52 protein-coding genes and 1 pseudogene are annotated in these 52,880 nt (G+C 72.4%); 21 read left to right on the top strand and 32 right to left on the bottom strand.

Annotated elements, in window-relative coordinates; all coding sequences use genetic code 11:
• The 3 genes from IEZ00_RS25120 to IEZ00_RS25110 form a co-directional block, all read right to left on the bottom strand.
• The coding region (locus tag IEZ00_RS25120) for a DUF427 domain-containing protein (protein ID WP_229796067.1) at positions 1 to 629 on the bottom strand (629 nt) is incomplete at its 3' end.
• A 10-nt stretch (positions 630 to 639) separates the two neighbouring features.
• On the bottom strand, positions 640 to 1,161 hold the full coding sequence (locus IEZ00_RS25115) for a DUF305 domain-containing protein (protein WP_189225797.1): 522 nt from the start codon (positions 1,159 to 1,161) through the stop codon (positions 640 to 642).
• Positions 1,158 to 2,021 carry a DUF1996 domain-containing protein gene (locus IEZ00_RS25110; RefSeq protein WP_189225796.1) on the bottom strand — a complete coding sequence of 288 codons (864 nt, stop codon included), beginning with the start codon at positions 2,019 to 2,021 and terminating at the stop codon, positions 1,158 to 1,160. The genes IEZ00_RS25115 and IEZ00_RS25110 overlap by 4 nt, the downstream gene beginning before the upstream one ends.
• Before the next feature lie 246 nt (positions 2,022 to 2,267).
• Here IEZ00_RS25110 and IEZ00_RS25105 point away from each other — a divergent pair, with 246 nt between their 5' ends.
• Complete coding sequence (locus IEZ00_RS25105) at positions 2,268 to 4,400, top strand: discoidin domain-containing protein (RefSeq protein WP_189225795.1); 2,133 nt, start codon at positions 2,268 to 2,270, stop codon at positions 4,398 to 4,400.
• A gap of 65 nt (positions 4,401 to 4,465) precedes the next feature.
• On the opposite strand, the gene IEZ00_RS25100 is transcribed toward IEZ00_RS25105, so the two are convergent.
• Together IEZ00_RS25100 and IEZ00_RS25095 are read right to left on the bottom strand one after the other, a co-directional pair.
• A complete protein-coding gene (locus tag IEZ00_RS25100; protein ID WP_189225794.1) occupies positions 4,466 to 4,882 on the bottom strand; it encodes a nuclear transport factor 2 family protein in 417 nt (138 codons plus the stop codon).
• A gap of 18 nt (positions 4,883 to 4,900) precedes the next feature.
• The gene (locus IEZ00_RS25095) at positions 4,901 to 5,806 is read right to left on the bottom strand and encodes an SDR family NAD(P)-dependent oxidoreductase (RefSeq protein ID WP_189225793.1); all 906 of its coding nucleotides are present in this window, start codon (positions 5,804 to 5,806) and stop codon (positions 4,901 to 4,903) included.
• 90 nt (positions 5,807 to 5,896) lie between these two features.
• On the opposite strand from IEZ00_RS25095, the gene IEZ00_RS25090 reads away from it, so the two are divergent.
• Positions 5,897 to 6,466, top strand: a complete 570-nt coding sequence (locus IEZ00_RS25090; RefSeq protein WP_189225792.1) for a TetR/AcrR family transcriptional regulator — start codon at positions 5,897 to 5,899, stop codon at positions 6,464 to 6,466.
• A gap of 12 nt (positions 6,467 to 6,478) precedes the next feature.
• Here the strand turns inward: IEZ00_RS25090 and IEZ00_RS25085 are convergent, their stop codons facing one another.
• From IEZ00_RS25085 to IEZ00_RS25055, 7 genes are all read right to left on the bottom strand, one after another.
• On the bottom strand, positions 6,479 to 6,760 hold the full coding sequence (locus IEZ00_RS25085) for a DUF4287 domain-containing protein (protein WP_189225791.1): 282 nt from the start codon (positions 6,758 to 6,760) through the stop codon (positions 6,479 to 6,481).
• Between the two features lie 219 nt (positions 6,761 to 6,979).
• Positions 6,980 to 8,392 (bottom strand): GH1 family beta-glucosidase, encoded by a 1,413-nt coding sequence (locus IEZ00_RS25080; RefSeq protein WP_189225790.1) that lies wholly within the window; start codon positions 8,390 to 8,392, stop codon positions 6,980 to 6,982.
• 16 nt (positions 8,393 to 8,408) lie between these two features.
• Entirely contained in the window at positions 8,409 to 9,416 is a 1,008-nt protein-coding gene (locus tag IEZ00_RS25075; RefSeq protein ID WP_189225789.1) for an ABC transporter ATP-binding protein, read from the bottom strand.
• Positions 9,413 to 10,396 carry an ABC transporter permease gene (locus tag IEZ00_RS25070; RefSeq protein WP_189225788.1) on the bottom strand — a complete coding sequence of 328 codons (984 nt, stop codon included), beginning with the start codon at positions 10,394 to 10,396 and terminating at the stop codon, positions 9,413 to 9,415. The genes IEZ00_RS25075 and IEZ00_RS25070 overlap by 4 nt, the downstream gene beginning before the upstream one ends.
• A 3-nt stretch (positions 10,397 to 10,399) precedes the next feature.
• Positions 10,400 to 11,380, bottom strand: a complete 981-nt coding sequence (locus tag IEZ00_RS25065) for an ABC transporter permease (protein ID WP_189225787.1) — start codon at positions 11,378 to 11,380, stop codon at positions 10,400 to 10,402.
• Positions 11,377 to 12,420, bottom strand: coding sequence for an ABC transporter ATP-binding protein (locus IEZ00_RS25060; protein WP_189225786.1), 1,044 nt, complete (start codon positions 12,418 to 12,420; stop codon positions 11,377 to 11,379). The genes IEZ00_RS25065 and IEZ00_RS25060 overlap by 4 nt, the downstream gene beginning before the upstream one ends.
• Positions 12,417 to 14,081 (bottom strand): ABC transporter substrate-binding protein, encoded by a 1,665-nt coding sequence (locus IEZ00_RS25055; protein WP_189225785.1) that lies wholly within the window; start codon positions 14,079 to 14,081, stop codon positions 12,417 to 12,419. Before IEZ00_RS25055 ends, IEZ00_RS25060 begins: the two co-directional genes overlap by 4 nt.
• Positions 14,082 to 14,272: 191 nt before the next feature.
• On the opposite strand from IEZ00_RS25055, the gene IEZ00_RS25050 reads away from it, so the two are divergent.
• The 3 genes from IEZ00_RS25050 to IEZ00_RS25040 all read left to right on the top strand — a co-directional run bounded on the left by IEZ00_RS25050 (position 14,273) and on the right by IEZ00_RS25040 (position 18,892).
• Complete coding sequence (locus tag IEZ00_RS25050) at positions 14,273 to 15,535, top strand: ROK family transcriptional regulator (protein ID WP_189225784.1); 1,263 nt, start codon at positions 14,273 to 14,275, stop codon at positions 15,533 to 15,535.
• Entirely contained in the window at positions 15,532 to 16,578 is a 1,047-nt protein-coding gene (locus IEZ00_RS25045) for a LacI family DNA-binding transcriptional regulator (protein ID WP_189225783.1), read from the top strand. The genes IEZ00_RS25050 and IEZ00_RS25045 overlap by 4 nt, the downstream gene beginning before the upstream one ends.
• 115 nt (positions 16,579 to 16,693) lie before the next feature.
• Positions 16,694 to 18,892, top strand: coding sequence for a discoidin domain-containing protein (locus tag IEZ00_RS25040; protein WP_189225782.1), 2,199 nt, complete (start codon positions 16,694 to 16,696; stop codon positions 18,890 to 18,892).
• Between the two features lie 40 nt (positions 18,893 to 18,932).
• On the opposite strand, the pseudogene IEZ00_RS37080 reads toward IEZ00_RS25040, so the two are convergent.
• Positions 18,933 to 19,163 (bottom strand): annotated as a pseudogene (locus IEZ00_RS37080) (VOC family protein); the annotation flags it as partial.
• A gap of 206 nt (positions 19,164 to 19,369) precedes the next feature.
• Between IEZ00_RS37080 and IEZ00_RS25030 the strand changes: the two are divergent.
• A complete protein-coding gene (locus IEZ00_RS25030; protein WP_229796065.1) occupies positions 19,370 to 19,900 on the top strand; it encodes a helix-turn-helix domain-containing protein in 531 nt (176 codons plus the stop codon).
• Here the strand turns inward: IEZ00_RS25030 and IEZ00_RS25025 are convergent, their stop codons facing one another.
• Positions 19,901 to 20,941 carry a MerR family transcriptional regulator gene (locus IEZ00_RS25025; protein ID WP_189225780.1) on the bottom strand — a complete coding sequence of 347 codons (1,041 nt, stop codon included), beginning with the start codon at positions 20,939 to 20,941 and terminating at the stop codon, positions 19,901 to 19,903.
• 93 nt (positions 20,942 to 21,034) lie between these two features.
• On the opposite strand from IEZ00_RS25025, the gene IEZ00_RS25020 reads away from it, so the two are divergent.
• The 3 genes from IEZ00_RS25020 (at position 21,035) to IEZ00_RS25010 (ending at position 22,916) form a co-directional block, all read left to right on the top strand.
• Positions 21,035 to 21,643 carry a TetR/AcrR family transcriptional regulator gene (locus IEZ00_RS25020; protein ID WP_189225779.1) on the top strand — a complete coding sequence of 203 codons (609 nt, stop codon included), beginning with the start codon at positions 21,035 to 21,037 and terminating at the stop codon, positions 21,641 to 21,643.
• A gap of 173 nt (positions 21,644 to 21,816) precedes the next feature.
• Positions 21,817 to 22,233 carry an ester cyclase gene (locus IEZ00_RS25015; RefSeq protein ID WP_189225778.1) on the top strand — a complete coding sequence of 139 codons (417 nt, stop codon included), beginning with the start codon at positions 21,817 to 21,819 and terminating at the stop codon, positions 22,231 to 22,233.
• Positions 22,230 to 22,916, top strand: coding sequence for an SDR family NAD(P)-dependent oxidoreductase (locus IEZ00_RS25010; RefSeq protein ID WP_189225777.1), 687 nt, complete (start codon positions 22,230 to 22,232; stop codon positions 22,914 to 22,916). Before IEZ00_RS25015 ends, IEZ00_RS25010 begins: the two co-directional genes overlap by 4 nt.
• Before the next feature lie 19 nt (positions 22,917 to 22,935).
• Here IEZ00_RS25010 and IEZ00_RS25005 read toward each other — a convergent pair whose 3' ends face one another.
• On the bottom strand, positions 22,936 to 24,054 hold the full coding sequence (locus IEZ00_RS25005; RefSeq protein WP_189225776.1) for a DUF418 domain-containing protein: 1,119 nt from the start codon (positions 24,052 to 24,054) through the stop codon (positions 22,936 to 22,938).
• A 219-nt stretch (positions 24,055 to 24,273) separates the two neighbouring features.
• Here IEZ00_RS25005 and urtA point away from each other — a divergent pair, with 219 nt between their 5' ends.
• The 5 genes from urtA to urtE are packed head-to-tail and all read left to right on the top strand — an operon-like array spanning position 24,274 to position 28,855.
• Positions 24,274 to 25,497 carry an urea ABC transporter substrate-binding protein gene (gene urtA / locus IEZ00_RS25000; RefSeq protein ID WP_229796064.1) on the top strand — a complete coding sequence of 408 codons (1,224 nt, stop codon included), beginning with the start codon at positions 24,274 to 24,276 and terminating at the stop codon, positions 25,495 to 25,497.
• A 1-nt stretch (position 25,498) separates the two neighbouring features.
• Positions 25,499 to 26,377, top strand: coding sequence for an urea ABC transporter permease subunit UrtB (urtB, locus tag IEZ00_RS24995; RefSeq protein WP_189225775.1), 879 nt, complete (start codon positions 25,499 to 25,501; stop codon positions 26,375 to 26,377).
• Positions 26,374 to 27,414 carry an urea ABC transporter permease subunit UrtC gene (urtC, locus tag IEZ00_RS24990; protein ID WP_189225774.1) on the top strand — a complete coding sequence of 347 codons (1,041 nt, stop codon included), beginning with the start codon at positions 26,374 to 26,376 and terminating at the stop codon, positions 27,412 to 27,414. Before urtB ends, urtC begins: the two co-directional genes overlap by 4 nt.
• Positions 27,411 to 28,160, top strand: a complete 750-nt coding sequence (gene urtD, locus IEZ00_RS24985) for an urea ABC transporter ATP-binding protein UrtD (protein WP_189225773.1) — start codon at positions 27,411 to 27,413, stop codon at positions 28,158 to 28,160. Before urtC ends, urtD begins: the two co-directional genes overlap by 4 nt.
• Complete coding sequence (urtE, locus tag IEZ00_RS24980; RefSeq protein ID WP_189225772.1) at positions 28,160 to 28,855, top strand: urea ABC transporter ATP-binding subunit UrtE; 696 nt, start codon at positions 28,160 to 28,162, stop codon at positions 28,853 to 28,855. The genes urtD and urtE overlap by 1 nt, the downstream gene beginning before the upstream one ends.
• A gap of 3 nt (positions 28,856 to 28,858) precedes the next feature.
• Here urtE and IEZ00_RS24975 read toward each other — a convergent pair whose 3' ends face one another.
• The 4 genes from IEZ00_RS24975 to IEZ00_RS24960 are packed head-to-tail and all read right to left on the bottom strand — an operon-like array spanning position 28,859 to position 31,498.
• The gene (locus IEZ00_RS24975) at positions 28,859 to 29,947 is read right to left on the bottom strand and encodes a hypothetical protein (protein WP_189225771.1); all 1,089 of its coding nucleotides are present in this window, start codon (positions 29,945 to 29,947) and stop codon (positions 28,859 to 28,861) included.
• Complete coding sequence (locus IEZ00_RS24970) at positions 29,944 to 30,702, bottom strand: bestrophin-like domain (protein WP_189225770.1); 759 nt, start codon at positions 30,700 to 30,702, stop codon at positions 29,944 to 29,946. The genes IEZ00_RS24975 and IEZ00_RS24970 overlap by 4 nt, the downstream gene beginning before the upstream one ends.
• Before the next feature lie 43 nt (positions 30,703 to 30,745).
• Complete coding sequence (locus tag IEZ00_RS24965; RefSeq protein WP_189225769.1) at positions 30,746 to 31,228, bottom strand: hypothetical protein; 483 nt, start codon at positions 31,226 to 31,228, stop codon at positions 30,746 to 30,748.
• A gap of 30 nt (positions 31,229 to 31,258) precedes the next feature.
• Entirely contained in the window at positions 31,259 to 31,498 is a 240-nt protein-coding gene (locus IEZ00_RS24960; protein ID WP_189225768.1) for a hypothetical protein, read from the bottom strand.
• A gap of 679 nt (positions 31,499 to 32,177) precedes the next feature.
• On the opposite strand from IEZ00_RS24960, the gene IEZ00_RS24955 reads away from it, so the two are divergent.
• Both IEZ00_RS24955 and IEZ00_RS24950 read left to right on the top strand, forming a co-directional pair.
• Complete coding sequence (locus tag IEZ00_RS24955; protein WP_189225767.1) at positions 32,178 to 33,140, top strand: helix-turn-helix domain-containing protein; 963 nt, start codon at positions 32,178 to 32,180, stop codon at positions 33,138 to 33,140.
• A gap of 250 nt (positions 33,141 to 33,390) precedes the next feature.
• Positions 33,391 to 34,998 carry a glycoside hydrolase family 27 protein gene (locus IEZ00_RS24950; protein WP_189225766.1) on the top strand — a complete coding sequence of 536 codons (1,608 nt, stop codon included), beginning with the start codon at positions 33,391 to 33,393 and terminating at the stop codon, positions 34,996 to 34,998.
• A 51-nt stretch (positions 34,999 to 35,049) separates the two neighbouring features.
• On the opposite strand, the gene IEZ00_RS24945 is transcribed toward IEZ00_RS24950, so the two are convergent.
• The 3 genes from IEZ00_RS24945 to IEZ00_RS24935 form a co-directional block, all read right to left on the bottom strand.
• On the bottom strand, positions 35,050 to 35,424 hold the full coding sequence (locus IEZ00_RS24945) for a hypothetical protein (RefSeq protein ID WP_229796062.1): 375 nt from the start codon (positions 35,422 to 35,424) through the stop codon (positions 35,050 to 35,052).
• Positions 35,425 to 35,527: 103 nt separating this feature from the next.
• Entirely contained in the window at positions 35,528 to 36,010 is a 483-nt protein-coding gene (gene rnhA, locus IEZ00_RS24940; protein ID WP_189225765.1) for a ribonuclease HI, read from the bottom strand.
• Positions 36,011 to 36,020: 10 nt separating this feature from the next.
• Positions 36,021 to 39,014 carry a GH92 family glycosyl hydrolase gene (locus IEZ00_RS24935; RefSeq protein ID WP_229796061.1) on the bottom strand — a complete coding sequence of 998 codons (2,994 nt, stop codon included), beginning with the start codon at positions 39,012 to 39,014 and terminating at the stop codon, positions 36,021 to 36,023.
• A 104-nt stretch (positions 39,015 to 39,118) separates the two neighbouring features.
• On the opposite strand from IEZ00_RS24935, the gene IEZ00_RS24930 reads away from it, so the two are divergent.
• The 3 genes from IEZ00_RS24930 (at position 39,119) to IEZ00_RS24920 (ending at position 42,956) form a co-directional block, all read left to right on the top strand.
• Complete coding sequence (locus IEZ00_RS24930) at positions 39,119 to 39,754, top strand: DUF4232 domain-containing protein (RefSeq protein WP_189225764.1); 636 nt, start codon at positions 39,119 to 39,121, stop codon at positions 39,752 to 39,754.
• A 157-nt stretch (positions 39,755 to 39,911) separates the two neighbouring features.
• On the top strand, positions 39,912 to 40,631 hold the full coding sequence (locus IEZ00_RS24925) for a hypothetical protein (RefSeq protein ID WP_189225763.1): 720 nt from the start codon (positions 39,912 to 39,914) through the stop codon (positions 40,629 to 40,631).
• Between the two features lie 105 nt (positions 40,632 to 40,736).
• A complete protein-coding gene (locus tag IEZ00_RS24920; protein ID WP_189225762.1) occupies positions 40,737 to 42,956 on the top strand; it encodes a PQQ-dependent sugar dehydrogenase in 2,220 nt (739 codons plus the stop codon).
• Positions 42,957 to 43,037: 81 nt separating this feature from the next.
• Here IEZ00_RS24920 and IEZ00_RS24915 read toward each other — a convergent pair whose 3' ends face one another.
• On the bottom strand, positions 43,038 to 44,117 hold the full coding sequence (locus IEZ00_RS24915) for a GDSL-type esterase/lipase family protein (RefSeq protein ID WP_229796060.1): 1,080 nt from the start codon (positions 44,115 to 44,117) through the stop codon (positions 43,038 to 43,040).
• A gap of 141 nt (positions 44,118 to 44,258) precedes the next feature.
• Complete coding sequence (locus tag IEZ00_RS24910) at positions 44,259 to 44,753, bottom strand: RICIN domain-containing protein (RefSeq protein ID WP_189225761.1); 495 nt, start codon at positions 44,751 to 44,753, stop codon at positions 44,259 to 44,261.
• 448 nt (positions 44,754 to 45,201) lie between these two features.
• Here IEZ00_RS24910 and IEZ00_RS24905 point away from each other — a divergent pair, with 448 nt between their 5' ends.
• Complete coding sequence (locus IEZ00_RS24905; protein WP_189225760.1) at positions 45,202 to 45,579, top strand: hypothetical protein; 378 nt, start codon at positions 45,202 to 45,204, stop codon at positions 45,577 to 45,579.
• Positions 45,580 to 45,747: 168 nt separating this feature from the next.
• Here the strand turns inward: IEZ00_RS24905 and IEZ00_RS24900 are convergent, their stop codons facing one another.
• The 8 genes from IEZ00_RS24900 to IEZ00_RS24865 form a co-directional block, all read right to left on the bottom strand.
• Positions 45,748 to 46,377, bottom strand: coding sequence for a DUF3618 domain-containing protein (locus IEZ00_RS24900; RefSeq protein ID WP_189225759.1), 630 nt, complete (start codon positions 46,375 to 46,377; stop codon positions 45,748 to 45,750).
• Entirely contained in the window at positions 46,353 to 46,823 is a 471-nt protein-coding gene (locus IEZ00_RS24895; protein WP_189225758.1) for a phage holin family protein, read from the bottom strand. Before IEZ00_RS24895 ends, IEZ00_RS24900 begins: the two co-directional genes overlap by 25 nt.
• Positions 46,810 to 47,538: an ATP synthase subunit B family protein gene (locus tag IEZ00_RS24890; RefSeq protein WP_189225757.1), complete on the bottom strand. Its 729-nt coding sequence runs from the start codon at positions 47,536 to 47,538 to the stop codon at positions 46,810 to 46,812. Before IEZ00_RS24890 ends, IEZ00_RS24895 begins: the two co-directional genes overlap by 14 nt.
• Before the next feature lie 413 nt (positions 47,539 to 47,951).
• Complete coding sequence (locus tag IEZ00_RS24885) at positions 47,952 to 48,857, bottom strand: coiled-coil domain-containing protein (protein ID WP_189225756.1); 906 nt, start codon at positions 48,855 to 48,857, stop codon at positions 47,952 to 47,954.
• 155 nt (positions 48,858 to 49,012) lie between these two features.
• Positions 49,013 to 50,155 (bottom strand): carboxylate-amine ligase, encoded by a 1,143-nt coding sequence (locus IEZ00_RS24880; protein ID WP_209617031.1) that lies wholly within the window; start codon positions 50,153 to 50,155, stop codon positions 49,013 to 49,015.
• 108 nt (positions 50,156 to 50,263) lie between these two features.
• Complete coding sequence (locus tag IEZ00_RS24875) at positions 50,264 to 51,235, bottom strand: magnesium transporter CorA family protein (RefSeq protein WP_229796059.1); 972 nt, start codon at positions 51,233 to 51,235, stop codon at positions 50,264 to 50,266.
• A gap of 31 nt (positions 51,236 to 51,266) precedes the next feature.
• Complete coding sequence (locus IEZ00_RS24870) at positions 51,267 to 51,695, bottom strand: STAS domain-containing protein (RefSeq protein WP_189225755.1); 429 nt, start codon at positions 51,693 to 51,695, stop codon at positions 51,267 to 51,269.
• A gap of 152 nt (positions 51,696 to 51,847) precedes the next feature.
• On the bottom strand, positions 51,848 to 52,591 hold the full coding sequence (locus IEZ00_RS24865) for a helix-turn-helix domain-containing protein (RefSeq protein ID WP_189225754.1): 744 nt from the start codon (positions 52,589 to 52,591) through the stop codon (positions 51,848 to 51,850).
• A 62-nt stretch (positions 52,592 to 52,653) separates the two neighbouring features.
• On the opposite strand from IEZ00_RS24865, the gene IEZ00_RS37075 reads away from it, so the two are divergent.
• The coding region (locus tag IEZ00_RS37075; protein ID WP_229796058.1) for a maleylpyruvate isomerase N-terminal domain-containing protein at positions 52,654 to 52,880 on the top strand (227 nt) is incomplete at its 3' end.

Genomic DNA, 52,880 nt, shown 5'->3' with positions numbered 1-52,880 from the left:
CACACGACGTTCTCGTGCACCTCCTCCCCCACCACCACCGACCAGTACTCGGCGGTCCCCTTGTAAGGGCACCCGGTCCTCAGGTCCGTGGGTCGCAGCAGGTCCATCCGCACGTCGGTCATCGGCAGGTAGTAACGCGGGGGCAGCCCGGTCTCGAACAGGATCACCGGCCTGCGCGAGTCCGCCACCAGCACGCCACCGACGGAGACCTGGACGTGCCTGCTGCTGGCCAGCGCGTCGATCCGCGTGTACGGGCTGCGGGGGTGGACGTAGACTGGCTCGTCCTCCTCGAACCACTCGTCCACCGCGTCCCACTCGACGCGCACCAGGCCGCGCAGCGGCTCCAGCGGTGAGGTCGGGTAGCGCAGCGCCGCACCTCCGGCCACCGCCGCGCCCGCCTTGACGTCGAACACCTCGCCGTCGCCGCGGCTGGGCGAGCGGCGGATCTCGCCGGTGGGCACGAGGGTGGCCCGCACGTCCTCGACGGGCACGTAGTACGTCGGGTAGTACGGCTTCTCCCACACCAGGAACGGGCGCACGGTGTCCAGGACCGGTTCCCCCGCCAGGTACGCCCGGACCCGTTTGGCCCCGGCCTCCACCCGCACCCGCCCGCGCTCGGCAGCAGTCATGCCACCGACGTTACGCCGATTCCAGGCGGCTCAGCTCCGCCAGCTGCGCGGTCCTGGCGCTGGACACCGCCGCGGCGAGGTCCTTGACCGCCTGGTTCGCGCCCGCGTCCAGTTCACCGCGGGCCACCAGGGCGGACTGGTCCAGGTGCTCGCGCAGCTCGCCCGCCAGACCCGAGGGGGAAAGCCGCAGAGCGGCCAGGTCCGCCTCGGTGACCAGGCCGGGCATCTGGTGGCCCGCGTGGAGGTTGGTGTCGGGCAGACCGGCCTCGGCTCGCAACCGTCTCAAGTGGACAAGTTCGCGCTGGTGGCTCTCCTTGACGGCGGCGGCGAAACCGGCCAGCTCCGGCGGGGCCAGGTCCAGCGCGGGAAGCGCCTGCTCGTTCATCGGGATCATCAGTTGCAGCCACGCGGTGTCGGTGGGGTTGAACGCAGGCGGGGGCGGTGGGGTTGGCGTGGAACAGGCCGCCAGGAGCAGCAGGGCCAGCAGGCCACCCCGGCGCGTCCGCTCCGGGGTGGCCTGGGTGCTGCTCACCGGGGCAGCCGGTAGTCGGGGCCGAGCGCGGCGCCCCGGTTGGGCTTGTACTGGTCGAAGCCGCGCGGGTCGCACTGCAGGCCGCCGTTGACGCAGTGGCTCACCAGCGCCTGGAGCGTCGGCCCGTCCCAGGCGTTCATGAAGTCGTAGTGCCAGGAGTACCCGCGTCCGCTGGACAGCCGGACCCGCGACATGTCGCCCGACACCGGGAAGGCCATCTTGAACTCCAGCATCGGCACCGCGACGGGGTGCGACGGCGGGCAGACCAGCGTCGCCCGGTCCGGGTAGGCCATGTGCGACTTGTGGTCGACCGAGTCAAGGTCGCGGCCGTTCCAGCAGCTGGGCGCCTGGTAGCGGATGTTGAGCTGGCTGCCCGGCGGGCACCACGCCGGGAAGTCCCAGTTGTGGAAGCTGTCGCCGCACTCCCAGCCCTCGACCGCGCCGGGGGCGCGCTGGAACTGCTCGCGGGTCGCGGCCTGGTCGCCGACGACGAAGCGCAGCCCGGCCGGGAACGACCGCACCTGCTGGTAGGCCAGGATTCCGGACTTGTAGTAGATGACCTGCGGACCGCTGGGGGCGACCACGGCGTCACCGTTGTAGAGCGTGGGGAACCAGTAGGCGGACTTGTCGTCGGGCGTCTTGCAGTTGGTGGCGCCCGCTTTGAGCGAGTCGTTGGTGCTGCCCGCGTTGGTCGAGTCGTTGCCCAGGAACGTGTGCATGTGGGAGGCCCCCGGCAGACCGGGGTAGACGATCGGGTCGTCCGGGCGGTGGGTGGTGACCGAGCAGTTGGCCTGGAACTCGTGGTGGGTGACCAGCTCATCGGCTTGCGCCGCTCGGTCGGCGGCCGAAAGGGTGGTCATGGTCAGGACCGCCGCGAGAACGGCGGGTAGCAGTAGTCGCTTTCGGGACACGGTTCCTCCTGCCTACGTGGGACGAGCCAGGCAGGAGAGCGCTCTCCAAACAGAGGCTCCCGGCATCCCGCGCGACTGTCAAGAGGGCCACCGGAAGCCATTCCTTGACAGCTGCGTAGCACTGACGTAACACTCCGTACGGGTTGTGAGAGCGCTCTCCCGCACATCAGCCCGCGAACCCCGGCAGGAGACGCCATGCAACGCCTCCGATCCGCCAGCCCGCTCGTCGCCGTGATCGCTCTGCTCGCGAGCCTGGTGCTCGCGCCCGGCGCTGCGAACGCCGCACCTGTGCTGCTGTCGCAGGGCAGACCCGCCGTGGCGTCCTCCACCGAGGGCGCGGGCACACCCGCCGAGGCCGCTGTCGACGGTGACGGCGGCACCCGCTGGTCCAGCGCCCGCAGCGACCCGCAGTGGCTGCGCGTGGACCTGGGCGCGACCTCCGCGATCAGCCGGGTCGAGCTGGACTGGGAAGCGGCCTACGCGACCGCGTTCGAGCTCCAGGTCTCGGCGGACGGCGCGAACTGGACGACCGTGCGCTCGGTCGCCAACGGCACGGGCGGGCGCCAAGGCTTCGACGTGACCGGCACCGGCCGATACGTCCGCGTGCACGGCACGCAGCGCGCCAACGGCTACGGATACTCCTTGTGGGAGTTCAGGGTTTTCGGCACTCGAGGGGACGGCCCCCAGCCCGGCACGGGGGTCCGGGTCACCGGTGGCCAGGGCGACTGGCAGCTCACCGTGGACGGCGCACCGTGGGTGGTCAAGGGCCTGACGTGGGGGCCACCCGCCGCCGACGCCGCCCGGTACATGCCGGAACTGCGCTCCATGGGCGTGAACACGCTGCGCACGTGGGGAACCGACGCCTCGACCCGGCCGCTGCTCGACGCCGCGGCGGCCAACGGCCTGCGCGTCATCAACGGTTTCTGGCTGCAGCCCGGCGGTGGCCCCGGCAGTGGCGGCTGCGTCAACTACGTCACCGACACCGCCTACAAGACGTCCATGCTCGACACCATCCGGCAGTGGGTCGCCGCCTACAAGGACCACGCGGGCGTGCTGATGTGGAACGTGGGCAACGAGTCCATCCTCGGCTTGCAGAACTGCTTCTCCGGCGCCGAGCTGGAGAACCAGCGCGTCGCCTACGCCCGCTACGTCAACGAAGCGGCGCGGGCCATCCACGCCATCGACCCCGACCACCCGGTGACCAACACCGACGCGTGGACCGGCGCCTGGGTCTACCTCAAGGCGCACGCGCCGGACCTGGACCTGTACGCGGTCAACTCCTACGGCAACGTGTGCCAGGTGCGCCAGGACTGGATCGACGGCGGCTACACCAAGCCCTACATCCTCACCGAGGCCGGGCCCGCCGGTGAGTGGGAGGTGCCCGACGACGTCAACGGCGTGCCCGCCGAGCCGACCGACGTGCAGAAGCGCGACGGCTACACGCGGGCGTGGAACTGCATCATCGGCCACACCGGCGTTTCCTTCGGTGGCACGCTGTTCCACTACGGCACCGAGTACGACTTCGGCGCGGTGTGGTTCAACCTGACCCCGGCGGGCAAGAAGCGGCTGGGCTTCTACGCGGTGCAGCGCGCGTTCGGCGGCGCGACGCCCGCCAACACCCCGCCGGTGATCACGTCCATGTCGTTGAGCCGCACCACCGACGTCCCGGCAGGCGGCCAGTTGTCGATCGACGTGGCGGTCGCCGACCCCGACGGCGACCCGATCACCTGGTCGGCGGCGTTCAACAGCAAGTACGTCGACAACAGCGGCGCGCTGGTGCCGACCCCGGTGTCGGTCAGCGGCAACCGCCTCACCGTCACCGCGCCGGACCGGCTGGGCGTGTGGAAGGTCTACGTGATGGCCGAGGACGGTCGGGGCAACATCGGCATCGAGACCAAGTCGATCCGCGTCGTCGCACCGCCGGTGGCGGGCACCAACGTGGCGCTGGGCAAGCCCACCACGGCCTCGTCCTACCAGCAGGTCGGCGACGGCGCACCGTTCCCGCCCTCCAACGCCACCGACGGCGACGCGGGCTCGCGCTGGGCCAGCGACTGGAGCGACCCGCAGTGGCTGCGCGTGGACCTGGGCGCGTCGACCACCTTCCAGCACGTGCAACTGGTGTGGGAGGGCGCTTTCGGGCGCGCGTACGAGATCCAGGTCTCCGACGACGGCAACACCTGGCGGTCGGTCCACGGAACCACTTCGGGCAACGGCGGCGTCGACTCGATCGACGTGACGGCGACCGGCCGGTACGTGCGGGTCAACGGCACGCAGCGCGGTACCGGCTACGGCTACTCGCTCCACGAGTTCGGCGTCTACCGGCGCTGACCACCGGATGCGGTGGGGTTGTCGGGCGCAGCGGTCCGGCAACCCCACCGGTCGACGCGTCGGGCTCAGCTCTCGGGAGCTTCGAGCAGCCACGGCCCCAGCAGCGCGGCCACGGTGACGGGGTTGGAGTACTCGCGGATGCGCCGGATGAGTCCGTCGCGGACCTCGAACTTGAAGACGTACCGGTTGCGGTACGGCTTCCCCGTCACCGCCTGGGTCATCTCGCCGCGGCACTCGACGAAGACCGTCGTTCCGTCGGCGAAGAACTCCTTGTCGTGCCAGGAGATCAGGTCGAAGGCGGTGGTGCCGGAGCGCAGCCAGTCCAGCAGGGCCGCCTTGCCCTCGAACCTGTCGACCGGCTCCAGCGCGCCGTGCGCGGTCAGCGGGACCTCCATGACGACATCCGGCGCCAGCAGCGGTTCCAGGACCTCCGGGGACTTCGATTCCGTTGCGGTGAAGAAGGCTTCAGCGTGCCTGCGCATTGCGTGCTCCTGCTGGGTTCAGGCGTCGGTGGTGGCGCGGATGTGCTCGAGGTGGTCCCACAGGGACCGCTCGCGGTCGGGGTCGTACGACTCGTCGGACGAGCGGGCCACCTTGGTGCGGTCGATGTAAGCGCCGGAGGGGGCGTCGACCCGACCGGCGATGGCGTCGGCGAGCTTGCGCCCGGCAGCGGCCGGGGAATCGGCGAGCGGGGTGAGCGCCAGGGGCAGGGCGAGCCACCGCATCGCGAACCTGCCCGCGGCCCCGGCGTCCCGCGAGAGGCCGGTCCTGGGGACCAGGCCGGGGTTGTAGGAGACGACGGCGATGTCGTCCGGGAGCCGCCTGGACCACTCGTGGACGAGGTGGATCGCGGCGAGCTTGCTGGTCGTGTAGGCGGTCCGGCCCGCCTTGACCGAGTCGGGGTCGGGGAAGGCGCCGGGGCGGGCCAGCACCTCCGGGGGCGACCACCGGGGCGGCGGCATGGCGCCGCCGCCGTGGCGGAAGTCGCCGAAGTGGGTGTCGCTGACGGTGATCAGGACGCGCGCGGGGGCGCGCAGGCTCGGAGCCAGACCTGCGATGAGCAGGTGGTTCGCGAGCACGTTGACGGCGAAGGTGGTCTCGTAGCCATCGGGGGTGGCGTGCCGGGCGTCGCCCAGCGAGACCCCCGCGTTGCCCGCGAAGCCGGTCAACGGGGGCAACTCGCCGCTGTCCAGCATCCGCCGAACCGCCTCGACGGCGGCTCGGACGCTGGCCAGGCTCGCCAGGTCGACGTCGACCGGGATGGTGCCGGGCAGGGGCGGCGCCGCGCCGGACCCGCCGCGGGCGAGCACCACGAGGCGCAGCCGCGGGTCCCGGCGCAGCAGTTCGGCGGCGGCCACGCGGCCGATGCCGCTCGTGGCTCCGGTCATCACCAGGGTGTGCATCATCGCCCCATCCACTCAGTTAACATTGGAAACAGAGAACACCATTACGGTAGACAATGTCAACTGAAGTGGATGGCCGATTACCATGTCCCGGTGACGACGCGCTCCGAGACCGCAGCCGCGACCAGGCAGGCCCTGCTCCGGGCGGCCGAGGACCTGCTCGACCGGGGCGGGGTGGAAGCGGTGACGCTGCGCGCCGTGGGCAGCGGAGCGGGCGTCTCCCACTCCGCCGCCTACCGCCACTTCCCCGACAAGGACGCGATGCTCGCGGCGATCAGCATCGCCGCGTGGGAGGACCTGACCCAGCGGATCCACGACATCGCCGCGCACTCCGTGCTGAGCCCTGCGGCGGCGCTCCGCGAGGCGATCGGCGTGCTCGTCACCATCGCCCGCAGCAGGCCCAACCTCTACCGCCTCATGCTGACCCGCGCGCCCTTCGGCCCCGCCGCCTCGGAAGTCGGCGCGCGCTCGCAGGACGTCTTTCACACCCTCGTGGCCCGCGTCGTCCCAGTCGATCAGGCGCGGCCGTTCTCCGGGCTGCTCCTGGCTGCGGCCCACGGCGTCGCCGACCTCGAACTCGGCGGCTACCTCGACGCGGGCAAGTACGAGGCCGACGGCGACCAGCTCATCGATCTCCTCATCAGGATCCTGCCGACGCGCTGAACGGCCACGCGGTCAGCGGTTGGCGAGGCCGTCCACGCGCAGCGTCGTGGACTCGTCCCGGTGCGCCCCGGCGCTGCCCACGTGCTTGTCGCCGATCTCGGTGCCGTTCTTGAGCACGTGGTACAGCGCCATCCCGTGCCCACGCCCCAGGTCGTAGTCGGCCTTGAGCCACTCCAGGACCACCCCGGCCTTGGTGGTCGCGTCGTAGCCGCGCTCACCGGCCTCGGCCAGCAGCTCGGCGGGGGTCTTGCCGGTCTTCTTCTCGATGCCGTCGAGGTAGGCCTGGAAGGACACGTCGTTCTCCGTTCATCAGCGGTACTGGGACGACCCTACGACGAACCACCCCTCACCGACAACTTTTATTTTCGGTCCGGACGTGCTCGACTCCGCCGTCGTGCTCCCCCGCCGTGCTCATCACCGACGCGCCGGACACCACGACGCGGGCCCCGGCCGGGAACGTCGAGGCGATCCTCGACGGCCCGACCGGGGCCCGCGTCCGGCTCAGATGAGCTCTCAGCTCCCCCGCACCCGGCGGATGACGTCCCGGTACCACAGCGCGCTGCGCTTGGGCGTGCGGACCTGCGTCTCGTAGTCCACGTGCACGATGCCGAACCTCTTGTCGTACCCGTAGGACCACTCGAAGTTGTCCATCAGCGACCACGCGAAGTAGCCCCGCACGTCCGCCCCCGCCTGGCGCGCCTTCGCGACCGCCGCGATGTGCGAGTCCAGGTAGGCGGTGCGGTCGTCGTCCCGCACGAAACCGGACTCGTCGGGCCGGTCCTCGAACGCGGCGCCGTTCTCGGTGATGACCATCGGCACACCGGGGTACTCCCGGCTCAGCTGCACCAGCAGGTCGGTGAAGCCCTCCGGCACGATCTCCCAGTCCATCGCGGTGACCGGCTTGCCGAAGCGCACCACGCGGTCCACCGGGTGGCCGTCCTCGTCGGCGACCGCGCCGTCCTCTGCCACGCCGGAGTGCTTGGAGCTGGAGTAGTAGTTCACGCCCAGCACGTCGATGGGCTGGGAGATGATCTCCAGATCCCCGTCCCGCACCGGGATCTCCACCAGGCGCTTGGCCAGGTCCGCCACCACGTCCTCGGGGTAGTGCCCGCGCAGCAGCGGGTCCAGGTAGATGCGGCGGGACAGGCCGTCCGCGCGGCGGGCCGCCTCGCGGTCGGCTTCGCTGTCGGTGGCCGGTGAGGCGTGGCCCATGTTCAGCGTGATGCCGAACTCGGTGGGCGGAGTGGCCGCCTCGCGCATCCGCCCCAGCGCCAGGCCGTGACCCAGCAGCAGGTGGTGCACCGCGTGGATGGCGGCGGTGAAGTCCTGCCTGCCCGGCGCCTGCCTGCCCTCGTAGTAGCCCAGCATCGCCGAGCACCACGGCTCGTTGAGCGTGGTCCAGGTGCGCACCCGGTCGGACAGCGCGTCGAACACCATCATCGAGTAGTCGGCGAAGCGGTAGGCGGTGTCGCGCACCGGCCAGCCGCCCGCGTCCTCCAGCTCCTGGGGCAGGTCCCAGTGGTAGAGCGTGACCCAGGGGTCAACGCCCTTGCCCAGCAGCTCGTCCACCAGCCGGTCGTAGAAGGCCAGGCCCTTCGGGTTCACCGGGCCGCGGCCGTCGGGCTGCACGCGCGGCCAGGCCACCGAGAAGCGGTAGGTGTCCACGCCCAGCGAGCTGATCAGCGCGACGTCCTCGGGCATCCGGTGGTAGTGGTCGCAGGCGACGTCGCCGTTGTCACCGTTGTGCACCATGCCCGGAACGCGGCAGTAGGTGTCCCAGATGGACGGTCCGCGACCGTCCTCGTCCACCGCCCCCTCGATCTGGTAGGCGGAGGTCGCCACGCCCCAGCGGAACGAAGCGGGCAGGGTGTCGATCGCGGGTTCGATCGCGAGATCGATCCCGACGGTCGGCGCCGTGGTGTCCATTGATCTCCTCAGGAGGTCAGAACCTGTTGTCCTGAACGGGATGCAACCAGCAGGCCACGGTGCGGTCGGAGCCCCGGCGATCGCCGGGGACGCCGAGCACCGGGACCTCAACACCGCAGCGCTCCATTGCGCGCGGACATCGGGGGTGGAAGGAGCAGCCGGACGGCATCGACCGCAGGTCCGGCGGAGCGCCGGGGATGCCGGTCAGCTCCCGGCGCGGCCCGCGCAGGGCGGGGAACGAGTGCAGCAGGCCGTCGCTGTAGGGGTGCAGCGGGTCGCGGTACAGGTCGGCCGCGGCGGCCTCCTCGACGATGCGCCCGCCGTACATGATCGCGATGCGGTCGGAGAACTCCACCAGCAGCGACAGGTCGTGGGTGATGAACACCACCGAGAAGCCCAGCCGCTCGCGCAGGTCGACCAGCTGGCGCAGGATCTGCCGCTGCACCACCACGTCCAGCGCGGTGGTCGGCTCGTCCATGATGACGACCCTGGGCTCCAGCGCCAGCGCCATGCCGATCATCACGCGCTGCCGCATGCCGCCGGAGAGCTGGTGCGGGTAGCTGTCCAGCCGGTCCGGCGCGATGCCGACCAGCGCCAGCAGCTCGCGCGCCCGCGCCAGGCGGGAGGCGGTGGTGCTGCGCGGGTCGTGCGCCTTGATGACGTCGGTGAGCTGGGTGGAGACGCGGTGCACCGGGTTGAGCGAGTTCATCGCACCCTGGAACACGATCGCGGTCTCCGCCCAGCGGAACGCGCGCAGCTGCGCGTGGTCCATGCGCAGCACGTCCACCGGGTCGCCGCCGTCGCGGTGGTAGAGCACCTCCCCGCTCGCGACCACGCCGGGCGGCGGGAGCAGCCGGGTCATCCCGTAGGCGAGGGTGGACTTGCCGCTGCCGCTCTCCCCCGCCAGCCCCAGCACCTCGCCCCGGTGCAGCGTCAGGTTGACGTCGCGCACCGCGTGCACGGCGTCCGCGCCAAGTCCGTAGTCCACGTTGAGGCCGCGGATCTCCAGCACGGCGTCGCTCACGGCTTCTCCTCCCGAGCGGTCCCGTCGCCCAGCACGGGGGTGAAGCCGACGCGCATCCGGACCGTCCGGCCGTCGACCGTCTTGACGCTGGTCCTGCCGCCGCCGCGCAGGCGGGGGCTGACGAACTCGTCGATGCCGAAGTTCACCAGCGACAGCGCGGTGCCCAGCAGCGCGATGGCCAGGCCGGCGGGCACGAACCACCACCACGCGCCCTGCGCCAGCGCCTGCTGGCTCTGCGCCCAGTACAGCACCGTGCCCCAGTTCCAGCCGCTGGAGACCGAGACGCCGATGAACGCCAGGGTGATCTCCGAGATGACCGCGAAGATCACCGTGCCGACGAAGCCGGAGGCGATGACGGCGGTCAGGTTCGGCATGATCTCGAACAGGATGATCCGCCAGGTGGACTCGCCGGTGGCCCTGGCCGCTTCCACGTAGTCCCGGCGGCGCAGCGACAGGGTCTGCGCGCGCAGCACCCGCGCGTTCCACGCCCACGACGTCAGACCGATGACCAGCGCGATGGTGAGGTCGGTGGTCTCGGGCAGCGACGAGGTGATGATGATGATCAGCGGCAGCGCCGGGATCACCAGGAACACGTTGGACAGCGCGGAGAGCCCTTCGCCGCCCATCCCGCCGAGGTAGCCGGAGGTGACGCCGACCAGCACCGACAGCACGGTGGCGACGATCCCGGCGAGGAAGCCGACGAACATGATCGAGCGGGTGCCCACCAGCACCTGGCTGAAGATGTCCTGGCCCAGGTGGGTGGTGCCGAACCAGTGCGCCCCCGAGGGGCCCTGCATCAGGTCGCCGCCGCGCTCGGAGGGGTCGAACGGCGCTATCCACGGGCCGATGACGGCCAGCACCGCGAAGGCGCCCAGCAGCACCAGGCCGGTGGTGGCCTTGGGGTTGGCCACGAAGCGCAGCCTGCGGCGCTTGGCGGGCGCCGCGACCGGGGTGGCCTCCGTGGTGGTGATGACGGCCATGGGTCAGCCCTCCCGTCGGGTGCGCGGGTCGAGCGCGAGGTAGGCCAGGTCGGCCAGGAAGTTGGCCAGCAGCACGGACAGCGTGATGACCAGGAAGATGCCCTGCATCAGCGGGTAGTCCTGGGCGCCCACCGCCTGGAACAGCAGCAGGCCCAGTCCGGGGTAGGAGAACACGATCTCCACCAGCAGCGTGCCGCCGACGATGAAGCCCAGCGACAGCGCGAAGCCCGACACGTTGGGCAGCAGCGCGTTGCGCGCGGCGTAGCCCACCATCACCCGGCGCTCGGGCAGGCCCTTGGCGTGCGCCACGGTCACGTAGTCCTCGGAGGCGACCGTGACCATCATGTTGCGCATGCTCAGCACCCAGCCCGCCATGGACGAGATCAGGATCGTCGCGGCGGGCAGGATGCCGTGCTGCACGACGCTGCCGATGAACTCCAGGTCGAAACCGGGCACCAGGCTCGTGTCGTAGGCCCCGGTGGCGGGGAAGAAGCTGTCCGGTCCGGTCAGCAGGGCGATGGCGAGCAGGCCCAGCCAGAAGTACGGGATCGACGACAGGAACGTGGTCACCGGGATCAGCAGGTCGGCCAGCGACCCGCGCCGCCAGCCGACGAGCGTGCCCGCCGCGGTGCCCAGCAGGAAGCCCAGGACGGTGGTGAAGCCGACCAGGCCGACCGTCCAGGGCAGGCCGTCGCCGATCACCTCCGCCACCGGGGTGGGGAAGAAGGTGAACGACATGCCCAGGTCGCCGCGGGCGAGCTGGCCGAGGTAGCGGAAGTACTGCTCCACCACGCTCTCGTCCTTGTCCAGCCCGAACAGCACGTACAGCGACTGCACCGCGTCGGTGGTCATCTGCCCGCGCGCCCTGGTGATCAGCGCCTGCACCGGGTCGCCGGGCATCAGGCGCGGGATGAAGAAGTTGATCGTGATCGCGGCCCAGGCGGTGAACAGGTAGAACGCGATCCGCTTGAGCAGGTAGCTCATCCCGCCGCTCCCTCGCCGTACAGCCAGCACGCGGCGAAGTGACCGGGGCCGTCGTCGAGCGGGAACGGCGGGGGCACCTCGGTGCGGCAGATGTCCATCGCGAACGGGCAGCGCGGGTTGAAGCGGCAGCCCCGCGGCGGGTCGATCAGGCTCGGCGGCTCGCCCGAACCGCCGTCCTTGTCCTCGGCGGCGGGCCGGTCCGGGTCGGGCGCGGAGTCGATCAGCAGCTGGGTGTACGGGTGCGCGGGGTGCTGGGTGACGGTTTCGCTGTCGCCGCCCTCCACCACGCGCCCGGCGTACATCACGAACGTCTCGTCGGCGAAGTAGCGCGCCGAGGCGATGTCGTGGGTGATGTAGAGGATCGCCAGGAGGAGCCGGTCCTTGAGGTCCCGCAGCAGGTTCAGCACGCCGAGCCGGATCGACACGTCGAGCATCGACACCGGTTCGTCGGCCAGCAGCACCTCGGGGTCCGCGCCCAGCGCCCGCGCGATCGCCACGCGCTGCCGCTGGCCGCCGGACAGCTCGTGCGGGAACTTGTCGAGGTAGCGCTCGGGCGGGCTGAGCTGCACCCTGGTCAGCAGGTCGGTCAGCGCCTGCTCCAAGTCCTGCGCGGTTTTGCCCGCGCGGCCGTGGATCTTCAGCGCCCTGGTCAGGTGGTAGCGCACGGTGTGCACCGGGTTCAGCGAGGCGAACGGGTCCTGGAAGATCATCTGGACCCGCTTGCTGTAGGCGCGGAAGGCCCTGCCGCGCTTGACGACGACCTCCTCGCCGCCCAGCCGGAGGGTGCCCGAGGTCTGCGGGTGCAGCTGCGCCAGCAGCCTCGCCACGGTGGACTTGCCCGAGCCGGACTCGCCCACCAGCGCGGTGACCCGACCCCGGCGCAGCACGAGGTCCACGTCGTCGACGGCGTGCACGCCGCGCGTGCCCCTCGACAGCAGCTCGCGCCCGCGCTTGCGGATCGGGAAGTGCTTGGTCAGGCCGGAGGCCTCCAGGACCACTTCGGTGGTCCCGGAGGCCGCCGCTGCGGTGCTGTGCGTCATGCGGCCGGCTTCAGGCGCATGACGACGTCGAGGGCGTTCTCCAGCGTGGGCTGGACCGGCCCGTAGGGGTTGCTGTCGTCCGGCCAGCCGACCCAGTTCTTGGTGCTGTACTGGCCGCCGCCGTTGGCCGCGGAGGTGATCACGACCGGCATGTCCTTCACGTGCAGCCGCTGGAGCACGTGCAGCGCCTCGGTGCGGGTGGCCTCGTCGGCCGCGTTGGCGTAGTCCTGCAACGCCTTGGTGGCCTCGGCGCTCTCGTAGCGGCCGTAGTTGCCGTTGATGCCGCCCTGACCGATCGGCTTGTAGAGCGCACCGTCCATGATGGACTGGTAGATGTCGTACATGGTGGGGCCGTTGTTGGTCCAGTGCATGGCGGCCTGGAAGTCGCCGGTGTCCAGCGCCTTGGTCCAGGAGTCGGCGTTCTGCAGGTCGACCGTGGCCTCGATGCCGATCTTGGACACGTTGTCCTTGATGATCTCCAGGTCGGTGACGTAGTCCGACCAGCCCGAAGGCACGGTCATCTTCAGCGTGACCGGCGCGCCCGAGGGGTCCTTGAGCTTGTCGCCGTCGAAGGTGAAGCCGTTGTCGGTCAACTCCTTCTTGGCTGCGTCGACGTCGACGGTGACGACCTCGTCCTTGAACTCCGGCGCGATGAACGACTCACCGGCAGGGGTGGGGATGCCGGTGATGTTGTCCACCTTGGGGTAGAAGTACCCGGCCTCGCCCTGCATGAAGATGTCGTCGCGGTTGACCACCAGGTTGACCGCGCGGCGCAGGGCCGGGTTGTCCCACGGCTTGCTCTTGGTGTTGAACCACAAGCCGTGCACGCCCAGCACCGGCGGGAACCACAGCTTGTAGTGCTGCGGGTCCTTGCTGGTGTAGACCGCCTGGTAGTTGGGGATGAACACGAAGCTCCACTCGCTGGCGCCGGTGGCCAGCGCGGTGGTCTGCGCGTTGTTGTCCGCGTAGGAGGTGTAGCGAACTTCCTTGACCTGGGGCTTGTCCTGCCAGTACGTGTCGCGGGCGGTGAGCGTCACCGTCTGCGGGGTGAAGGACTTGAGCGTGAACGGCCCGCTGCCCACGGGCTCCTTCACGGTTTCGGTGCTGGGGTTGCCGTAGGTGGACCAGATGTGCTTGGGCACCACGAACTGCTCGAAGATCTTTTTCTGGTTGACGAACTGCGGCCGGGGGAACGCGACGGTGACCTGGTTGCCCGACGCGGTGGTCTCGCCGTAGGGCACGCCCTCGATGTTCAGGCCGGGGTTGTTCTTCAGCAGCTCGAAGGTGAACGCCACGTCCTCTCCGGTCAGCGGCTTGCCGTCGGACCAGGTGACGCCGTCGCGGATGGTCAGCGCGAGCTTGGTGTAGTTGTCCGACCACTCCCACCCGGTGGCCAGCCACGGCTTGAACGGCTCGGTGACCTTGACCTCGTTGACCATGGCCAGCGGCTCGAAGATCAGCCTGCGGTAGCCCAGCGAGGAGGCGGCCGAGGAGTTGAGGAACGGGTTGTTGTTCTCGGTCTGCGGACCGTTGGGCATGCCCACGTTCAGCACGCCGTTCGCGCCCGAGCCGCTGCCCTGGTTGCTCGTCGAGCAGGCGGCCAGTGCGGTGAACGCCAGGGTGGCCGCGACGGCGAGGGCGGATGTTCGCCTGAGTCGCATGGATTCTCCTCGGGGGACGGGTTCTGCGAGCGCAAGTGGGGCGGACCGCGCGTGCCATCGCGGGTGGGACGTGGCCGACGTCCTCGGTGCCGCAGACTCAACCCCGGTGAGCCAGGTCACGTCAATAACGAACAAGTTACAAACTTAGGCTAATTTTAAGTCAAAAAGTAAGTGCCGGTCATGCTGTGGCCATGCCGCCCAAGCGCACCACCGTCCGTGACCTGCGTCGACAGAACCGCTCCGCGCTGCTGTCCACCCTCTACTTCGACGGGCCGCTGAGCAGGCACGAACTGGGCGCGGCGACCGGCCTGAGCGCGGCGACGGTGAGCAACGTGGTCGGCGAACTGGTCGAGGAGGGGCTGGTCGTCGAGGCCGGGTCGGTGGACTCCGACGGCGGCAGGCCCAGGGTGCTGCTGCGGGTGAACCCCTCGTACGGCCACGTCGTCGGCGTCGACATCGGGGAGACCGGGGTCAAGGTCGAGCTGTTCGACCTGGTGATGACCAAGCTGGCCGCCGTCGAGCGCCCGCTGCCGCCGCTGGACCCGCCCGCGGTGGGACGGGTGGTGTCGTCCTGCCTGCTGGAGGTGCTCGACCGCGCGGGGATCGCCGAGGACCGCGTGCTCGGGGTCGGCATCGGCGTGCCGGGCACGGTGGAGCAGGGCCCGAGCCCGCTGGTGCACGCGCAGAGCATCGGGTGGGACCGCGTTCCGCTGGTGGAACTGGTGCGCTCGGGCGGGACGTCGCTGCCGCTGTTCGTGGAGAACGGGGCCAAGACGCAGGGCCAGGCCGAGATGTGGTTCGGCGCCGGGCGGGGCGCGCGGCACGTGGTGGTGGCGCTGATCGGCTCCGGGGTGGGGGCGGCCGTGGTGGCCGACGGCGAGGTGTACCGGGGAACGACGAGCAGCGCGGGCGAGTGGGGCCACACCACGATCGTCTACGGCGGCAGGCGGTGCCGGTGCGGCGCTCGGGGGTGCCTGGAGGCTTACGTGGGCGCGGAGGCGATCCTGGCCCGGTACCGGGCCGTCCGGGGGCGGGCGCCCGACGGCCGGTCCGGGGTGGACGAGCTGATCGCCGAGGCCGAGCGCTCGCGGGAGGCCGCGGCGGTGCTGGAGGAGACGGCGGGGTTGCTGGGGGCGGGGATCGCCAACCTGGTGAACCTGTTCAACCCGGAGCGGATCGTGCTCGGCGGGTGGGCCGGGTTGGCGCTGGGCGCGCGGTACCTGCCGCGGATCGTCGCGGCGACCGAGGAGCACGCGCTGCGGCACCCCTACGGGCAGCTCTCGATCGAGTTGGGCAGGCTGGGCCCGGACGCGGTGGCCGTGGGAGCGGCGACCCTGCCGGTGGCGGCGCTGCTGGACCGCGCCACCGACCCGCGCGAGGGCCGCCCCACCGGCTCCGAGGCGGCGCGAATCCTCTCGGAGAGCGCTCTCCCGCATGGCAGAATGGGCGCATGAGCAGACCGACGCCGGGCACGCCCACGCTGGAGGACGTCGCCCGTGTCGCCGGTGTCTCCCGCGCGACGGTCTCGCGGGTGGTCAACGGAACCCGCAACGTGGACCGGCGCATCCAGGAAGCCGTGCGCAAGGCCATCGCCAAGACCGGCTACGCGCCCAACCGGGCGGCCCGGTCGCTGGTCACCCGGCGCACCGGCACCATCGCGCTGGTGGTCTCCGGGGCCGGGGAGTCCGGCGAGGCCGAGGAGGCGTTCGCCGCGCGGGTGTTCGCCGACCCGTTCTTCGGCCGGGTGGCGGGCGGCGTCGTGGGGTTCCTGCGCACCCGCGGCGTGCACCCGGTGCTGATGTTCGCCGAGACCGAGCGGGCCCGCGCGGAGGTGGTGGGCTTCCTGCGCCAGGGCAGCGCGGACGGCGCGCTGCTGGTGTCCACGCACGCCGAGGACCCGCTGCCCGCGCGGCTGGTCGAGGCCGGGGTGCCCGCGGTGCTGTTCGCCCGGCCCGCGCGGCCGCTCCCGATCAGCTTCGTCGACCTGGACCACGAGGCCGCCGCCCGACTGGCCGCCGACCACCTGGTCGCCAGGGGCTGCGCGCGGGTGGCCACCATCTCCGGGCCGCTGGACGTGCCCGCGGGCCGGGACCGGCTGAGCGGGTTCCGCGACGCGATGGCCCGGCACGGCCGCGCGTACGTGCCCAGCGCCGAGGGCGGGTTCACCGCGGACAGCGGCGCGGCGGCGATGGCCCGACTGCTGGCCGAGCACCCCGACCTGGACGGGGTGTTCGCCGCCAACGACCTCATGGCGCAGGGGGCGCTGGAGGTGCTGCGCGAGCACGGCAGGCGGGTGCCGCAGGACGTGGCGGTGGTCGGGTTCGACGACAGCAGCCCGGCGCTGCTGTGCCGCCCCCGGCTGACCACCGTGCGCCAACCGGTGGAGGACATGGCCGCCGAGATGGCGCGACTGCTGCTGGACCGGGTGGAGCGGCCCGGCTCGCCCCCGACCTCGGTCGTCTTCGACCCGGTGCTGGTGCGGCGCGAGTCGGCCTGACCGCGCGTTGACGTTCGCGCGACCCCGGCGTTACGCTCCGAGAGAGCGCTCTCCCAGCCTCCGGTGCCACGGGGGCACGTCCACGGGTCTTCGCCCCCTCCCGTCAGGTAGGACCATGAGCTCTCCCCGCACGCGTTCACGGGTGCTGGCGTTCGCGACCGCCTTGGGCGTCGCCGCGGTGCTCAGCCCCTCCTCCCCCACCGCCCAGGCCGCCGAGTGCGGCACCACCAACGTCGCGCTGAACCGGCCCGCCACCGCCTCGTCCACCGAGAACGGCGCAACCCCCGCCTCCGCCGCCGTCGACGGCGACACCGGCACCCGATGGTCCAGCGCGTTCAGCGACCCGCAGTGGCTGCAGGTGGACCTCGGCTCCGCGCAGCGGGTCTGCCGCGTGTCGCTGAACTGGGAGGCCGCCTACGGTTCGGCCTTCCAGATCCAGTTGTCCGACAACGGGTCCACGTGGACGACCGCCTACTCCACCACGACCGGGACCGGCGGCGCGCAGGCGCTGCCCGTGACCGGTTCCGCCCGCTACGTCCGCGTGCACGGCACGACGCGGGCGACCGGCTACGGGTACTCGCTGTGGGAACTGGGCGTCAACACCGAGACGACCGGGACGCCCGCGGTTCCGCCCACCGACCCGCGCAACCCCGACTTCGGCCCCAACGTCCTGGTCTACGGACCGGAGTCGTCCCAGGCGGACATGCAGAACCGGCTCAACGCCATCTCGAACCAGATGTGGACCAACCAGTTCGGACCCGAGCGCTACGCGGTGCTGTTCAAGCCCGGCTCGTACGACGCCGACGTGAATCTGCGCTTCTACACCCAGGTCGCCGGTCTGGGCCTGCACCCGGACGACGTCGACATCAACGGCCACGTGCGCGTGGAGGCCGACTGGCTCCAGCAGGGCGACGACCCGAACAACAAGGGCAACGCCACGCAGAACTTCTGGCGCGCGGCGGAGAACATGTCCGTGACGCTGCCCCCCGGCCAGATCGAGCGCTGGGCCGTCTCGCAGGCCGCCGCGTACCGCCGGATGCACCTGCGCGGCCAGGTGCAGCTGTGGAACGGCGGCGACGGCTGGGCCAGCGGCGGCCTGATCGTGGACAGCAGGATCGACGGCGTCACGGTCTCCGGTTCGCAGCAGCAGTTCCTGACCCGCAACAGCGACCTCGCGGGCGGCTGGAACGGCTCGGTGTGGAACATGGTGTTCGTCGGCTCGCCGGGCTCACCCGCGCAGCACTTCCCCAACCCCTCGCACACCGTCGTCGACACCACCCCGGTGGTGCGCGAGAAACCGTTCCTGCACTTCGAGAACGGCGAGTACAAGGTGTTCGTCCCGGCGCTGCGGCACAACTCCCGCGGCACCAGCTGGGGCAGCGGCACCCCGGCGGGTCGGTCGATCTCGCTGGCCGAGTTCTTCATCGTCAAGCCGGGCACCCCGGTGGCCACCACCAACGCCGCGCTGGCGCAGGGCAAGCACCTGCTGCTGACCCCCGGCGTGCACCGCCTCGACGACACCATCACCGTCACCCGGCCCGACACCGTAGTGCTGGGCCTGGGCCTGGCGACGCTGTCGCCGGACACCGGCAGGCCCGCGATGACCGTGTCCGATGTGGACGGTGTGAAGCTGGCCGGATTCCTGGTCGACGCGGGCGTGGTCAACTCGCCGGTGCTGCTGCGGATCGGCCAGCCGGGCTCCTCGGCAGACCACTCCGCCAACCCGACCTCGCTGCACGACGTGTACCTGCGCGTCGGCGGGTCGCAGGCGGGCAAGGCCACGGTGAGCCTGGAGGTCAACAGCGCCAACACCATCATCGACCACACCTGGGTGTGGCGGGCCGACCACGGCACGGGCGTCGGCTGGGACGTCAACACCGGGCGCAACGGCGTGGTGGTCAACGGCACCAACGTCACCGCGTACGGGTTGTTCGTCGAGCACTACCAGCAGCACAACGTGGTGTGGAACGGCAACGGCGGCCGGACGTACTTCTTCCAGAACGAACTGCCCTACGACCCGCCGAACCAGGCGGCGTGGATGAACGGCTCGTCGCCGGGCTGGGCGGGCTACAAGGTCGCCGACCACGTCACCTCGCACGAGGCGTGGGGTGTGGGCGTGTACTGCTTCAACAACGCCAACCCCGCCGTGGTGACCGCCAACGGCTTCGAGGCGCCGCGCACGCCCGGTGTGCGGTTCCACGACTTGGTGACGGTGTCGCTGGGCGGCGTCGGCACGATCAACAACGTGATCAACGGCGTCGGTGGCGTGGCGAACACCGCCACCCAGGTCCGGTACCTGGTCGACTACCCGTGAGCCGAGGGGCCTGCCGCGGCGCACGGCAGGCCCCTCGCCCTCACTCGGCGACGCAGAGCAGGTGGCCCTCCGGGTCGGCGAGCACCACCCACTTCCCCGCACCGGGCTGGAAGTCGGGCTTCGTCGCGCCGAGGGCCACCAGCCGTTCGACCGCCTGGTCCACGTCGCCCACGGTGAAGTCCAGGTGCGCGTGCTTGCGGTCGTCGGGCCACCCCGGCCCCGCGTACCCGGCGACCCGCTGGAAGCCGATCTTCACCGGCCCGTCGCCGACGACGGCGAAGTCCTCGTCGCTGTAGCCGACCTCTCACCCGGTGGCGCGGCTGTAGAACCCCGCCAGCGCGGTCGGGTCGGCGCAGTCCAGGACGATCGTCGCGAGTTGCATGTGATCCCTCCTCGGTGTGTCGGCGGTCAGCCTCGCCGACACCGGCGCACGAGGTATTGAACATTCTTGTCCTCCCCCGGCGCACCTTGGCCACCGTGCGCGACGCGACCGATGTGGTCCACTGCGAGGACTTCACCGTCAGCGCGGTCACCTGCCGCGACGACCACGCGGGCTGGTCGGCGGCGGAACCCGCGGGCGAGGTGCTGGTGGACCTGCTGGCACGGGCGGTGGCCCAGGTCGCGGTCGGTGCCACGCCGACGGGTCCAGCCGACCGCGCGGCGGTGGACGCGGCCCGCGCGGCGGTGCCGGCCGAGCACCCGGACTCGGCGGGGCTGGTCCCGCCGGCGCGGTTGGTCGGCGTGTCGCCGCACCGCTTGAGCCGGGCGTTCAGCCGCGAGGTGGGGATGTCGCTGACCCGGTTCCGCGACCGGGTCCGGGTGGGGCGGGCGCTGGACCGACTGGAGGCCGGTGAGCGCGACCTGGCCGGGTTGGCCGCGGACCTCGGCTTCGCCGACCAGGCGCACCTGACCCGCACCGTCCGCGCGCACGTCGGCTGGACCCCAGCCGCCCTGGCCCCGAGCACCACCGGGGCGCTCCCGCCGGGCGCGCGGCGGGCCGGGTGGTAGTTATCGGCCCGTCGCGGCGGGTCGGGTGGTACTTGCCGGTGGGGTGAGGGCGGCGGCGATCCACTCGTCGCTCGGGCCCGCGCCCAGCACGTCCCACTGCGCCGTCCCGTTGATGGTGTCCATCAGCGTCAGGAAGCGGTCGAACAGGTCGGTGTACTCGGCCACGGCGCGTTCGACGTGCCGCTCGACGGCGCCGGTGGGGTCGGGCTCGGCCATGGAGCGCCTCAGCTCGGCGATCTCGTGCTCGCCCAGCGGCCTGCCGGTGGCTTCGGCGGTGAGCCCGGCGAGCGAGTCCACGAGGCGTTCGGCGATCTCCCTGGCTCGCGGCGAGTCCGGGGACAGTCCGGACAGCTCGGCCGTGCGGGCCTCCACCTCGGCCCGCCGGTGCTCCTCGATCCGCGCCAGCATCGCGGGCGTGGCCAGGTCGACCGGCATGGGGGTGCCGAAGCCCTTGTGGAGGAACTGCCGGACCTCGCGGCGGAACGCGCCGTCGCGCACCAGCTCGGCCAGCTCGATCCAGGCTTGCAGCTGTTCGGTGGTGGGCTCCTCGGGCAGGTCGGGGCGCAGCTGGTGCAGCTGCTCGACCAGGTACGGCGGGATGGTCAGGCCGTCGGTGACCTCGTCCCAGAACTCGCCGATGAGCCGGGCGCGGTCGTCGTCGGACATCGAGACGAGGTTGTGCATGAGTGCCACCTGTTCGGTTTCGGTGTGCTGGTTGACGATGGTGCGCAGGACCGCCCGCCTGGCGCTCAGGTCGCGCAGCTGGCGCTCGACCAGCGCGAGGTGGGTCGCGGCCAGCTGGCGCAGGGTCGTCCCCTCCGCCAGCAGCTCGCGGATGTCGTCCAGGCTCGCGCCCAGTTCGCGCAGGGTGCGGACGAGCTCCAGCCGGGTGATGGCGTCGACGTCGTAGAGCCGGTGACCCGCCCGGGTGTGGCTGGTGGGTGCGATGACGCCTTCGTCGGCGTAGAACCTGATGGCGCTCACGCTGAGCCCGGTGCGGCGCGCCACGTCCCCTATCGGGTACAGGTGGTTGTCGTCCATGGCCGCCACCCTGCTACCTCAAGCGGGTTGAGGTGCAACTCCTCCCGACGGACATTTCCGCATCGGTCGATGCGGAAGGGGTAGTCTGCGGGGGTGGGGACCGGACAGCGCCGCCCGACCGGCCGACCGCGGGGATTCGACGCCGACGAGGCCCTGGAGCGCGCCCTGCTGGTCTTCTGGGAGCGGGGCTACGAGGGCGCCAGCCTGGCCAACCTGACCGAGGCGATGGGCATCTCCACCACCAGCATGTACGCGGCCTTCGGCAACAAGGAGGAGTTGTTCCGCAAGGCCCTGGAGCGCTACAGCGAGGGTCCCAGCGCGTACCTGGCCCGCGCCCTGGAGGAGCCCACCGCTCTTCGCGTCGCCACCGCGATCGTCGCGGGCGCCATCCGGACCACGACCCGCCCGACGGGCCCCAACGGCTGCCTGGGCGTCCAGGGCGCCTTGGCCACCGGCGACTCCGGCCGCGCGGCCCGCGACCTGCTCATCACTTGGCGCGGCAACGACTACTCCCGCATCCGGGATCGGTTCCGGCGCGCCATCGACGACGGCGACCTGCCCGAGGGAGCCGATCCGGCACTGCTGGCCCGCTACGTCACCACCCTGACCTACGGCATCGCTGTGCAAGCCGCCAGCGGCGTGCACCGCGACGAACTCCAGGAGATGGCCGACGCCGCCCTGCGCGGCTGGCCGCTCCGCTGAGCACGACGCGACCTTCGCCCCCCATTTTTGTACCGATCGATGCAGAACGTGCTACAGTCGATTCCGCATCGATCGATGCGGAAGTCGGCGCAGGCCAGTCCGCGTGGAACTGCCCTGGGCGATCACCGCGAGCGACCGCTGCGGTGCGACTGCCACGCGGAAGGGGACCTCCGATGTCCGACAGCGCTCTGCGCGAGTTCTACCTTCGCTACATCCAGCAGCTCAACGCCCACCAGTTCGACCGGATGGACGAGTTCATCAGCGAGCGGACCACCTTGAACGGTGAGCCCGCCACCCTGGACGACCTCATCGCCGTGCAGAAAGCCGACGTGGACGCGGTGCCGGACCTGCACTGGGAACTCGAGGAACTGCTCTTCGACGGTGACCGCCTGGCCGCACGCCTGGTCAACACGGGCACCCCGGTCAAGCGGTGGCTGGGTGTGGCGCCCACCGGCGCCTCGTTCGAGATCACCGAGTACGCCATCTACCAGGTCCGCGACGGACGCTTCGTGCACATGACAGCCCTGCACGACGCGGGCGAGCTGCGCAGGCAGCTCTCAGCGGCCACCCGATCCCGAGGAGAAGCATGACCATCACACTGATCACCGGGGCCAACAAGGGCATCGGTTTCGAGACTGCCAAACAGCTGCTGGTCCTGGGGCACGTCGTCTACATCGGCGCGCGTGACGCCCGGCGGGGCGAGGAAGCCGCGGCGGCGCTCGGCGCGCGGTTCGTCCAGCTCGACGTGACCGACGACGCCTCGGTGAGCAGCGCGCTGGGGACGATCGGTTCGGCCGAGGGGCGGCTGGACGTCCTGGTGCACAACGCGGGCGTGCTCGGCGACGACGGCATGGACGGTCCCACGGCGCTGCGGGTCTTCGACACCAACGCGGTCGGAATCGTGCGCGTCACCGAGGCGGCGCTCCCCCTGCTGCGCGAGTCCGCCAACCCCACCGTGGTCACCGTCTCCAGCAGCGCCGGATCGTTCTGGGCGGTGACCAACCCCGACCGGCCCGAGTTCCACCTGCCCCTCGCGCTCTACTCCGCGTCCAAGGCGGCGGCCACCATGCTGACGGTCCAGTACGCCAAGTCGCAGCCGGGCATCAAGTTCAACGCGCTCGAACCCGGCACCACGGCCACCGACATGACCGCGGCCTTCGGGATCGGCCGCTCCCCGGAGGAGAGCGCCAGAGCCGTCGTGCGCCTGGCGACCCTCGACGCGGACGGCCCGACGGGGACCTTCCAGGACGAGAACGGGGAGCTGCCCTGGTAGATCCCCGTTCGGAAAGCGATTACACGGACGCGGTCGCGCGGCGGGGCGCTCGGTAGGCCCACTGCCACAGCGCCTCCAGCGGTCCACGCGGGAAGCGGCGCATCCACCACGACGCGCCCGCCAGCAGCAGCGCCGAGATCACCAGCCACACCGCCGCGGTGAACCACACCCCCAGGTGGCCGAACCGGTCGGCCAGGCCCAGCCCCCACTGGTAGCACAGCACCGACGCCAGCAGGTTCTGCGCCACGTAGCAGCTCAGCGCCGAGCGACCGACCGCCGTCACACCGCGCCGCAGCACACCCGCCTCGGCGCGCATCCGGTGCACCAGCGCGGTGATCAGCCCCAGCAGGCCGAACGCCACCAGCGGCGCGCTGAGATACCGGTCGACCAGGAACCACCCGTTCCCGGCCAGCGCCGTGGCGAGGTTCAGCGGCACGCCGACCCCCAAGCCCCACAGCATCAGCCGCCGCCGCACGCGCAGCCCCCGCGCGGTGTCCTCCAGCGCACCGGCGCGGAACAACCGCGCGCCCGCGAGGAAGAGCGCCGCGGTCAGCGGCAGCACCAGCACCGCCTCCGCCCGGTACAGCCCCCAGAACTCCAGTCGCGTTTGGACTTGCGCGGGCCAGCTCGCCGTGCCGGAGGGCGTCTCCGTGCCGGTGAGCGACGCGCCCGCCGACAGCATCGCCGCGGTCAGCAGGCCGATCACCGCCGAGTGCAGCGCGACCAGCGCGACCGTCCACCTGCGCACCACCCGGTCACCGCGCCCGACCAGGAACGCGACCAGCACCGAGACCGCGGCGTAGGACATCAGCACGTCGAACTCGAACACCAGCACGTAGTGCAGCGCGCCTTCCAGCAGCAGCAGCGCCGACCGCCACAGGTACCAGCCCGGCCACCGCTCCCCCCTGCGCACCGCCGAGCGGTGCTGCACCGCGAGGCCGATGCCGAACATGATCGACAGCAGGCCGAGGAACTTGCCGTTGCTGACCGTGCGCAGCAGCAGTTCCCCGATGCCGTCCGCCCCGTCGAGGAACCCGGCGGGCCCCCTGGGATCGGTGAAGATCCAGACGTTGGTACCCAGCGTGCCCAGGATGGCCACGCCGCGCAGCACGTCCAGGGCTGTGATCCGACCGCTCATCCGTCCCCCCTCCGCAAGTCGTCACGGCGAAGGTAGGCGGCGGTCGTGGCGGAGGTCGTCGGCCGATCGTGCCGTCAGCGGTCGCACCTTCGTAGGACCCGCACGAAGGCCCACCACGTGCGGTGAAGAAGTCGCCACGCAGACGTAACAACGCGCACGTCGCGCGCAACATCCGGTTCATAGCTTCGCCATTCCACCACCTGCCGAAAGGAGCCGCTGGTGCGATTAGGAAACCTTCACCGCGCTCTGCTCGCCCTCCTGCTGCCCGCCCTGCTGGCGACCGGGTGCGTGAGCGAGCCGGGAGCCGGGTCGACCGACGGCGCGTCCGGGGACGAGATCAGGGTCGGCGTGCTGCACTCGCTCAGCGGCACCATGGCGATCAGCGAGGTCACCGTGCGCGACGCGGAACTGCTGGCCGTCGAGGAGCTCAACGCGGCGGGCGGGGTGCTGGGCAAGAAGCTGGTCCCCGTGGTCGAGGACGGCGCTTCGGACTGGCCGACCTTCGCCGAGAAGGCCCAGAAGCTGATCTCCCAGGACCGGGTCGCCGCGGTCTTCGGCGGGTGGACCTCGGCCAGCCGCAAGGCGATGCTGCCGGTGTTCGAGCGCAACAAGGCGCTGCTGTGGTACCCGGTGCAGTACGAGGGACTGGAGAGCTCGCCCTACATCTTCTACACCGGCGCGACCACCAACCAGCAGATCGTGCCCGCGCTGGACTACCTGGCCTCCCAGGGCAAGAAGCGGATGTTCCTGGTGGGCAGCGACTACGTCTTCCCGCGCACCGCCAACAAGATCATCAAGGCGTACGCGGCGGCCAAGGGCATCGAGGTGCTCGGCGAGGAGTACACCCCGCTGGGGCACACGGAGTACAGCACGCTGGTCAACAAGATCTCCGACGCCCGGCCGGACGCGGTGTTCAACACCCTCAACGGCGACAGCAACGTCGCGTTCTTCAAGCAGCTGCGCGGTTCCGGCATCACCGCCGGGACCACGCCGGTGGTGTCGGTGAGCGTGGCGGAGGAGGAGGTCAGGGGGATCGGCCCGGAGAACATCGCGGGCCACCTGGTGGCCTGGAACTACTACCAGACCACCCGGACGCCCGCCAACGAGTCGTTCGTCAAGGCGTTCAAGGCCAAGTACGGCGCGGACAAGGTGACCTCCGACCCCATGGAGGCGGGCTACAACGCGGTGAAGCTGTGGGCCGAGGCGGTGAAGAAGGCGGGCACCGCGGAGGTGGAGGCGGTCAGGCAGGCGTCCGGCGGCATCGCGCTGGACGCGCCCGAGGGCCGGACCACCATCCACGGCGACAACCAGCACGTGGCCAAGACCGCGCGCATCGGCGTGGTGCAACCGGACGGGCAGATCCGGGAGGTGTGGGCGTCCGACGGGCCGATCGAGCCCGACCCCTACCTCAAGGGCTACGACTGGGCCTCGGGGTTGAGCTGACGTGGCGGCGCTGGCCAACCAGCTCCCCATCGGGCTGAGCATCGCCGCGGTGCTCCTGCTGATCGCGCTGGGCCTGACGTTCACCTTCGGCCAGATGGGCGTGGTCAACATGGCGCACGGCGAGTTCATCATGGTGGGCGCCTACACCGCGTACCTGCTGCAGGGCGCGGTCGGCGGCCAGTCGCTGCTGGTGGCGCTGCCGGTGGCCTTCGCGGTGGCGGGCCTGCTGGGCCTGCTGCTGGAGTGGTCGCTGATCCGGCGGTTCTACGGCCGCCCGCTGGACACGCTGCTGCTGACGTGGGGGGTGAGCCTGGTGCTGCAGCAGCTCGCGCGGGACGTCTTCGGCGCGCCCAACGTGCAGGTGACCGCACCGGCCTGGCTGGTCGGCGGGGTCGACGTGCTCGGCGTCCGGCTGCCGCACAACCGGGTCTTCATCACGGCGCTGGCCGCGCTGTGCGTGCTCGGGGTGGGGCTGTACCTGGCCAAGCTGCCGCAGGGCAGGCGGATGCGGGCCGTGGTGCAGAACCGCGAGCTGGCCGCGTGCAGCGGGATCGCCACCGGGCGGGTGGACCGCTCCACCTTCCTGCTCGGCTCCGGGCTGGCCGGGGTGGCGGGCGTCGCGCTGACCCTCGTCGGTCCGGTCGGCCCCGGCCTGGGCACCTTCTACATCGTCGACGCGTTCCTGGTCGTCGTGGCGGGCGGGCTCGGCCGGCTGCGCGGCGCCGTGCTGGCCGCGCTGGCGCTGGGCTTCCTCAACGGCTACCTGGAGTTCTGGACCGACGCCAGCCTGGCCAAGGTGCTGGTGTTCGTGGCGGTCATCGCGTTCCTGCAGATCCGCCCGCAGGGCATGGTCGCGCTGCGCGGGAGGTCGTTGGGATGAGCGGGCGGATCTCCCTGGTGCTGTGCGTGGTGCTGCTGGCCGTGGCGCCGCTGGTGCTCTCGCCGTTCCGCCTGGGGCTGCTGGCCAAGTACCTGTGCTTCGCGATCGTCGCGGTCGGCATCGCGCTGGCGTGGGGCCGAGGCGGGATGCTCACGCTGGGGCAGGGCGTGTTCTTCGGCCTGGGCGGCTACGCGATGGGCATGCACCTGAAGCTGCGCGAGGCCGGACCGGCCGGGCTGCCGGACTTCATGGTCTGGAGCGGGGTGGAGGAGCTGCCCGCGCTGTGGAAACCCTCCGCCAACCCGGTGTTCGCGCTGGCCGCCGTGGTCGTGCTGCCGGGGCTGGTGGCGTTCCTGCTGGGGCTGCTGGTGTTCCGGCAGCGGGTGCGCGGCGCGTACTTCGCGATCCTGTCCCAGGCGCTGGCCGCCGCGTTCGTCATCCTGCTGGTGGGCAGGCAGGGGTTGACCGGCGGGACCAACGGGCTGACCAACTTCAGCCGGTTCTTCGCGCTGGACCTGACCGACCCCGGCGGCAGGCGGGTGGTCTACGCGATCACCGCCGCGGCGCTGGTGCTGACCTACCTGGCGGTGAAGCTGGTGGTGCGCAGCCGGTTCGGCGCGCTGCTGGTCGCGGTGCGCGACCACGAGGACCGCGTGCGGTTCCTCGGCTACGACCCGGCGCTGGTCAAGACCATCACCTTCGCCGCATCCGCGGTCGTGGCGGGCTTGGCCGGGGCGCTGTTCGTGCCGGTCGTCGGCATCATCTCCCCGGCGCTGCTGGGCGTGGTGCCGTCGCTGGAGCTGCTGGTGGGCGTGGCGCTGGGCGGCCGGTTCTCGCTCGCGGGAGCCGTGGCGGGCGCCATCGCGGTCAACTACGCGAAGACCTTGTTCAGCGAGGACTTCCCGGAGGGCTGGCTGTACCTGCAGGGCGGGCTGTTCGTGCTGGTGCTGGTGTTCGCGCCGAGGGGGCTGGCCGGGGTGGTCGAGGCCGCGCGCGACCGGTTCCGCCGCCGCCCGCGCGAGGAGGTGGCGGGGTGAACCCGGTGCTGGAGGTGCGCGGGCTGCGCGTGGTGTTCGACGGGTTCGCCGCGCTGGACGGGGTGGACCTGACCGTGGCGGAAGGGGAGCTGCGCTTCCTCATCGGCCCCAACGGGGCGGGCAAGACCACGCTGATCGACGTGATCACCGGGCTGACCAGGCCGGCGGCGGGCAGCGTGCGGTTCGACGGGGTCGAACTGGTCGGCCTGCGCGAGCACCGCGTCGTGCGGCTGGGCGTGGGGCGCACGTTCCAGACCGCCGCGGTGTTCGAGGAGCTCAGCGTGGTGGACAACCTCGACCTGGCGGCGGGCTTCCGGCTGCCCCTGCGGTCGTTGCTGCGCCGCCGCCGCGGGATCTCCGACGAGGTCGCCGCGGCGCTGGAGACCGCCGGTCTGACCGCGCTGGCCGACCGGCCCGCCGGGGTGCTCTCGCACGGCCAGCGGCAGTGGCTGGAGATCGGGATGCTGCTGGTGCAGCGCCCCCGACTGCTGCTGCTGGACGAACCGGTCGCCGGGATGAGCAGGGACGAGCGGGAGCGCACCGGCGGGCTGCTGGAGCGGATCGCCCGGACGCACACGGTCGTCGTCGTGGAGCACGACATGGAGTTCCTGCGGCGGTACGCGCGCGAGGTGACCGTCCTGCACCAGGGGCGGGTGCTGCGGGAGGGCTCGGTGGCCGAGGTGCAGGACGACCCGCGAGTGCGCGAGGTGTACCTCGGGCGCTCCAAGGGGGAGGCGGTGACCTGATGCTCTCGGTGTCCGATGTGGATGTTCGCTACGGCCGTGCGCGTGTCCTGCACGGGGTGAGCCTCGAAGTGCCCACTGGCTCGCTGGTGTGCCTGATGGGTCGCAACGGGGTGGGCAAGACGACGCTGTTGAAGACCACCATGGGACTCCTGCGGCCCGCCGCGGGCCGCGTCGAGCTGGAGGGCGAGGACATCACCGGACTGCCCACGCACCAGCGGGTGCGCCGCGGCATGGCGTTCGTGCCGCAGGGCCACGTGTCCTTCCCGCAGCTGACCGTGTGGGAGAACCTCCAGGTGACGCTGGAGGCCACCAGCCACCGGCAGGCGTCGGCGGTGGAGGAGGCGCTGGCGGTGTTCCCCACCCTGCGCCCGCTGTTCAAGCGGCCCGCCGGGTTCCTGTCCGGCGGGCAGCGCCAGCAGTTGGCCATCGCGCGGGCGCTGATCACCCGCCCGCGCTTGCTGCTGCTGGACGAGCCGACCGAGGGCGTGCAGCCCTCGGTCATCGACGAGATCGAGCTCGCGGTGCGGCGGCTGCACCGGCAGGCGGGGCTGACGGTGCTGCTGGTCGAGCAGTACCTGGACCTCGCGCTGCGGCTGGCGGACAGCTTCGTCGTGCTGGACGCGGGGCGGGTGGCGCACGCCGGTCCGGTCGCCGAGCTGCACGACGAGTCCGTGCGGCGCCTGCTGTCGGTGTGAGGGTCAGCGGCGGCGGGTGGCCATCCGGCCCAACGCCGCCGCTCCCACGATGAGCAGGAGCGCGGTCAGGCCCCAGCGGCGCTGGTCGCGCACGTCGTGGTCGAGCGGGACCGCCGCCTCGGCCCGCTGCTGCGGGACCCTCAGTCCGGTGCGCCCCCGCGACGACGTGGACGCCTCGGTCGGCGCGGCGCTCGACGCCGTGGTCGTCGGGGTGGTCGGGGCGGTGGTCTCGGCCGTGCCCGGTGCGGTCGTGGGGTCGGCTGCCGGAGCGGACGTGCGGGACGGGGTGCCGGGACCGCCCGGCGGGACGACCGCGGTGCCCGTCGGCGGGGTGGTCGGGGTCGCGGTCGTCGTCGGGTCGACCACCGGCGGTGCGGCCAGGCAGCCCGACGAGTCCAGGGTGCGGAACTCCGGGCCGGAGCCGAGCCGGACCACCGCGCCCGAACCGTCCAACGCCACCCTCCACAGCGTGCTGCGGCCGTGGTGCCGGTTGCTGGTGGTGTACAGCGCGCCGTCGCGCCCCAGCGCCACCGACCCGTAATCCGGGCCGCCCGGCAGCTCCCCGGTCCCCGGCACGGTGCGCACGGCTCCGCCGGCGGGGTCGATCGCGACGACGTGGGCCTTGCCGTGCTGCCCGCTGGCCACGCCGTGCAGCAGCCCCGTCACCGGGTCGGCGTCGAAGTCGTCCACGGCCAGCGCCTCGGGGTGCAGCCACGTCTCGCGCACCACCCGCAGGTAGTTCGCGCTGGCGGGGTCGACGTCCACCGACAGCAGCTGCAGCCCCGACCGCACCACCAGCCGCTCCCCCACCACCGCGCCCGCCACCGCGGCGCGCAGCGGCAACGAGTGCCGCGAGGGCAGCTGCCGCTGGTTGCCCGCGCGGTCGAAGGCGACCACCCGGCCGGACTCCGCGACGCCGTAGACCAGGTCCTGGGGCGCGGAGTAGCCGATGGCGTTGACCCGCTCGCCGAGCACGGCCACCGGCGTGGCCGCGCCGCTGGGCAGGTCGACCCGGACCAGCGCGGAGGGGCCGCGCTCGGCCGTCTCCACCTGGAGGGTGGCGCACGCCGCGAGGGCCAGCGCCTCGATCATCCGAACCGCTCCAGGGCGGCCCGGAAGGCGCCCGGATCGACGTCCGCGCCGCCGCCGAACGGGTTCTGCATCTGGTAGGTCGCGTACAGCAGCAACGCGATGGTCGCGGTGAGGGTGCCGACGATGATCACGTGCGCGCGCACCGACGGACCGCCGAACAGCAGCGGCAGCCCGATGGACAGCACGCTGCCCAGCAGCAGGGTGAACCACACGACCGCGTCCACGCCCGAGCCCGCCGCGTCGAGCCGGTCCTGGCGGGCCTCGTAGACCAGCCAGAGCTGGTGCGCGGCCTCGGTCTTGCGCTCGACCTGCCACTCGTCGTCGACCTGCGCCCGCGCCACGGCCTGCCGCAGCCGGTCCAGCTGGGACCAGCCGGTGGACGGCACCGCCGTGCCCCCGCTCATCCTCGGCCACTCGTCGTTGATCACCGTGGTGGCGTAGGCCCGCGCCAGCGCGCGGACCTGCTCCCCGGTCCCGGCGGGCAAGGAGTCGCTCGCCCACGCGGCGGCGACCAGCCCGTCCGCCTCCCGGTACGACGCGTCGTCGGCTTCCTTGGCCGCGTCGAACAGGGCGATGAGCACGAAGGCCATCAGCACGGCGTTCAGCCCCGCGACGATAGTGAACACCTGGCCCGCGGCCTCGTTGTTGCGCGCGCGCTCTTCATGCGCCCAGAAGCGGCGGATGAGGTACGCCAGCACGGCGGCGCCGATCGCCGCGCCGCCGACCCACAGCGCGCTGAGGAGGTACAGGTTCATGCGGGCGCTCCCGGTGCTCCAGGCACCGCCCCGACAAGCGGATTCACGCCGCGCAAGCTAGCGACGCGCTTCGGGGGCGGACAAGACCGCGCGCTCGAATGTCCGGAAATACCAACCGATCAGGTGATATTTGCCTTGAGGCCGCTGAAATGCGGAAACGATCCGGCGAACAGCAGTTCCAGCCCGCCGAGGTGCAGCCGATCATGAGCACCAGCAGGGGCACCACCGCGGCCACCTGCACGGCCACCAGTCCCACCCAGTCCGGCACCGGGGCTGGCCGCGACCAGTCCGGGCGGTCCGGTGTGGCCACCAGCGAGCGAAAAGGGTTGCCGCGCAACGGGGACAGCTTGCCCAGCAAGGTCGAACGTTCTGCCCCGGTCTGCGGTGAGGTCCAGTCTCGCGGGCTTTCCCGCCTCCGCGGCGAGGGATCGTCCGAGGACAGCTCCAGCAGCAGCGGTCCGTCGGAGGCGGACGACGCGGCCGAGCACCCGACGAGCGGCAGGGCGGGCAGGAGCAGACGGATCACTGGGCCAAATCCCTTCTCGTGGAAGCGAAATCACCGGCGGCCACCCGCGTGCTTCGCCTGCGGCACCAGGAAAACCAGCACCAGCAGGTACGCCACCAGCGTGGCGGTGCCGAAGGGCGACTGCCACCGGCGCAGCGCGAACAGCGGCACCAGCGACGCGCGAAACGCCAGGGACAGCACGGCGGGCAGCAGCTCGCGCAGCGACGGGCGGCGGTCCGGCGAGCTGTCGCTCCACGCGGTGCGCAGCGGAGTGGCCAGGATGATCACCACCGACGCGATCAGCCCGAGGTGCGTGGGGCCGAACAGGATGTCGATGCCGGTCTCGATGCCCAGGAAGGTGTGCCAGAGGTAGTCGTCCAGGCCGCGCCTGCCCCGCTGGAGGTCGCGGCGAAGCCGGAGTAGAACACCGCGTGCACCGTGACGAGGTCCGGGCGGTAGCCGGCCCTGATCCGGCCCTGTCGCGGCATGACCACCGGCATCGCGGGCAGCCTGGGAGCCGGTAAGCGTGCTGCCCGCACTCCGTGGTGCGGTTAACCGCACCACGCCGGCCCGAACACCGACCCCGCCCGTTCCGAACGCTCAGCTCGCGGTGCCTGGACGCGCGACTCGCCCGCGTGGAGCGGGGGGCGGTCAAGCGCCACCTTCAGTAGCGCAGGACGGCCAGGACGCGGCGGTGGTCGTGCGGGCCGCCTGCGCCAGCAGGTCCTCGGCGTCCTCCACGGCGCCTTCCGCAGCAGCGTCGAGTTCTCCGCGGTCACGACCCGCACGGCAGCACCACCAGCGGGCCGACCCGGTTGCGCGGCTGCGCGCGACGACGTACACCGCGCACACCACCGTGACGCCGTATCCGAGCAGCACGTGCTCGACGTGGCCGCCCGGACTGCCCGGTAACGCCCGCGTGATCGGCCCCGCTATTCCTGTCGAGAGACGCACAACGGGGGTGACGTGCATGGTCGGGTCCGGTTTATCCGAAGGGGACGGCCGCGGCGGTCGGTGGTACGAGGCGGCGATCGGGGTGCTCGTGCCCGACGCGGTGCGCCCGGACCGCGGCGAGGCGGTCACCCGGTCCCGCGACCTGGGCGCAGTGCGGGTCTGCGAGGTGGTGGCGTCCGGGCCCCGCGCACCCCGGACTCCCGAGCTCGTCCCCGCGCAGGCCCCTTCGCGCTACCACCTGGTGCTCGCTCTCAGCGGGACGTTCGGCATCGCCCAGGCGGGACGGGAGGCCGTGCTGGGTGCGGGCGACCTGGTGCTGTGCGGCACCTCCCGCCCGCTGCGCCGCTGGGCCGTCCCCGACCGCGAGCTGAGCGCGAGGGTGGTCGTGCAGTTCCCCGAGGAGCTGCTGCCGCTGCCGCCGGAGCAGGTGGACCGGCTGCTGGCGGTGCGGCTGCCCGGCCGCGAGGGGCTGGGCGCGCTGCTGGCCGGGTCGCTGCGGGAGCTGCTGGCGGGTGCCTCGGGCGGGCACGCCGCGCGGCTGGCCGACATCTCGCTGGACCTGCTGGCGGCGCTGCTGGCTCGCGAGCTGGCGGTGGAGCCGGAGCCGTTCGGGCGCGGCAGGCACCGGGCGCTGCTGGCGCAGGTCCGCCACCACATCGCCGAGCACCTGTCCGCCCCGGATCTGTCCCCGGCCTCGGTGGCCGCGGCGCACCACCTGTCCGTGCGGCACCTGCACCGGTTGTTCGCCGAGCGGGGCACGTCGGTGGCGGCGACAATCCGCGCGCTGCGGTTGGAGCGGTGCCGCCGGGACCTGGCCTCGTCCGGCGAACTGGTGCACGTGGTGGCCGCACGGTGGGGTTTCACCGATCCGGCGCACTTCAGCAGGTTGTTCCGCGGCACGTTCGGGCTCTCGCCCAGCGAGCACCGGGAGGTGTGGGCGGGCCTTCGTGTTCCCGAAGGCCCCTCGGAGCCCGCCTGAAGGTTCCTCACATGCCCGCTGAGCGCTCCGTTCGGGCATCTCGAACAGGTGAGCGACAGCCGTGGTGTGCGTTTGGCGACACGTGCGGCGCCGACTCCCCCGTGGTCGAATGCTTTCGGTCCGGCCGATCGCCCGACAGGCGGTTGACTCGGAATCAGTGAATTGGTAACAAAGATTCATCATTCCTGAAAATAAGATCACGGCCGCCCCGGCCCGTTGTCCCCGCCCAGCACCGCGCCAGGGAGGCACCATGCTCAGACGTTCCCTCACCGCGCTCTTCTCGGTCCTGCTGATATCCACCGCGCTCCCGCTCGCCGCCGCCGCACCGGCCGCGGCGGTGCCCATGCCGACCGACCCGGTGGTCCCCCTGCTGGACAACGGCGCTTCCCGCACGCCGCCCATGGGGTTCAACAACTGGAACTCCTTCGGCTGCGACGTGTCCGAGGCGCTGATCAAGCAGACCGCGGACATCTTCGTCTCCTCCGGCCTGCGCGACGCGGGCTACGAGTACGTCAACATCGACGACTGCTGGTCGCTGCACCAGCGCGACGCCGCGGGCAACCTGGTGCCCGACCCGGCGAAGTTCCCCAGCGGCATCAAGGGAACCGCCGACTACGTGCACTCCAAGGGCCTCAAGCTGGGCCTCTACGCCGACGCGGGCACGATGACCTGCGCGGGCTACCCCGGCAGCCTCGGCTACGAGCGGCAGGACGCGGCCCTGTTCGCCTTGTGGGGCGTGGACTACCTGAAGTACGACAACTGCTACAACCAGGGCATCGACGTCAAGCAGCGCTACCAGGCGATGCGCGACGCGCTGCTGGCCACCGGCAGGTCCATCGTGTTCAGCATCTGCGAGTGGGGCGAGAACCAGCCGTGGCGGTGGGGCCGGGAGGTGGGCCACCTGTGGCGCACCACGCCCGACATCACCGACACCTGGGGCAGCGTGGTCGACATCTTCCACCGCAACGTGGGCCTGCACAACGCGGCGGGCCCCGGTGGCTGGAACGACCCGGACATGCTGGAAGTCGGCAACGGCGGCATGACCGACACCGAGTACCGCAGCCACTTCACGCTGTGGGCGGCGATGTCCGCGCCGCTGCTGATCGGCGCCGACCTGCGCACCATGTCGCAGGAGACCATGTCCATCTTCCTCAACCGCCAGGTCATCGCGGTCAACCAGGACTCGCTGGGCGTGCAGGCCAGGCCGGTGTGGAGCGACGGCACGCGGCACGTGCTGAGCAAGCCGCTGGCCAACGGCGACCGCGCGGTGGTGCTGTTCAACGAGGGCGGCGCGGCCACGACGATCAGCACCACGCTGCAGGCCGTCGGGCTGCCCGGCGGCGGTTCCACGCTCACCGACGCGTGGACCGGCCGGACCAGCCGCACCGGCGAGGTCGTCGGCGCCGTGGTGCCCGCGCACGGCGCGGTGATGTACCGCATCCGCGCCGACCAGAGCCCGCCCGCCGGGGCGACCAACCTGGTCGGCGGCTCGTCGGGCCGGTGCCTGGACCTGCCCAACGGGGCCACCGGCGTGTCACTGCACATCTGGGACTGCAACGGCGGCCCCAACCAGCAGTTCGTCGGCACCGCGTCCGGTGAGCTGCGGGTGTTCGGCGACAAGTGCCTGGACGCCTACAACAACGGCCGCGCCGAGGGCACCGCGGTGGTGGCGTGGACCTGCCACGGCGGGCCGAACCAGCGCTGGGTTCGCTACCCGAGCGGGCAGTACGTCGGCGTGGAGTCGGGGCTGTGCCTGGACGTGACCGCCGGGCACCTGCCGGAGAACAACCGCAACGGGGCCCAGGTCGCCCTGTGGCGCTGCAACGAGGGCCCGAACCAGGTGTGGTCGCGCCAGTGACCGGAGTGTGATCCCCGCCCGCCGCGCCGGGCGGGGATCACGCGGCGCGGGTCACGAGCAGGGCGGCCGGGTGCGCGCGGCGGCGCGGAACGCCTCGATGTACTTGGGCAGCTCCACCATCGCCCGCTCCCACCGCTCGGCGGCGACCTGGCCCTCGAACACCGCGTCCACCGCCAGCCGGTCCACCTCCTCGGTCATCGGGCAGCCCGAGTCGCGCAGCTTGCGCGACAGCTCCAGCCGGTAGAGCCGGGCGGCGACCTCGTCCAGGGTCGTCCGCAGGCTGGCCACCACGCGCTCGGCCTCGTCGGGTTCCAGTACCAGCAGGCCCTGCTCGGCCAGGCGCAGGAACAGATCTCCGGCGAAAGCAGTGCCCTCGTCGGTCAGCACACCCATCACGCCTCCGCCTGCCGCCGGGGTTGTCGACACGACTCCATCACGCGCGTCGGATCGGATACACGCGCGTGCACCGGTTCTGCCCGCGCGTACCGGACTTCTGCCCTCCTGTCCCCTGAACTCCCGAGCGGGGTTCTCAGCGCCGGGCGCGCCACCGGGCCGGGTCCACTCCCGCGGCCCGCAGCGCCTCCTCCAGCCCGCGCAGGGCCAGGCGGTCGGCGCGCTCGTTGTCCGGGTCACCCGCGTGGCCCTTGACCCAGTGCCACTCGACCCGGTGCCGTCGCGCGGCCCGCGCCAGCTCCTGCCACAGGTCGGCGTTCTTGACCGGCTGCTTCGCCGCGGTCGTCCAGCCGTTGGCCTGCCACTTCACGATCCACGACGTGATGCCGTTGCGGACGTAGGTGCTGTCGGTGTGCAGCCGCACCGAGGAGGGGCGCTTGAGCGCTTCCAGCGCCCGGATGGGGGCCAGCAGCTCCATCCGGTTGTTGGTGGTGGTCCCGGCGTCGCCGCCGCACAGCTCCTTCTCGTGCGGCCCGTGCCTGAGCACCGCGCCCCAGCCGCCGGGGCCGGGGTTGCCCCAGCACGCGCCGTCGGTGTAGATGTCCACTGCCCCGTCCACCGGGGGAAATCTACACGCGGGCCGCCTGGGCGCTGAGCGCGAACACCTTGAGGTTCTGGTTGGCCGACAGGACGACGGACGTGGCGGTGCGGGCGGCGTCCACTGGCACGCTCACGTGCCAGATCCGCACGGCCCTGCCGTCCGCCGTGCCGTCAGTGCGGTAGCGGGTGGTGGTGGACAGCGCGGTGCGCTCGCCGAAGCGCGCGGCGGGGCTCGCCCAGTCGGTGACCGACAGCCGGGCGGTCGAGGTGGTGCCGTCGGCGTAGGCCACGGTCAGGTCGGCGTGCTGGTCGCCGTTGACCGCCGTGACGAGCAGGTCCAGCGCCGCGTACCGGTCCGCGGTGAGGTGCAGGCGCTGCCCGCGCGCGGTCAGGAAGTTGCGCGCCGCGCCCGTGGTCGGCGGGACGGCGTACTCGCCGCCGTCGATCGTGCGCGGACCCGCGGCGGGCAGCTGCTCGGCGGGGAAGCTCCACCCCTTGCCGTCCAGGTCGCCCTGGTGCTTGGCGTCCGCGGTCGCCGCACCGTCCACATCGTACTGTCCACTCAGGTCCTGGGCACACCACGAGCCCGATTCGGCGCACGGGCGGGGCAGGTTCGGGACCGGCCCGGCGGCGGGCAGCACGTGGTCCACGGGCAGCTCTTCGACGCCCCACGAGGTGTTGGGCGTGGCGGCGACGTCCACGACGAGGTGCCCGCCCCCGGTGACGAACCGCTCCGGCAGCCACGACCTGCCGTGGTCGCGGCCGTCGTACCGCACGCCTCGGACGTAGACGTTGCTCGGGGAGGCGTTCGGCGCGGTGATCGTGATGGTCGGGGCGCCGTCGCGGTTGATCCTCGCCCGTGGGAAGACCGGGCTGGACAGCAGCATCTCCGCCCGGCTGGGAGTCTGCGGGTACAGGCCCAGCGCGGCGAAGACGTACCAGGCGGACATGGTGCCCAGGTCGTCGTTGCCGGGCAGTCCCGCCGGACCGGTGCGGTAGACCAGGGAGGCCATCGCGCGCACCGTCTCCTGCGTCTTCCAGGGCTGTCCGAGGGCGTTGTAGAGCCAGGGCGCGTGGATGCCGGGCTCGTTGGTCGGGTCGTAGCGCAGCGGGTCGCCGCCGGTGGCCCACGACCCGTCGGGGCGGTGGAAGAACCCGTCCAGCCGCGCCGCGGCCCGCTCGCGCCCGCCCATCGCCGCCGCCAGGCCGGACACGTCGTGCGGCACCATCCAGGTGTAGGTGGCGCTGCTGCCCTGCGCGAAGCCCCGGTCCGAGGACGGGCTGAACGGCCACACCCAGCCGCCGTCGGAGTCGCGCGCCTGCTGGTAGCCGCCGTCGGCGGCGGACGGGTTGAACGTGTTGCGCCACCAGCCCGCCCTCGGCAGCAGCGCGGCCCGCACGTCCGGCCTGCCCAGCCGGGCCGCCCAGTCGGCCAGCGCGAAGTCCGCGACCGAGCCCTCCAGCGTCTCCGCCGCGCCACCCCAGCAGTGGCAGGCGTCCTGCGGCGCGTAGCCCAGGCGCAGGTACTCGGCCAGGTTGGGGCGCTGCCCCTCGCACTGGCCGGGGCAGCCCTCGTCGGACAGGCCGTCCGGGTGCGGGGTGGTGGCCTGGGCGACCAGCGACTCGAACGCCCCGCGCACGTCGAAGTCGCGCGCTCCCATGGCGTGCATGCCCGCCAGCGCGGGCGCCGAGGGGTCGCCGGTCATCACGTGCGTCGGCCCGTTGACGTGCACCCAGCGGTCCCACACCCCGCCGTTCTGGCGGGCCAGGTTGAGCAGGGACTGCGCGTAGTCGCTCGCGACACCGGGCGCGAGCAGGGCCAGCAGCTGGGTGTGCGCCCGGTACTGGTCCCAGCCGGAGAAGTTGCCGTACTGCGCGGCCTGCCCGCGTTCCAGCCGGTGCACCCGCTGGTCGCTGCCGAGGTAGGTGCCGTCGACGTCGCTGGTGATGTTGGGCTGGAGGAACGAGTGGTACAGCGCGGTGTAGAAGGTGGTGCGCAGGTCGTCCGAGCCGCCGGTGACCTCGACGGCCTTGAGCCTGCGCGCCCACTCGCGACGCGCGTCGGCGGCCACGGAGGCCACGTCGTCGCGCGGGCGGACCTCGCGTTCGAGGTTGCGCCGGGCGGCCTCCGCGCTGGTGTAGGAGATGCCGACCTTGACCAGCACGTCGTCGTCCGACGAGGTGTCGAACGTGACGTAGCCGCCGGACCCGCGCCCGGCGCGGGCCGCGCCGGTCTCGTAGCCCTCGCCGCCGCGCGCGGTCGTGCCGCCGGGGCGCAGCTCACCGTCCACCCAGGTGCCGGTGGAGGCGAACGGGCGGTCGAAGGTGGCGGTGAAGTGCAGGCGGTAGTAGGACTTCTTGTTGTTCGCGCCGCCGTTCGCGCGCCTGCCGCAGAACGCGCCGGTGAGGACGGAGCCGGACACCGCGCGCCCCGCCGGGTCGATGGTGATCTCGGCGTCCTCGCTGCCGTTGAGCGAGTTGGAGACGCGGAACAGCAGCGCCGCCGCGCGATCGCGGGGGAAGCTGAACTCGCCCACGCCCGCGCGGGCGGTCACCGAGAGGTCCGCGGTCGCGCCGGAGGCCAGGCCGACCCGGTAGCGGCCGGGGGTGGCCGTCTCGTCCTCGTGCCGGAAGTCGGCGGCGTAGACCTCGTCGCGGGTGTCGGCGGTCGGCGAGCTGGTCACCTCGCCCACGAACGGCATGATCGGCACGTCGCCCGCCGCGCCGGGGTGGCAGCCCGCGCCGTTGACGTGGGTCAGGCTGAACCCGCGCACGCGGGTGGCGTCGTGGGCGTAGCCGTTGGCCGCGCCGGTGTTGGTCTGGTCACCCCTGGTGGTGGTGGGGCTCCAGGAGATCATCCCGAACGGGCGGACCGCGCCGGGGTAGGTGTTGCCGCCACCCGCGGAGCCGATCAGCGGGTCGACGTGGTCCACGGGCGCTCTCCCCGGCTCCGCCCGCGCGGGAACCGCCGTGATCGGACCGGCCAGCAGGACGGCCGCCAGGCCGACCACGATCGCACGCACCGCGCCTCCACCCGTTCGACGACACCGCAGGTCTATACCAACCGAGGGGGCGGCGGAAGGGGCCTGGTCGGATGGTCGCCGACTGGTCGTGCGACGATCACCTGGTGGACACGAGATCTTGGGGGCTCGTGCTGGTCCTGGCGTTGACCGCGTGCGGCGCCACACCCACCCCGCAGCCCCCTCCGCCCGCTCCCACGACGACCGAGCAGCCGCCTCCGCAGGAGGGTTGCCCGGACTCGGGCGTGCGGATCAACGCGGGCGACAGCGATGCCGCCATGGGGTTGCGGGTGATGGCGCTGGAGATGACCAACTGCGGCGAGGAGACCATCACCGTGCAGGGCTACCCCGGCGTGGTGGTGCTGGACGGCGAGCAGCAGCCGTTGAACGTCGCGGTGCTCCAAGGGGCGCAGAGCATCACCAGCGACAGCCGGTACGACCAGCCGACGACCGTGGTGCTGGAGCCGGGGGCCACGGCGCGGTCGGGGATCGCCTGGCGCAACACCTACACCGACGTCACCGCGCCACCGCTGGTGGGCGAGCACCTGCGGGTCGCGCCGTGGAGCGGGGCCGAGGAGCAGCTCATCTCCCGCGCCCCGGCGTCGACGTCCTCCGGCGCCGCCCCGATCAACATCGACCTGGGCAGCACCGGGAAGGTCGGCGTGTACCCGTGGCGGCTGGGCGACCGCCGTGTCCCGCCCGGTGAGGACGTGGACCAACCGCCGCCCACCGAGGACCTCTGAGGGCCGGGTCCTCCCTCCTCGGTGGACCCTCGGGGCGTCCGCGCGGGCCGGTGCGCAGCGCCGGGTGCTCGTGCCGCTCTGCTGCTCGGGTGAAGCTGTTGCGCGACGGGGTGACGTCCGCGCTGGGGGAGCGTGACGCTCACTAGCGTGCCGGGTCATGGCTGCCTTGGACGACCTGGTCCGCTCCGCTCGGGCCGACATCGCCGCCCGCGTCGTCGCCGACCTGCGCGCACGACTGCTGGAGCAGCCGCACGAGTGGGTCGTCGACCAGCTGCTGGCCGAGATCGCTCCCCGGCTCGGCCTGGACCGGCTGCCCACGCTGCCCGTGCAGCGGGCGCGGGCGCACCGGGTCACCCCCGTCCCGCTGACCGCCGAGTCGCTGGTGGAGGCCACCAGCCACCTGGCCGCGTGGACCTCGGAGCGGCTGGTGGCCGAGGGCTGCCTGCTGGTGCCGCCGCTGCCGGGCGGACCGCTGGTGGAGCCCCGCCACCGCTCGCCGCTGGGCGAGGCGCTGCTGGCCGGGGCCAAGGACCTGCTGCACGCGCTGCTGTTCGGCACCCCGGAGGAGGGGGTGCTGCTGGACCGGGTGCACCGCGAGCAGCTGACGCTGACCCTGCCCGGCGCCAAGGCGGAGGTGTTCGCCTTCCTGCGCGAGGCGGCCACCGAGTTCGGCACGCCCAGCGCGTGGGTCGACCCCGACGGCGGGGCGCGGCACGACCAGGGGGTGAACGTGCTGATGCAGGTCGAGTACGGCGAGGTGGCCGAGGAGCTGGTGGGCAACGGCATCGTCGCGGCGCTGCGGTTGATCAACAAGCTGGAGGTCAACGAGGTCGTCCTGTACGCCCGCATGGAGGACGTGGAGCAGAGCCCCCTATAGCGCCCATCCGGTTCCCCTGAGGACGGCCCTCCCTTCGGCGGTTGTCGTCGCGGGCGCACCTGCGAACCTGGACCGACCGGGTTCTTCGCGCGAGGGGGGCGTGCCATGCGGTCGGCGAAGGCGATTCGACTGTCCACCGCGGTCGTGCTGGTCACCGCGGCGCTGTCCGCGCCCGCCGGGGCGGCCCCGGCGGCGCCGTTCACCGCGCGGGTGAACTTCTCCGACGAGGCGACCGCGCCGCCCGCCGGGTACGCGCGCGACTTCGGCGAGGCGTACGGGGCCAGGCCCGGCGGGCAGAGCTTCGGCTGGGTGGCGCTGGGCACCGGCACGCCGCTGAGCCTGGTCGGCAACGGGCGCAACCGCGGCTCCGCGCAACCCGACGTCCGGCTGGCCACGTTCGTGCACGCGCAGCTGCCCGCCGGTTCCCCCGGCGTGCCCACACCGGGCAGCTGGGAGATCGCGGTCCCCGACGGCGCCTACGCGGTGACCGTGGCCGTCGGTGACGCGGGGGCGGCCACCGACAGCGCGCACTACGTCAACGTCGAGGACCAGAACGGCGTGGCCGCGTTCGAACCGGACTCGGCGGTCAGGCACGCGACGGCCACCAGGGTGGTCGTGGTGACCGACGGGCGGCTGACGCTGAGCCCCAGGGCGGGCGTGAACTCCAAGTTCGCCTACGTCGACATCACCGGCGTGCCGGACGGGACCGCGCGGCCCTCGGTGCGCACGCTCACCCCCGCCAACCTGGCCACGGGTGTGAGCCCGACCGCCGGGGTGGTGGCCGACCTGAGGCTGCCCGGCGGCGCGGTCGACCCCGCCACGCTCACCAGCGCCACCGTCCGGCTCACCAGGGTCTCCGATGGTGCGGTGGTGCCCGCAGGCGTCATCACCAGCGGTGGCGGCGACGTGGTCAGCCTCTCCCCCACCGCGCCGCTGGCGGCCTCCGCGCTGCACCGGTTCGAGCTGACCGACGGCGTCCGGGACGTGGCGGGCAACCGGTTCCTGCCGTACTCCGGCGTGTTCACCACCGGCACCGGCGGTGGCGGCGGGCCCGCCGCCTTCGAGCAGGTCTTCGGCGTGGCCACCGGGGCGCCCTTCACCAGCGTCGCGTTCGGACCCGACGGCAGGCTGTACGCGGCCACCACCACCGGTCGGCTGCACCGCTTCCCGGTCAACGCCGACGGCACGCTCGGCGCGGCCACCGTGATCGACACCGTGCGCGCGCACGCCACCGCGGCCGGGTTGCCGGGCGCGCCGGACCGGACCGTGATCGGCCTGGCGTTCGACCCGGCGTCCACGGCGGCGAACCCGGTCCTGTGGATCACCGACAACCACGGCGGCACGGCGAACGCGCCGGACTGGTCGGGCAGGATCGCCCGGCTGTCCGGGCCGGACCTGTCGGTCTACACCGAGGTCGTCACCGACCTGCCGCGCTCGGTCAAGGACCACGAGAGCAACTCCCTGGTGTTCGGCCCGGACGGCGACCTCTACCTCTCCCAGGGCTCGATGAACGCCATGGGCGCACCGGACACCACCTGGGGCAACCGGCCCGAGCACCTGCTCAGCGCCGCGGTGCTGCGGCTGCGGCCCGCGCGGCTGCCCGCGAGCCTGCCGGTGAACGTGCGGACCGAGGCCGGTGGCGGCTACGACCCCTACGCCGCGGCGGCCCCGCTGACCATCCACGCGACCGGTGTGCGCAACGCCTACGACCTGGTGTGGCACCGCAACGGCCACCTGTACGCGCCGACCAACGGTTCGGCGGCGGGCGGCAACGCCCCCGCCACGCCCTCGCCGCTGCCCGCGTCGTGCGCCACCCGGACCGACGGTCCCTACACCGGCCCGGCGGTCGCTTCGGTCACCGACAACCCCGTCGCCGAGACCGACTACGTGTTCGACGTCAAGCCGGGCCGCTACTACGGCCACCCCGCGCCGATCCGCTGCGAGTGGGTGCTGGCGGGCGGCAACCCGACGGCGGGCGCGGACCCGTTCCAGGTCGGGGCCTACCCGGTCGGCACACCGCCGGACCGCAACTTCGACCTCGCGGGCACCTACGACGCGGGGTTGCACGCCTCGGCCAACGGCGCGATCGAGTACCGGGGCGGGCGGCTGGACGGCAAGCTGCTGGTGGTGCGCTACTCCTCCGGTCAGGACGTGCAGACCTTCGACGTGGCCCCCGACGGCGCGCTGTCCAACCGCACCACCGGCATCACCGGTCTGACCGGCTTCCGCCAACCGCTGGACATCACCCAGCACCCCGACCGCGGCCACCTCTACGTCACCGAGCTGGGCGCGAACCGGATCACCCTGCTGCGCCCCACCTCCTGAGCGGTGGCGGCCCGCCGCGACGGGACAGCCGGGGCAGCGGGACTTCCCGCCACCCCGGCCTCTTGCGCCCCGACGAGCCGGTCAGGCCACCGCGTGCAGGTTGCCGTCCGAGCCCTCCAGGCACCGGGCGCTGCCCGCGCCGCTGGTGACGAACTCGGTCAGGCAGCGGCCGAGCTGGCCGTGCGCGGCGGCGTTGGGGTGGAAGGACTGCTGGGCCAGGTGCAGGCCGATCGCGTCGAGACCGCCGGTCACCAGCGCGTACGGGTCCACGGTGAGCCTGCGCTGCCACTCCCCCGAGGTGGTGATCCCCTTGCTGCACGCCTCGCGGTTCTCCGTGGCGCGGGAGAGGTCGAGGAACTTCACGCCGGTGCGGGTGGCCACGCCGCGCAGCGCCTCGGACAGCTGGGGCACCGCCACGGTCCGGCCGTAGCCCGCGTCGTCGATGCGCAGCGGGCAGCCCTGCGGGCCGTGCAGCAGGCGGTCCATCTTCTCGGTCACCGGCGAGGCGTAGGAGGTGAGCACGAACGAGTAGGACGAGTCGGCGTACCCGGCCTGGCTCATCGCCGAGCGCACGTCGCGCACCGCCTGCTCGACCTTGGGCGCCATCGCGGCCAGTCGGGCGGGCCACTCGGCCTGGAGCCGGGAGCGGCAGCTCGGGCCGAGCGCGTTCACCCACGCCGCGACGCAGTCGACCATGGTGTCGGCGAACCGGGGGTCGTCGTTGGCGCCGACCTGCACCACCACCGCGGTGACCCGGTTCTGCCTGGCGATGTCGATCAGCCTGCGCGCCTGGGAGCCCTCGGTGTAGTGCACGGTGTCGGCCAGCGAGACGTTCGCCGAGTCCGCGCCGGAGCAGGCGAGGTTGAAGGTGCGGTCGGCCAGCCGCGTGCGGTGCACCATCGCCTGGGTGGAGCGGTGGCACCAGTTGCCGTTCTCCCCCATGGTGCCCGGCTCGTAGGAACCCGCGCCCTCGCCGGAGATGGCGCTGTCGCCCAGCGACACCACCGCCGTCGGCCGGTCGTCGACCGCGCCCGCCGCTCCCGGCAGGACGACCACGGTGGCGGCGGCGAGCAGCAGCGCGCCCCCTGCCGAGGCAACCCGATTCCACGACATCGCGACCCCCTGGGTGATCAGCGTCGACCACGGCACTGGACCGCTCACGGTAGGGCCGTTGCGGCACAAGGACAAAGGGCCGTTCGGGGGGTGTCGCCGCCGCTTCGGCGGTCCGCAGGCCGCCCGCCGCAACACTGCGGTCGCGGCGGGCGGGTGCGCGGGGTCCGCCTGGTCGGGGGTCCGGTCAGGTCAGAACGTCCACTTCTGGTTCAAGCCGTCGTGGCAGGCCCAGAGGATCACCCTGGTGCCGTTGTCGCCGATGGTCGACATGTCCGCGTCCAGGCAGCGCCCGGAGTGGCGGTTGTACATCCGCTGGCTGCTCGGGTCGTAGTACCACCGCTGGTTCAGACCGCCGTTGCACTGCCACAGCTGCACCGTGGTGATGGCGTCGTCGATGGTGTCCATGTCGGCGTCCAGGCAGCGCCCGGAGTGCTCGCTGTGGATCATGCCGGAGTACTGGTTGAAGTGCCACTGCTGGTTGGCGGCGCCGTGGCAGTCCCACAGCAGCATCCTGGTGCCGTCCTGGTCCGCGCTCTGCAACTCGGCGTCCAGACAGCGCTCGCTGGCCCCGTTGCGGATCAGGATCCCGTCCTCCTCGTCCGCGTTCGCGGGCGCGGCGGGCAGCAACCCGCTCAACGCGACCGCCGCCAGGACAAGGGTCTTGCTCACACTCGCGCGTGCCATGCCGATTCACTCCTCGTTGCCTGCTTCCCATGGGCCGGGGGGACCGAGCGGAGCGGGGCGACGGCGACGCTACCCACGGGTCACAGCACTCACAAGCGGTAGCACTCACGCGAGTGACCGCGCCGGAAATGGCGCGGCCTGAACGGTTCCGGGGCCGGTTCACACTCCGCCCCCGGCCGTCATGCCTGCGGATTACCAAGCCGTCACCGTCCGCGTCCTGGCCCATCCCGGAACGAGCGGTGGACCGTCCACGACCGGGGCCGCGATCGGGTCGGGCGCGTTCCGGGTCGACCGCTCGGCGGATCGCGCACCGGTCACCGCGACCGGAGCCGGTAAGCCATCGCGGGGTGAGCGGGCACCGTGGCGCGCGGTTCTCCGGTCACCCCGTGCGGGTGACGAAGGTGGCGCGCGCCGGGCGGCACCGCGTCCGCGCGCCTAACCTCGCTCCATGACCGGGATGTACGCACCGTCGCCCACACCCCAGGTCTGGCTGACCACGTACGACCAGGGGCTGGTGCGCGCCGACCTGGTGATGCGGATCGGCGCGGCCGAGCTGCTGGCGCACGGCAGGCCCAAGCCGTTCGGGGTGCTGGTGCAGCTGCACGGAGACGTGGAGGTGGCGCAGCGCGGCGCGCGGCAGTACGTGGTGGGCCACACCGACACGCTGCAGCAGGCCGAGGTGCTGATGCTGGAGCTGCTCGCCCTGCTCGACACGGCGCTGTGCGCCCGCGCCTCCGGGGTCATCGACCTGGACGCGGGCGTGCCCCGGCTGACCAGCCTGCACCCGGCCACCCCCGCGCAGGGCGGCTTCGAGGAGGCCGTCTGACACCGGGCCACCGCGCGGGCACCGCCGGTGAGCGTCCCAGTAGGACAGTGTGTTCCGGTCACGGCGCGCGGTCTCCTCCGCGCTGCCGGTCGAGCCACGACCAGGGTCCGGACACGACTGCTCCGCCGGTCCTGGAGCGGGCCGGCGGAGCTGGTGTCGCGGGGTGGGTCAGCCGCGAGCCTCGTGGGAGACCCGCTGACCGGACTCGCGGGCCCGGTCGGCCACCTGCTGGGCGCTTTCCTTGGCGTGCTCAGCCGTCGTGCGCGCGGCGTCGGAAGCCGTCTGCTTGACCTCCGCGGCCGCTTCGCCGACCGTGGACATGGCGTCCTCGCGCAGGTGCTGCGCGGACTCGCTGAGGGCTTCCTTCACCGGCTCGACCACGCCGCTGGCGCGCTCGCCGAGCTGCTGGACGGCCTGCTCCTCGGTGCGCGTGCGGGGCAGCAGCGTCGCGGCCAGCAGGCCGCCGCCGAACGCGATCAGGCCCGCCGCCAGCGGGTTGCCCTGGGTCTGCCGCACGGCCTGCTGCGGCATGGCCTGCACGGCTTCGGCCGCCTGGCCCGCCTTCTCCGCGACGGTGCTCTTGGCCCCGTGCGCGTGGCCGTGCAGCGTCGAGGTGGTGTCCGATGCGGTACCCATCACCCTCTCCTTCAACGTGGTCAGCCCGTCGCGGACGCCCCGGACCCGGCGCTGCGCGATGCGCTTGGGGCTGGTGTGGTCGACCAGCCGGTTGGCGTCGGCGACCAGCTCGGCGCGAGTCCGGTCGATGTCCCGCTTTATTTGGTCGGGTGTCGGGCCCATTCCGCGTCCTCCTTGAGCGTTTCGATGGTGCGCTCGGGCTTGGAGACCCGGCGCAGCTTGGCGCGTCCGCTGCTGAACATCACAGCGCCCGCGATGCCCCACAGCGCGGCCACGATCAGCGCGGCCCACCCGAGGTCCATCAGGTTGCCCAGCGCGAAGACCAGCGCCAGGCTCAGCAGCACGGCCGTCATGTAGCCCGCGAAGCCCGCTCCGGCGAGCATCCCGGTGGCCTTGCCCGCCTTGCTCGCCTCCTCGCGCAGCTCCGCCTTGGCCAGCTCCAGCTCCTGCCGCATCAGGCGGGACAGGTCCTGGGTCAGCTCGCCGACCAGCTCGCCGATCGAGGCGCGGTCGTCACCGGGGGTAGCGGCGTCCACCCGAGGGTGCGGGACACCCGCTCCCACGCCGATGCCCGGCCCCGTTCCGGAGCCCGCCTCAACGCTGGACATGCGGCACACCTCCGCCCTGGTACGCGCTGCCCTGGTAGCCGCTGCCCTGGTAACCGCTGCCCTGGTAGCCACCCGTCGGGTAGGCGCCGGGCACCGGGACGGGCTCCTCGCCCGTGCGCGGTGTGGGCGCGCCCACCGGGGCGGTGCCCATCGGGGTGGTCGTCTCGACCGCGGACACCGGGGGCACGCTGTAACCCGCGGGCTGCGGGGTGCGGCCGACCTGCTGGACCTCGTGCTGACCGCCCTGCCCGGTCGCGCCCTTGGCGATGCGGCCCACCAGGAAGCCCGCGACCGCGGCGCCGAGCAGGAACGCGCCCGGCTTGCGGCGGGCGAAGTCCTGGGCGGAGTCGAGCAGGCCGCGGGCGCCGCGCTCGTCGATGAACCGGGCGGCCTGCCTGCTGGTGTCCGCCACCTGGCGGATCGCCCCGGAGGTCATCGACTGCGACGAGCCCTCCGCCATCGAGGTCAGCTCGTCGGCGATCCGGTTGAGCTGCTGCGAGACCCGCTGGGCCTGCTGCTCGGCTTCGCTGGCGACCCGCTCGCGCACGTCGTGCACAGCGTGCCGGGCCTGCGCGCCCGCCTCCTGGGCCACCTGCCGGACCTGCTCCCCAGCGGTGGAGCCCACATCGCCTGCCGCCTGCCTGGCGTGCTGGGCCACCGCGGCGCCTTCTTCCTTCGCGGCCCCTCGGACCGCACCCATCTGGTTCTCGGTCACGACTGACTCCTCAACAGTCTGCGTGTACTGACTGCGATCTACCCGCCGTCCGAGGGGCCTAATCGATTTCCAGGACCAAAAACCTGAAGTCCGCAAGAGGTTTTCGCGCGCGAATCCTGGGTATGACCCCGCCTTCTCGTGCGTGAACCCCTCTTACGGGTCAACAAACGAGGTCTTCACCTCACCGGGAACGGATGACGAGAAAAATTCGTGTCCATCGGGGATAGTCCGATGTGGATCTTCATCCGGTGGCGACCGCCGCCGGGACCACCGAGGCCGGTCCGGCGGCGGACCGCCACGCGCCCGCACCCGCGGGCCGTGAGAAGTCGATTACGCGCGTCCCTCCGGCAGCGCAACCCGGTCGCTCCGCGGAGCACGACGCCGCGTGATCGGCAGGGGGTCGCACCACGTGGTCAGGCTGCCACCTCGGCGTCACCGACCACCAGCTCCAGCGCGGGCGCGGACCGCTCCGACAGCAGCTCCCCCGGCAGCAGCTCCGGCAGCTCCTCCTCCGGCAGCGGCTCCAGCAGCGGCGCGGCACCGGCCAGCACCTGCTGCGCCAGGCGCAGCTCGTCGGAGATCCGGGACCGCCGCTCGCGCAGCTCGTCGACCCGCCGCTGCGCCTCGGCCACGACGCGGCGGGCGTGCTCCTCGGCGTCGTGGACCACCTGGTCGGCGCGCGCCCGTGCGGCGGACTCCAGCTCCTCGGCCCGGCGCGCCGCCTCGGCCCGCCGGGCGGTCATGGCCAGCTCGAAGTCCTGCCGGACCTGCTCGCGCAGCCGAGCCGCCTGCTCGTCCAGCTCGCGGCGGCGGCGCTCGGCCTGCCCGGTCACCGCCTGGGCCTGCTGGTGGGCGCGGGCCAGCAGGTCGCGCTGCTCGGCCTCCAGCTCGCGACGCCGCTGCTCCAGCTCGGCGACCAGGTGCTCGGCCCGGCGGCGCATCCGGTCGGCGGCCTGGTTGGCCGCGGTCCAGGTCTGCTCGGCGGCGGCGCGGGCCTGCGCGGTGACCTCCGCGGCCTCGGCGTGGGCCAGCTCGACCATCCGCCGCAACCGGTCCGACAGCGCGTCCGGGTCCACCGGGGTCCGGCAGAGCCGGTCCACCTTGCCGGTCAGCTCGTGGACCTGGGAGCGCGCCTGCTCCAGTTGCCGCGCCAAGTCCTCCGCGCGCGCCACCGCCGCGTCGCGGTCGGCGGCCAGCAGGCGCAGGTCGGCCTCCGCGGCCCGCACGTAGTGCTGTACCTGGCCGCGGTCGTAACCGCGCCACGCCAGGTCGAAGTCGGTCCGCAGGGGCAGCAGCTCTTCACGCGGGTCCAGGGCCACTGATGTCGCCGTCCTTCCTGATCGGTGGGGTGGGTTCCACTGGTAAGGACGATTCCGTGTTGCGCGGAGTTCCGGAAGGGCAGACGCCCCCTGTGATCACATTGCAGTAAGCGGAGAACCGATAGCAGGCACCGCCGGCTACTCCCCGTCCCCGCTCACGCCGTGCTGCGCGCCGGCCCCCCGCGCCACGCCCCGCCACCCGCCACCGTCTCGGCGGCGAGGTGGTCCACCACCTCCGCCATCGACCCCGCGCGGGCGAACGCGCGGCGCTGCCGGGCCGCGCCGCCACCGCCGCGCACCAGCGCCGCCGACAGCTGCCGCACCACCCCCAGGTCACCGCTGGCCGCCAACTGGTCCCCCACCCGGTGCAGCAGCCGGTCCAGCAGCAGCCGCGCCGCCACCAGGCGTCCGGACAGCACGTCGAAGGCGTGCCCCTCCAGCCCGTCCCGCGCCGCGCGCCACTGGGCGGCGCGCAGCACCTCGGCGGGCACCGGCGGGGCGGGCAGGCCGCGCCGCACGTCGGCCAGGGCGGTGGACACCAGCCCGCGCACCAGGCCCGCCAGCAGCACCGCCTCGTCCACCGTCGCCGCCACGTCGGCCACCCTGACCTCGACGGTCGGCAGGTGGGAGGACGGCCGGACGTCCCAGTAGAGCATCTTCAGATCGGCCGCGGCCCCGGAGGCCAGCAGCAGGTCGCAGGTGGCCCGGTAGGTCCCGGCGGAGCCGAAGTACGGCGGCGGCCCCGACACCGGCCAGCGCGACCACACCACCGCGCGCCAGCTGGCGAACCCGGTGTCCCGACCGCGGGCGAACGGCGAGTTGGCGGTCAGCGCGGTGAGCGCGGGCAGCCACGGCCGCAGGTGGTCGCACACCAGCACGGCGGTCTCCTGGTCCGGCACGGCCACGTGCACGTGGCAGCCGCAGATCGACTGCTCCGCGGCGAGCAGCCGGTGGTCGCGGGTGAGCCTGCGGTAGCGCTCCTCCTCACCCAGGCCGACCTCCGGCCCGCCCAGCGGCGGCACCCCGACGGCCAGCAGCAGGCAGCCCAGCTCGCGCGCCACCTCCGCGGCCACGAAGCGCATCCCGTGCAGCTGCCTGCGCACGTCGGCCAGCTCCCGGCACACCCCGGTCCTGGTCTCCAGCTGGCAGGTGGCCAGCTCGACGTCGAAGTCCACGCCGAACCGCTCGCGCGCGGCCCGCACCAGCTCGCGCCCGCGCGGCACGGGCCGCCCGGTGGCGGGGTCGACGAGCAGGAACTCCTCCTCGACGCCCAGCGTCGGGGCCGGTGGTGCGTCCACAATGGTCCTCCGACGGTCCTCCGGCGGTGCTCCGGCGGTGGCGCAGGCACCCCGGCTACCCGGCCCGATCGGGGGCAAACGCGGTCTCCGCTGGTCGGGTGACCCCGCTCAGAGCCAGTCGCGGCGCTTGAACAGCGCGTACAGGCCGCCGGAGAGCAGGGCGATGGCGGTGGTGGAGGTCCAGAAGCCCCACGGCTGCTCCGAGCCGGGGTAGGGCACGTTCTGCCCGTAGAAGCCGGTGACCGCCGTGGGCACGGCGATGATCGCCGCCCAGCCGGTGACCTTCTTCATGATCAGGTTGAGCCGGTTGCTCTGGATGTTGAGCTGGGTCTCGCGGATGGTGGTGACCAGGTCCCGCAGCGACTCGGTCCACTCCGACGCGCGCAGCACGTGGTCGTAGACGTCCTGGTAGTACGGCCGCATGAACTCGTCGACAATGCCGTGGTCGGTCCGCATCAGCGCGTTGACGACCTCGCGCATCGGCAGCACCACGCGGCGCAGGGTGACCAGCGACTTGCGCAGCGACAGGGCGCGGCGCTGCATGTCGGCGCTGCTGGGGCGCTCGGCGAAGACCATGTCCTCCAGGTCCTCGATGTGCTCGTCGAGGTCCTGGACCGCTTCGAAGTGGGTGTCCACGACGTGGTCGAGCAGGCCGTGCAGCAGGAAGCCGACGCCGCTCTTGGCCAGGTGCGGCGACTCATCCCAACGGGCGACGACCGCGGCCATGTCGAACCGGTCGTCATTGCGCACCGTGACCAGGGCCTGATGGGTCAGGAAGACGGCCAGCTCGGCGGTGGCCAGCTTGCCGGACCCGCCGTCCAGCCCCACCGAGTAGGCGGTGAGGAAGCTGTGGGTCTCGTAGCGGTCGAGCTTGGGGCGCTGGCGCTCGTGCAGCGCGTCCTCCACGGCCAGCTCGTGCAGGCCCAGCTCCTCGGCGAGCATCGCCAGCTCCACCGGGGAGGGACCGCACAGGTCCAGCCACACCACGGCGTCCGGGTCGCGCAGGTGCTCGGAGATGTCCTCCGGGGGGAAGCCGTCGGCTTCCAGGACGCCGTGCCGGTACAAGCGGGTGCGGACCACGCTGGCGAGCCTAGCGGGGGCCACGCGGCGCTCACCCGATGCGGTGTTCCCCCGGCGGCGGGGTGCGCTGCGCGGGCACCTCGCCGCGCAGGGCGCTCTCCACGTCGGCGTGCACGTGCAGCAGCTCGCCCAGGCCGATGACGGTCAGCGGGCGCAGCACCTGCGGCGAGGGCACCACGCGCAGCTGCGTGCCGACCCCGTGGGCGCGGTGGTGCTGCAGGCAGACCTCGTTGAGCCCGGCGGCGCCGAAGAAGGTGGTGCCGGTCAGGTCGACCACCACCGGCGCGGGCGGGGTGGACAGCGCGAGCGCGACCGACAGCTCGTCGTGGAGCATCTCCACGCTGGTGCCGTCGACCTCCCCGGTGACGCGGACCACCACCGCGAAGCCGACCAGGTCCCGCTGCACCAGCAGCAGGCCCTTCAGGACGTCGATCACCGGGACATCGGTTGACACGGGCACGACAGCCTCCTGGCGCTACGCGGCCGGACAGCGGCTGCTGGGCTGAACCACTTGTGCCCCGACTCTAGCGGCCGTTCGGCGGAAAGCAATACGAAACGCTCGCCAGTCGAAGAGGGGTCACCGATTTGAGTGATGTGTCCACATCGGACGGATCAGTAGCGCCCGGCGTACCAGGCGGGCGGTTCGCCGAACACCTTCCTGAAGTCCCGCACCAGGTGGGACTGGTCGACGTAGCCCAGCTCGGCGGCCAGCGCCGCCCACGCCACCCGCTCGCCGCGCTCCAGCCGCCGGGTCACCTCGCGCAGCCGGTAGCGGCGGATCACCCGCTTGGGGCTCAGCCCCACGTGCTCGGCGAACAGGCGCTGCAGGTGCCGCACACCCACCCCCAGCTCGCGGGCCAGCGCCTCGACCCTGGTCAGCGCGGGGTGCGCGGCGATCCGCGCGACCGCCTCCACCGCCTGCCCGGCGGCCGGGTCGGGGGCGGGCAGGCGGGCTCGGAGGAACCCCTCCACCTCCGCCACCCCCGGATCGCGGGGCAGCTCCGGGCCGAACACCCGTTCGGCGTCGAGGACGCGATCGGTGATCGTGCGCACCGGCGCCCCCAGGAAGGCGCGGAAGACCCCCGGCCGGAAGGCCACCCCGAACACCCGTCCCTCGCCCCGCAGCACCTTGACCTGGTGGCCGCCGCGGGCGCCCTGCACGGACGCCGCGCCCGCGCGGAAGGTCAGGTGGACATTGGGGTACGGGACGACCAGCTGCCGGTACGGCTGGTCGTAACGCCACGAGACCACCCAGTAGCGCTCGACGTACGGGGCCAGGTCCGGCGAGGGGGTCGGGAAGTCGTGCCGCTGGTGCTCGGCCCACGCCCCCGCCAGTCCACGGACGTCCCTGACCACGCCCCCAGCCTACGTCGCGTTCGTCCTATACCGCCGCCGAGCGCCGTGCTTGTCTGCTCCGCATGTCAGCCGAGCACCTGGTCCCCCTCGCCGCGGGGCCCTTCCTGGAAGTCGTCCACGCCATCGAGCCGCACCACCTCGACGCGCCCACGCCGTGCGCCGATTACGACGTGCGGGCACTGGTGGACCACCTGCTGACCTGGGGTCCTCCGCTGGAGGGCGCGGCGGGCAAGCGCTTGGTCCCGCCCGCCGAGCCCGACCCCGACTGGCGACCCGCGCTGGACGCGCT

The sequence above is a fragment of the Saccharothrix coeruleofusca genome, from assembly GCF_014648515.1.
GTDB classification, from domain to species: Bacteria; Actinomycetota; Actinomycetes; order Mycobacteriales; family Pseudonocardiaceae; genus Actinosynnema; species Actinosynnema coeruleofuscum.
This window is presented reverse-complemented; position numbering and strand designations above follow the sequence as displayed.

Coding starts and splice junctions, on each gene's coding strand:
- IEZ00_RS25040 (WP_189225782.1), top strand. CDS start 16,694: ATGAGCTCTCCCCGCACGCGTTCACGGGTGCTGGCGTTCGCGACCGCC.
- IEZ00_RS25105 (WP_189225795.1), top strand. CDS start 2,268: ATGCAACGCCTCCGATCCGCCAGCCCGCTCGTCGCCGTGATCGCTCTG.
- IEZ00_RS25070 (WP_189225788.1), bottom strand. CDS start 10,396: ATGGCCGTCATCACCACCACGGAGGCCACCCCGGTCGCGGCGCCCGCC.
- IEZ00_RS24955 (WP_189225767.1), top strand. CDS start 32,178: ATGGTCGGGTCCGGTTTATCCGAAGGGGACGGCCGCGGCGGTCGGTGG.
- IEZ00_RS25010 (WP_189225777.1), top strand. CDS start 22,230: ATGACCATCACACTGATCACCGGGGCCAACAAGGGCATCGGTTTCGAG.
- urtE (WP_189225772.1), top strand. CDS start 28,160: ATGCTCTCGGTGTCCGATGTGGATGTTCGCTACGGCCGTGCGCGTGTC.
- IEZ00_RS24970 (WP_189225770.1), bottom strand. CDS start 30,702: ATGAACCTGTACCTCCTCAGCGCGCTGTGGGTCGGCGGCGCGGCGATC.
- IEZ00_RS24900 (WP_189225759.1), bottom strand. CDS start 46,377: ATGGGCCCGACACCCGACCAAATAAAGCGGGACATCGACCGGACTCGC.
- urtC (WP_189225774.1), top strand. CDS start 26,374: ATGAGCGGGCGGATCTCCCTGGTGCTGTGCGTGGTGCTGCTGGCCGTG.
- IEZ00_RS25110 (WP_189225796.1), bottom strand. CDS start 2,021: ATGACCACCCTTTCGGCCGCCGACCGAGCGGCGCAAGCCGATGAGCTG.
- IEZ00_RS24950 (WP_189225766.1), top strand. CDS start 33,391: ATGCTCAGACGTTCCCTCACCGCGCTCTTCTCGGTCCTGCTGATATCC.
- IEZ00_RS25100 (WP_189225794.1), bottom strand. CDS start 4,882: ATGCGCAGGCACGCTGAAGCCTTCTTCACCGCAACGGAATCGAAGTCC.
- IEZ00_RS24975 (WP_189225771.1), bottom strand. CDS start 29,947: ATGATCGAGGCGCTGGCCCTCGCGGCGTGCGCCACCCTCCAGGTGGAG.
- IEZ00_RS25050 (WP_189225784.1), top strand. CDS start 14,273: ATGCCGCCCAAGCGCACCACCGTCCGTGACCTGCGTCGACAGAACCGC.
- IEZ00_RS25015 (WP_189225778.1), top strand. CDS start 21,817: ATGTCCGACAGCGCTCTGCGCGAGTTCTACCTTCGCTACATCCAGCAG.
- IEZ00_RS24925 (WP_189225763.1), top strand. CDS start 39,912: ATGGCTGCCTTGGACGACCTGGTCCGCTCCGCTCGGGCCGACATCGCC.
- IEZ00_RS25025 (WP_189225780.1), bottom strand. CDS start 20,941: ATGGACGACAACCACCTGTACCCGATAGGGGACGTGGCGCGCCGCACC.
- IEZ00_RS25045 (WP_189225783.1), top strand. CDS start 15,532: ATGAGCAGACCGACGCCGGGCACGCCCACGCTGGAGGACGTCGCCCGT.
- IEZ00_RS25060 (WP_189225786.1), bottom strand. CDS start 12,420: ATGACGCACAGCACCGCAGCGGCGGCCTCCGGGACCACCGAAGTGGTC.
- IEZ00_RS25080 (WP_189225790.1), bottom strand. CDS start 8,392: ATGGACACCACGGCGCCGACCGTCGGGATCGATCTCGCGATCGAACCC.
- IEZ00_RS25095 (WP_189225793.1), bottom strand. CDS start 5,806: ATGATGCACACCCTGGTGATGACCGGAGCCACGAGCGGCATCGGCCGC.
- IEZ00_RS24920 (WP_189225762.1), top strand. CDS start 40,737: ATGCGGTCGGCGAAGGCGATTCGACTGTCCACCGCGGTCGTGCTGGTC.
- IEZ00_RS25005 (WP_189225776.1), bottom strand. CDS start 24,054: ATGAGCGGTCGGATCACAGCCCTGGACGTGCTGCGCGGCGTGGCCATC.
- IEZ00_RS24895 (WP_189225758.1), bottom strand. CDS start 46,823: ATGTCCAGCGTTGAGGCGGGCTCCGGAACGGGGCCGGGCATCGGCGTG.
- IEZ00_RS24910 (WP_189225761.1), bottom strand. CDS start 44,753: ATGGCACGCGCGAGTGTGAGCAAGACCCTTGTCCTGGCGGCGGTCGCG.
- IEZ00_RS25055 (WP_189225785.1), bottom strand. CDS start 14,081: ATGCGACTCAGGCGAACATCCGCCCTCGCCGTCGCGGCCACCCTGGCG.
- IEZ00_RS25065 (WP_189225787.1), bottom strand. CDS start 11,380: ATGAGCTACCTGCTCAAGCGGATCGCGTTCTACCTGTTCACCGCCTGG.
- IEZ00_RS24905 (WP_189225760.1), top strand. CDS start 45,202: ATGACCGGGATGTACGCACCGTCGCCCACACCCCAGGTCTGGCTGACC.